At 47.3% G+C, this 57,671-nt stretch carries 55 protein-coding genes, 1 tRNA gene, 3 pseudogenes, 1 riboswitch and 1 other annotated feature (2 of these 61 running past the window's edge); of the genes and pseudogenes, 51 read left to right on the top strand and 8 right to left on the bottom strand.

The features are described 5' to 3' along the window. A riboswitch (Lysine riboswitch) is annotated at positions 1–157 on the top strand; it begins 20 nt to the left of the window's first position. Positions 158–216: 59 nt separating this feature from the next. From dapA to OCV96_RS00955, 3 genes are all read left to right on the top strand, one after another. Then, positions 217–1,101 (top strand): 4-hydroxy-tetrahydrodipicolinate synthase, encoded by an 885-nt coding sequence (dapA, locus tag OCV96_RS00945; RefSeq protein WP_022313500.1) that lies wholly within the window; start codon positions 217–219, stop codon positions 1,099–1,101. 164 nt (positions 1,102–1,265) lie between these two features. Continuing rightward, entirely contained in the window at positions 1,266–2,030 is a 765-nt protein-coding gene (gene dapB / locus OCV96_RS00950; protein ID WP_262593259.1) for a 4-hydroxy-tetrahydrodipicolinate reductase, read from the top strand. 275 nt (positions 2,031–2,305) lie between these two features. Continuing rightward, positions 2,306–4,258: a fructose-1,6-bisphosphatase gene (locus tag OCV96_RS00955; protein ID WP_118537176.1), complete on the top strand. Its 1,953-nt coding sequence runs from the start codon at positions 2,306–2,308 to the stop codon at positions 4,256–4,258. Position 4,259: 1 nt separating this feature from the next. On the opposite strand, the gene OCV96_RS00960 is transcribed toward OCV96_RS00955, so the two are convergent. Then, positions 4,260–4,706, bottom strand: coding sequence for a hypothetical protein (locus OCV96_RS00960; RefSeq protein ID WP_022313497.1), 447 nt, complete (start codon positions 4,704–4,706; stop codon positions 4,260–4,262). A 135-nt stretch (positions 4,707–4,841) separates the two neighbouring features. Here OCV96_RS00960 and hisA point away from each other — a divergent pair, with 135 nt between their 5' ends. Next, positions 4,842–5,621 carry a phosphoribosylformimino-5-aminoimidazole carboxamide ribotide isomerase gene (gene hisA / locus OCV96_RS00965; RefSeq protein ID WP_022313496.1) on the top strand — a complete coding sequence of 260 codons (780 nt, stop codon included), beginning with the start codon at positions 4,842–4,844 and terminating at the stop codon, positions 5,619–5,621. Between the two features lie 58 nt (positions 5,622–5,679). Here the strand turns inward: hisA and OCV96_RS00970 are convergent, their stop codons facing one another. Next, positions 5,680–5,880: a cold-shock protein gene (locus OCV96_RS00970; protein WP_022154906.1), complete on the bottom strand. Its 201-nt coding sequence runs from the start codon at positions 5,878–5,880 to the stop codon at positions 5,680–5,682. Positions 5,881–6,142: 262 nt separating this feature from the next. On the opposite strand from OCV96_RS00970, the gene OCV96_RS00975 reads away from it, so the two are divergent. Both OCV96_RS00975 and OCV96_RS00980 read left to right on the top strand, forming a co-directional pair. Continuing rightward, positions 6,143–6,868 carry a peptidoglycan DD-metalloendopeptidase family protein gene (locus OCV96_RS00975; RefSeq protein ID WP_022313495.1) on the top strand — a complete coding sequence of 242 codons (726 nt, stop codon included), beginning with the start codon at positions 6,143–6,145 and terminating at the stop codon, positions 6,866–6,868. A gap of 23 nt (positions 6,869–6,891) precedes the next feature. Next, positions 6,892–7,440: a bactofilin family protein gene (locus OCV96_RS00980; protein WP_262593260.1), complete on the top strand. Its 549-nt coding sequence runs from the start codon at positions 6,892–6,894 to the stop codon at positions 7,438–7,440. Between the two features lie 66 nt (positions 7,441–7,506). Here the strand turns inward: OCV96_RS00980 and OCV96_RS00985 are convergent, their stop codons facing one another. Beyond that, positions 7,507–7,815: a YerC/YecD family TrpR-related protein gene (locus tag OCV96_RS00985; RefSeq protein ID WP_022313493.1), complete on the bottom strand. Its 309-nt coding sequence runs from the start codon at positions 7,813–7,815 to the stop codon at positions 7,507–7,509. Positions 7,816–8,205: 390 nt separating this feature from the next. On the opposite strand from OCV96_RS00985, the gene OCV96_RS00990 reads away from it, so the two are divergent. The 4 genes from OCV96_RS00990 (at position 8,206) to OCV96_RS01005 (ending at position 11,210) form a co-directional block, all read left to right on the top strand. Further along, positions 8,206–8,844: a DUF1836 domain-containing protein gene (locus OCV96_RS00990; RefSeq protein ID WP_022313492.1), complete on the top strand. Its 639-nt coding sequence runs from the start codon at positions 8,206–8,208 to the stop codon at positions 8,842–8,844. A gap of 29 nt (positions 8,845–8,873) precedes the next feature. Beyond that, positions 8,874–9,632, top strand: a complete 759-nt coding sequence (locus OCV96_RS00995; protein ID WP_022313491.1) for a phosphatase — start codon at positions 8,874–8,876, stop codon at positions 9,630–9,632. A gap of 78 nt (positions 9,633–9,710) precedes the next feature. Further along, on the top strand, positions 9,711–10,130 hold the full coding sequence (locus OCV96_RS01000; protein WP_022313490.1) for an HIT family protein: 420 nt from the start codon (positions 9,711–9,713) through the stop codon (positions 10,128–10,130). Between the two features lie 66 nt (positions 10,131–10,196). Beyond that, positions 10,197–11,210, top strand: coding sequence for an ABC transporter substrate-binding protein (locus OCV96_RS01005; RefSeq protein ID WP_262593261.1), 1,014 nt, complete (start codon positions 10,197–10,199; stop codon positions 11,208–11,210). A 30-nt stretch (positions 11,211–11,240) separates the two neighbouring features. Here OCV96_RS01005 and OCV96_RS01010 read toward each other — a convergent pair whose 3' ends face one another. Then, a complete protein-coding gene (locus tag OCV96_RS01010) occupies positions 11,241–11,738 on the bottom strand; it encodes a helix-turn-helix domain-containing protein (protein ID WP_117464876.1) in 498 nt (165 codons plus the stop codon). Between the two features lie 192 nt (positions 11,739–11,930). On the opposite strand from OCV96_RS01010, the gene OCV96_RS01015 reads away from it, so the two are divergent. From OCV96_RS01015 to OCV96_RS01055, 9 genes and pseudogenes are all read left to right on the top strand, one after another. Further along, positions 11,931–13,289, top strand: coding sequence for an SPFH domain-containing protein (locus OCV96_RS01015; RefSeq protein WP_262593262.1), 1,359 nt, complete (start codon positions 11,931–11,933; stop codon positions 13,287–13,289). A gap of 205 nt (positions 13,290–13,494) precedes the next feature. Continuing rightward, the gene (locus OCV96_RS01020) at positions 13,495–14,256 is read left to right on the top strand and encodes a zinc ribbon domain-containing protein (protein WP_022313486.1); all 762 of its coding nucleotides are present in this window, start codon (positions 13,495–13,497) and stop codon (positions 14,254–14,256) included. 21 nt (positions 14,257–14,277) lie between these two features. After that, on the top strand, positions 14,278–17,139 hold the full coding sequence (locus tag OCV96_RS01025) for a bifunctional diguanylate cyclase/phosphodiesterase (RefSeq protein WP_262593263.1): 2,862 nt from the start codon (positions 14,278–14,280) through the stop codon (positions 17,137–17,139). A gap of 3 nt (positions 17,140–17,142) precedes the next feature. Next, a complete protein-coding gene (locus OCV96_RS01030; protein ID WP_262593264.1) occupies positions 17,143–19,527 on the top strand; it encodes an ATP-dependent helicase in 2,385 nt (794 codons plus the stop codon). Positions 19,528–19,681: 154 nt separating this feature from the next. Beyond that, a complete protein-coding gene (locus OCV96_RS01035) occupies positions 19,682–19,981 on the top strand; it encodes a DUF4366 domain-containing protein (protein WP_227061489.1) in 300 nt (99 codons plus the stop codon). 3 nt (positions 19,982–19,984) lie between these two features. Continuing rightward, entirely contained in the window at positions 19,985–21,460 is a 1,476-nt protein-coding gene (gene rlmD / locus OCV96_RS01040) for a 23S rRNA (uracil(1939)-C(5))-methyltransferase RlmD (protein ID WP_262593265.1), read from the top strand. Positions 21,461–21,501: 41 nt separating this feature from the next. Continuing rightward, a complete protein-coding gene (locus OCV96_RS19550; protein ID WP_317239275.1) occupies positions 21,502–21,609 on the top strand; it encodes a hypothetical protein in 108 nt (35 codons plus the stop codon). Continuing rightward, positions 21,597–21,701, top strand: a pseudogene (gene araD, locus OCV96_RS19555) (L-ribulose-5-phosphate 4-epimerase); the annotation flags it as partial. The gene OCV96_RS19550 and the pseudogene araD, both read left to right, overlap by 13 nt. A gap of 26 nt (positions 21,702–21,727) precedes the next feature. Next, on the top strand, positions 21,728–22,993 hold the full coding sequence (locus tag OCV96_RS01055) for a glycoside hydrolase family 27 protein (protein ID WP_262593266.1): 1,266 nt from the start codon (positions 21,728–21,730) through the stop codon (positions 22,991–22,993). Here the strand turns inward: OCV96_RS01055 and OCV96_RS01060 are convergent. Next, positions 22,949–23,281, bottom strand: coding sequence for a DUF1003 domain-containing protein (locus OCV96_RS01060; protein ID WP_118668296.1), 333 nt, complete (start codon positions 23,279–23,281; stop codon positions 22,949–22,951). The two genes, OCV96_RS01055 and OCV96_RS01060, sit on opposite strands and share 45 nt — an antisense overlap. Before the next feature lie 236 nt (positions 23,282–23,517). On the opposite strand from OCV96_RS01060, the gene OCV96_RS01065 reads away from it, so the two are divergent. The 9 genes and pseudogenes from OCV96_RS01065 to OCV96_RS01105 all read left to right on the top strand — a co-directional run bounded on the left by OCV96_RS01065 (position 23,518) and on the right by OCV96_RS01105 (position 29,158). Beyond that, positions 23,518–25,014, top strand: a complete 1,497-nt coding sequence (locus tag OCV96_RS01065; RefSeq protein WP_262593267.1) for a glycoside hydrolase family 43 protein — start codon at positions 23,518–23,520, stop codon at positions 25,012–25,014. A 130-nt stretch (positions 25,015–25,144) separates the two neighbouring features. After that, positions 25,145–25,387: a hypothetical protein gene (locus tag OCV96_RS01070; RefSeq protein ID WP_117922525.1), complete on the top strand. Its 243-nt coding sequence runs from the start codon at positions 25,145–25,147 to the stop codon at positions 25,385–25,387. Beyond that, positions 25,384–25,830: a hypothetical protein gene (locus OCV96_RS01075; RefSeq protein WP_262593268.1), complete on the top strand. Its 447-nt coding sequence runs from the start codon at positions 25,384–25,386 to the stop codon at positions 25,828–25,830. Before OCV96_RS01070 ends, OCV96_RS01075 begins: the two co-directional genes overlap by 4 nt. A 287-nt stretch (positions 25,831–26,117) precedes the next feature. After that, positions 26,118–26,572: pseudogene (locus tag OCV96_RS01080) on the top strand (hypothetical protein); the annotation flags it as partial. Positions 26,573–26,584: 12 nt separating this feature from the next. Further along, entirely contained in the window at positions 26,585–26,794 is a 210-nt protein-coding gene (locus tag OCV96_RS01085; RefSeq protein WP_022313135.1) for a hypothetical protein, read from the top strand. A 178-nt stretch (positions 26,795–26,972) separates the two neighbouring features. Continuing rightward, complete coding sequence (locus tag OCV96_RS01090; protein WP_262593269.1) at positions 26,973–27,629, top strand: hypothetical protein; 657 nt, start codon at positions 26,973–26,975, stop codon at positions 27,627–27,629. Between the two features lie 58 nt (positions 27,630–27,687). After that, complete coding sequence (locus OCV96_RS19700) at positions 27,688–27,996, top strand: PrgI family protein (RefSeq protein ID WP_425609796.1); 309 nt, start codon at positions 27,688–27,690, stop codon at positions 27,994–27,996. Between the two features lie 46 nt (positions 27,997–28,042). Then, positions 28,043–28,474, top strand: a complete 432-nt coding sequence (locus OCV96_RS01100) for a hydrolase (protein ID WP_262593270.1) — start codon at positions 28,043–28,045, stop codon at positions 28,472–28,474. A 132-nt stretch (positions 28,475–28,606) separates the two neighbouring features. After that, entirely contained in the window at positions 28,607–29,158 is a 552-nt protein-coding gene (locus OCV96_RS01105; protein ID WP_262593271.1) for a GNAT family N-acetyltransferase, read from the top strand. 117 nt (positions 29,159–29,275) lie between these two features. Here the strand turns inward: OCV96_RS01105 and OCV96_RS01110 are convergent, their stop codons facing one another. Next, positions 29,276–29,482, bottom strand: a complete 207-nt coding sequence (locus tag OCV96_RS01110) for a hypothetical protein (RefSeq protein WP_022313139.1) — start codon at positions 29,480–29,482, stop codon at positions 29,276–29,278. 246 nt (positions 29,483–29,728) lie between these two features. Between OCV96_RS01110 and OCV96_RS01115 the strand changes: the two genes are divergently transcribed. The 5 genes from OCV96_RS01115 (at position 29,729) to OCV96_RS01135 (ending at position 37,459) form a co-directional block, all read left to right on the top strand. Beyond that, complete coding sequence (locus OCV96_RS01115) at positions 29,729–31,648, top strand: DUF6020 family protein (RefSeq protein WP_262593272.1); 1,920 nt, start codon at positions 29,729–29,731, stop codon at positions 31,646–31,648. A gap of 24 nt (positions 31,649–31,672) precedes the next feature. Then, positions 31,673–32,821 (top strand): hypothetical protein, encoded by a 1,149-nt coding sequence (locus OCV96_RS01120; RefSeq protein ID WP_118537184.1) that lies wholly within the window; start codon positions 31,673–31,675, stop codon positions 32,819–32,821. Continuing rightward, entirely contained in the window at positions 32,821–33,792 is a 972-nt protein-coding gene (locus OCV96_RS01125; RefSeq protein WP_262593273.1) for a PIN domain-containing protein, read from the top strand. The genes OCV96_RS01120 and OCV96_RS01125 overlap by 1 nt, the downstream gene beginning before the upstream one ends. Before the next feature lie 80 nt (positions 33,793–33,872). Beyond that, positions 33,873–34,141 (top strand) — a binding site (T-box leader). Positions 34,142–34,247: 106 nt separating this feature from the next. Next, entirely contained in the window at positions 34,248–35,939 is a 1,692-nt protein-coding gene (locus OCV96_RS01130; protein ID WP_117464893.1) for a carbon starvation CstA family protein, read from the top strand. Between the two features lie 173 nt (positions 35,940–36,112). Next, positions 36,113–37,459, top strand: coding sequence for an MATE family efflux transporter (locus tag OCV96_RS01135; RefSeq protein ID WP_262593274.1), 1,347 nt, complete (start codon positions 36,113–36,115; stop codon positions 37,457–37,459). A 58-nt stretch (positions 37,460–37,517) separates the two neighbouring features. Here OCV96_RS01135 and OCV96_RS01140 read toward each other — a convergent pair whose 3' ends face one another. Beyond that, positions 37,518–38,090 (bottom strand): ECF transporter S component, encoded by a 573-nt coding sequence (locus OCV96_RS01140; RefSeq protein WP_117464895.1) that lies wholly within the window; start codon positions 38,088–38,090, stop codon positions 37,518–37,520. 264 nt (positions 38,091–38,354) lie between these two features. Between OCV96_RS01140 and OCV96_RS01145 the strand changes: the two genes are divergently transcribed. From OCV96_RS01145 to gdhA, 12 genes and pseudogenes are all read left to right on the top strand, one after another. Beyond that, positions 38,355–38,762, top strand: coding sequence for a DUF3842 family protein (locus OCV96_RS01145; protein WP_022311921.1), 408 nt, complete (start codon positions 38,355–38,357; stop codon positions 38,760–38,762). Next, complete coding sequence (locus tag OCV96_RS01150; protein ID WP_022311920.1) at positions 38,737–39,348, top strand: uridine kinase family protein; 612 nt, start codon at positions 38,737–38,739, stop codon at positions 39,346–39,348. The genes OCV96_RS01145 and OCV96_RS01150 overlap by 26 nt, the downstream gene beginning before the upstream one ends. After that, entirely contained in the window at positions 39,320–39,841 is a 522-nt protein-coding gene (locus OCV96_RS01155; protein ID WP_117464898.1) for a YqeG family HAD IIIA-type phosphatase, read from the top strand. The genes OCV96_RS01150 and OCV96_RS01155 overlap by 29 nt, the downstream gene beginning before the upstream one ends. Continuing rightward, positions 39,831–40,724: a shikimate dehydrogenase gene (gene aroE / locus OCV96_RS01160; RefSeq protein WP_227732946.1), complete on the top strand. Its 894-nt coding sequence runs from the start codon at positions 39,831–39,833 to the stop codon at positions 40,722–40,724. The genes OCV96_RS01155 and aroE overlap by 11 nt, the downstream gene beginning before the upstream one ends. A 42-nt stretch (positions 40,725–40,766) precedes the next feature. Next, a pseudogene (locus OCV96_RS19560) lies at positions 40,767–41,222 on the top strand (shikimate kinase); the annotation flags it as partial. A gap of 60 nt (positions 41,223–41,282) precedes the next feature. Continuing rightward, positions 41,283–41,717 (top strand): type II 3-dehydroquinate dehydratase, encoded by a 435-nt coding sequence (gene aroQ / locus OCV96_RS19565; RefSeq protein ID WP_117464990.1) that lies wholly within the window; start codon positions 41,283–41,285, stop codon positions 41,715–41,717. Positions 41,718–41,824: 107 nt separating this feature from the next. Further along, positions 41,825–42,382: an elongation factor P gene (gene efp, locus OCV96_RS01175; RefSeq protein ID WP_022154943.1), complete on the top strand. Its 558-nt coding sequence runs from the start codon at positions 41,825–41,827 to the stop codon at positions 42,380–42,382. Between the two features lie 175 nt (positions 42,383–42,557). Next, positions 42,558–43,454, top strand: a complete 897-nt coding sequence (locus tag OCV96_RS01180; protein WP_262593275.1) for a DUF5688 family protein — start codon at positions 42,558–42,560, stop codon at positions 43,452–43,454. 117 nt (positions 43,455–43,571) lie between these two features. Next, positions 43,572–43,643, top strand: a tRNA-Arg gene (locus tag OCV96_RS01185). A gap of 97 nt (positions 43,644–43,740) precedes the next feature. Continuing rightward, positions 43,741–44,955: an SH3 domain-containing protein gene (locus OCV96_RS01190; protein ID WP_227063281.1), complete on the top strand. Its 1,215-nt coding sequence runs from the start codon at positions 43,741–43,743 to the stop codon at positions 44,953–44,955. 449 nt (positions 44,956–45,404) lie between these two features. Then, a complete protein-coding gene (locus tag OCV96_RS01195; protein WP_022313316.1) occupies positions 45,405–45,863 on the top strand; it encodes a hypothetical protein in 459 nt (152 codons plus the stop codon). Between the two features lie 217 nt (positions 45,864–46,080). After that, positions 46,081–47,427 carry an NADP-specific glutamate dehydrogenase gene (gdhA, locus tag OCV96_RS01200; RefSeq protein ID WP_117464903.1) on the top strand — a complete coding sequence of 449 codons (1,347 nt, stop codon included), beginning with the start codon at positions 46,081–46,083 and terminating at the stop codon, positions 47,425–47,427. Between the two features lie 162 nt (positions 47,428–47,589). On the opposite strand, the gene OCV96_RS01205 is transcribed toward gdhA, so the two are convergent. Then, positions 47,590–50,262, bottom strand: a complete 2,673-nt coding sequence (locus tag OCV96_RS01205) for a transglycosylase domain-containing protein (protein ID WP_262593276.1) — start codon at positions 50,260–50,262, stop codon at positions 47,590–47,592. Positions 50,263–50,423: 161 nt separating this feature from the next. Between OCV96_RS01205 and OCV96_RS01210 the strand changes: the two genes are divergently transcribed. From OCV96_RS01210 to yidC, 6 genes are all read left to right on the top strand, one after another. Further along, entirely contained in the window at positions 50,424–51,071 is a 648-nt protein-coding gene (locus OCV96_RS01210; RefSeq protein ID WP_262593277.1) for a YigZ family protein, read from the top strand. Positions 51,072–51,332: 261 nt separating this feature from the next. Then, positions 51,333–52,682, top strand: coding sequence for a magnesium transporter (gene mgtE / locus OCV96_RS01215; RefSeq protein ID WP_022313311.1), 1,350 nt, complete (start codon positions 51,333–51,335; stop codon positions 52,680–52,682). 214 nt (positions 52,683–52,896) lie between these two features. Further along, positions 52,897–53,565, top strand: coding sequence for a hypothetical protein (locus tag OCV96_RS01220; RefSeq protein ID WP_262593278.1), 669 nt, complete (start codon positions 52,897–52,899; stop codon positions 53,563–53,565). A 236-nt stretch (positions 53,566–53,801) separates the two neighbouring features. Then, on the top strand, positions 53,802–54,767 hold the full coding sequence (locus OCV96_RS01225) for a hypothetical protein (RefSeq protein ID WP_227063291.1): 966 nt from the start codon (positions 53,802–53,804) through the stop codon (positions 54,765–54,767). A gap of 390 nt (positions 54,768–55,157) precedes the next feature. Next, positions 55,158–56,576, top strand: a complete 1,419-nt coding sequence (locus OCV96_RS01230) for an ABC transporter substrate binding protein (RefSeq protein WP_417171425.1) — start codon at positions 55,158–55,160, stop codon at positions 56,574–56,576. A gap of 242 nt (positions 56,577–56,818) precedes the next feature. Beyond that, positions 56,819–57,671: the start of a membrane protein insertase YidC gene (yidC, locus tag OCV96_RS01235; RefSeq protein ID WP_227063295.1), read on the top strand. Its footprint extends 1,244 nt past the window's final position; 853 of the gene's 2,097 nt are visible here — the first part of the coding sequence; it begins with the start codon at positions 56,819–56,821; the stop codon falls past the right edge of the window.

Raw genomic sequence — 57,671 nt, forward strand, 5'->3', positions numbered from 1 at the left:
TTTTCAAGAGTATTTTTTCGGAGGTAACAGGTACCGATGAGGGAAGAAGAAAGGGGAACACGCCGAAAGATAAGGTATCCTGTATATGTTATCTTGGGCATACGTTTAAGAAGCGTATGACTGTCATCTCGTGAGCAGATGGGGCGCTATCAAATAAGCTTGGATAATCAGCGCCGGCGCCATTGTGCGCTGGCGTTTTGCAAATGGAGGAAGCATATGGCTATTTTTAAAGGAGCAGGCGTGGCAATCGTCACACCCATGAACGAGGACGGATCTGTCAATTATGAGAAATTCGGTGAACTGATCGAATTCCAGATCGCAAACGGCACAGATGCTATTATCGTATGCGGTACCACAGGTGAGTCATCTACCCTGACCCATGAGGAGCATCTGGATACTATCAAATACTGTGTGGACAAAGTTGCAAAGAGAATCCCCGTAGTGGCAGGTACCGGTTCCAATTGTACCGAGACTGCAGTATATCTGTCTCAGGAAGCGGAGAAATACGGCGTGGACGGCATTCTGCTGGTAAGTCCCTACTATAATAAAGCAACCCAGAAGGGACTGTATCGTCATTTCAAGACCGTTGCGGATTCTGTGAAGGTTCCCGCTATTCTGTATAACGTACCCAGCCGTACCGGCTGCAATATTCTGCCGGAGACCGTAGTGAAGCTGTGTAAGGACGTGGAGAACATCGTAGGTGTCAAGGAAGCCAGCGGCAACATCAGCCAGATCGCTCACCTGGCAGCCATCGGACAGGGCGTTGTGGATATTTATTCCGGTAATGACGACCAGATCGTACCCATTCTGGCCCTGGGCGGAGTCGGAGTTATCTCCGTACTTTCCAATGTAGCACCTACACAGACCCACGAGATCTGCCAGAAGTTCTTTGACGGAGATGTGGCAGGCAGCCGTCAGATGCAGTTAGATGCCATGGATCTGTGTAACGCACTGTTCTGTGAAGTGAACCCGATCCCTGTGAAGACCGCACTGAACATGATGGGAATGGGAGCCGGTGCGTTCCGTATGCCTCTGTGTGAAATGGAAGAGGCCAATGCCAAGAGGCTTGAAAAAGCCCTGAAGGATTATGGTGTCCTGTAGGCTGGAAAATAGAGAGCAAGAGTGGAAGAATCCCGCCTGTGAAATTTTTATCATGGGCGGGATCTTTTTTCAAAAAGTAACGATTCATAGTGCGCTTTTGCAAATGAATATGAGGGCTGCTGGATCGTTATTACAAAAATCATGATAGATGGGAGAAAAGAAAAATGGTAAAAATAATCATGCATGGATGTAACGGTAAAATGGGACAGGTGATCAGCGGACTGATCGCAGCGGACCCCGATATGGAACTGGTGGCGGGAATCGATGCCAGAGACGATGGACACAATCCCTACCCTGTATTCACAGATATTACCAAATGTGATGTGGCTGCAGATGCAATCATTGATTTCTCCGCAGCCGTGGCAGTAGACAAACTGTTGGATTACTGCGTGGAGAAAAATCTTCCCTGCGTGCTGTGCACCACTGGTCTGTCCGAGGCACAGCTGGCGAAAGTAGACGAAGCAGCGAAAAAGGTGGCCATCTTAAAATCCGCCAATATGTCCTTAGGTATCAACCTGATGTTAAAGCTTTTGAAAGAAGCTGCCGGAGTGCTGGCCAACGCAGGCTTCGATATGGAGATTGTGGAGAAGCACCACAATCTGAAGGTAGACGCTCCCAGCGGCACCGCACTGGCACTGGCAGATTCCATCAACGAGGAATTTAACGGTGAGTATGAATATGTCTATGACCGCAGCAACCGCAGAGAGCAGAGACCGAAGAAAGAAATTGGCATCAGCTCTGTCAGAGGCGGCACCATCGTCGGTGACCATGATGTGATCTTCGCCGGGGCAGACGAAGTGGTAACCTTCTCCCACACCGCCTACTCCAAAGCTGTCTTCGGTAAAGGCGCCGTACAGGCAGCCAAGTTCCTGGCAGGCAAGCCCGCCGGCATGTACAACATGTCTGATGTTATCAATGCAGCGATGTAATTACCTGGTAAAGTCATGAACTGACGAAGTGGATGGATGCCTTGACGATGATGTTTGTCGCAGAGTGTTGACATTTTCTTGAAAAGTGTTGAAGAACAGGGTGGAGCAAACACGATGTTTGCGACAGCCGATCCGCACTACGGATGGTGCGTGTAGGCGTGTCCGTGTTAAGTAGAACAAATGAATCACTTTTCCTAAAAAATTCACACTCGGAGACCTTACATCGAGGCATGGTATCCGTACGCTTCGTGAAGTAACATAGAAAGGTGAATTTCATGAACGAAATGGAACAGAAGGTTCTAAAGACCCTCTCACACCAATACAAAAATATAGCGGCGGCCTCCACAGAGATCATCAACCTCCAGTCCATCCTGAACCTCCCAAAAGGTACGGAACATTTCCTGACGGATATCCACGGAGAATACGAACAGTTCAACCATGTCCTGAAAAACGGTTCCGGTTCCGTACGCCGCAAGATCGACGAGGAATTCGGCAACACCATCAGCAACAAGGACAAAAAAAGCCTGGCAACCCTGATCTATTATCCAGAGAGCAAACTGGAGATTGTGGAAAGAGAAGAGGATAATCTGGAGGACTGGTACAAAATATCCCTTCATCGTCTGGTACAGGTCATCAAACGTGTCTCTTCCAAATACACCCGCTCCAAAGTCAGAAAGGCATTGCCGAAGGATTTCGCCTATGTCATCGAAGAACTGATCACGGAGAAGGAAGAAATCCAGGACAAAGAGGCATACTATAATGAGATCATCCATACTATCATCCGCATCGGCAGAGCGCCGCAGTTTATTATTGCGTTAAGCCACCTGATCCAGCGGCTGGTCATCGATCATCTGCATATCGTCGGTGATATTTACGACAGAGGTCCCGGCCCTCATATTATTATGGATACTTTGTGCGAATACCATTCCGTGGATGTCCAGTGGGGCAACCATGACATGGTGTGGATGGGCGCGGCGGCCGGAAGTCTGGCCTGTATCGCCAATGTGGTCAGAATGTCTGCCAGATACGGTAATCTCGCCACTCTGGAGGATGGCTACGGCATCAACCTGCTGCCTCTGGCTACATTTGCACTGGAAACTTATGAGAATACCAACTGCGATGTCTTTACCATCAAGTTCAATACCGATTACAATACCAAGGATCTCGGGCTGGACACCAAGATGCATAAAGCAATTGCTATCTTGCAGTTCAAGCTGGAAGGACAGCTGATCATGAGACACCCGGAGTTCCATATGGAAGACCGGATGCTGTTGCATCGGATCGATTTCGAGAAAAAGACGATCTGCGTGGACGGCAAAGAATATCCCATGAAAGACGTGGATTTCCCTACGGTGGATCCTGTACATCCTTACGAACTCACGGAGGAAGAGAGCAAGGTCATGCTGCGCCTGCAGCAGGTGTTCATGCGCTGTGAGAAACTGCAGCGCCATGTAAAATTTCTGTTTTCCAAGGGCGGCATGTACAAGATTTACAACGGCAATCTGTTGTATCACGGCTGTGTCCCCTTGAATCCGGACGGCAGTTTCATGCAGGTGGAGATCTGCGGAAAAGAGTATTGCGGAAAAGCACTGTACGACATTCTGGAATATTACGCCAGAAGAGGTTATTATGCCAAGGAAGCCAAAGAGCGCGCTCTGGGACAGGATATGATCTGGTACATCTGGGCAGGCCCCGGTTCCCCGGTGTTCGGCAAGGCAAAAATGGCTACCTTTGAGCGGTATTTCCTGAAGGATAAGGAGACTCATATAGAAGAGAAAAACAGTTACTATAAGCTGTTGGAAAATGAGGAAGTCATCGGCAGAATCTTAGAGGAATTCGGTCTGGACAAGGCCGATGCCCATATCGTCAATGGTCACGTGCCCGTGGAACAGATCCATGGGGAATCACCCATCAAATGCGGCGGTAAGCTGCTGATCATCGACGGTGGCTTTTCCAAAGCATATCAGAAAAAGACGGGAATTGCGGGATATACGCTGGTATGTAATTCCAGAGGAATGCGTCTGGTAGCCCATGAACCTTTTGAATCTACGGAAGCGGCGATCATCAAGGAATCGGATATTTTCTCGGATTCCGTGGTGGTGGAGAATTTCCCCCGCAGAAAACTGGTGGCCGATACCGATACCGGCAAGGAGATCCAGGAGAATATCTTCTATCTGGAAGAACTCCTGGAGGCTTACCGGGAAGGTACGATCATGGAAGAGGTATAACTTATCTCTGGCCGGCTCCGGTGGTGGCAGTGGTAGAATCGTTGTTACCTGCAGTATCATTACCGTTGCCTACCAGGTCGTTGGTGATATCGGAGACACCGTTTGCGGCATCGTCCACGATATTGCCTACGGTATCACCGGCTTCTCCGATGGCATTGCCTGCATTGTCCAGCATGGAATCATTTTCTCCTACGGTGTTACCGTTGCCGTTCATGTCACCCATAGTGCTGTCGGTAGCGGCAGTTCCGGTCTCTGTGGTCTGCGCCTCTGTGCTCCCCTGAGCAGCAGGAGAGGTGGACGGAGAAGGAGAGGCAGCCATGCTGCCGGAGTTATTGTTGTTCTTGTTGGTGCCACAGGCGGTCGCCATACACAGGTAGACTGTGATGATGCCCAGAACCAGTAATTTTTTCCCGATGTGGGATGTTACGTTATTTGTCTTATTTTTCATAATGTCCTCCATTTCAAGATGCCCGTCAGGGATATTCAGTCCGAACCAAAGATGGTCGGCTTGAGGGTAGTATGTGCGGATTTTAGAAAATAATTCAAAAAAATAAAAATCATTTGGAAGAAAACGAGGAAAAAGATGGAATTTCGCCCCTGTATTGATATTCATAACGGAAAAGTAAAACAGATTGTCGGTGGAAGCTTAAAAGATCTTGGTGATCGGGCGCAGGAGAACTTTGTCTCAGAACAGGACGCTGCCTTTTATGCAAAACTGTATCAGAAAAACAGTTTAAAAGGCGGACATATTATTTTATTGAATGCCTCGGACAGCCCTTATTATGAGGCAACGAAGGAACAGGCATTGTCGGCCCTGCGTGTATATCCGGGAGGATTGCAGGTCGGAGGAGGCATCACGGCGGAGAATGCGGCAGAGTATCTGGCAGCAGGGGCCTCCCATGTGATCGTGACGTCCTATGTGTTCAGGGAGGGACGGATCGACTATGACAGACTGGACAAACTGGTCCAGTCCATCGGAAAAGAGCACCTTGTGCTGGATGTAAGCTGCAAGCGTGCGGGAGAGCAGTATCTGGTAGTGACTGACCGTTGGCAGAAGCTGACAGAAGAAGCAGTGGATGAGGCACTACTTAAAAAATTATCTGCCTATTGTGATGAATTCCTGATCCATGCCGTGGATGTGGAAGGCAAGGCCCGGGGAATTGAACAGGAACTGGTAAAGTTTATTGGAAATTATACCGGAAATCCAATCACCTATGCGGGTGGTGTTCACTCCATGGAAGATCTGTATTTGTTAAAAAAACTGGGGCAGAACCGGATGAATGTGACCATCGGGAGTGCACTGGATCTCTTCGGCGGCAGCATGAAATGGGAAGATGTACTGACAGTGTGCAGAGAAAAATAGAAAGATCCGCAGGAACCATCATGTGATAGCGCCTGCGGATCTTATTTTTCGTTTATGATTAAAGTTTGGTTACGTTAACAGCCTGAGGTCCCTTTTCTCCATCTACGATATCAAAAGAAACGGCTGCGCCCTCTTCCAGGGTCTTGTAACCGTCCATGTTCAGACCGCTGTAGTGTACGAATACATCCTTGCCGGATTCATCGGAGATGAAACCATAACCCTTCTGATTGTTGAACCACTTAACTGTACCTTTGTTCATAATAGATACCTCCACAAATTCTTTGCTGTCATTTACTTTTTGCAATGTATACAACATTGTCTCAGCAAGTGCATCATAGCACAGCAGGTAGTAAAAGTAAATAGACGATTCTGTAAAATTGCACAAAAATTTATAGGCAATTCCCTTTTAAATACGAATAAATGAAGAAAATCTTGGGAAAATATTACAAAAATGTTAAGAAATGATTGCTGTAAGAGCTTTCCTGTGGTAAAATGGGTTGATATTTAGCGGAGGTGACTCTATGAAAAGACGTAAACATAAGCGAAGATTGAACCATGTGCTGATTCTTACGTCAGACGCAGCAGATGCCAATGTAAAGCAGTTCCGTGTACGTGCATGGATCGTGGAAGTCGTGGTACTTCTGTTGTGTGTATTGATCGGCGGAGTGATCGGCTATTTTATCTACGAGGGACAGCTCTGGGAGAACGCCAGCAGACGGAGCCATGAACAGGTTATGGCACTGGAGGAAGAGAACAAGACACTGAGCGAGCAGAACAGTAAGCTGGAAGCGCAGGTGACGGAACAGGCGGAAGAGATACAGATCTTAAGCGACACCGTAAGCCAGAAGGTACAGAGTGAGAGCGAATTATCAGCAACTCTGGAAAAGCAGAGCCTTCCTACGGAATTCCCTCTGACGGGTTCTGCATCCATGGAGGAAGTAAGTGAGGGCGATCCCATGTGCATATTCCATGCATCGGTGGGAACTACGGTTGTGGCGGCAGCCAGCGGTACGGTCATTGCCATAAATGATGACGAGATCTACGGACACAGCGTGTGGGTGGATCATGGCAACGGTTATGTCACCATCTATCGGAATAAAGGAGATACCACAGTGAATGTGGGGGATTCCGTAGTACAGGGAACTACCTTGTTTGTCATTGGCGAAGATAACGCGGATCTGGGATACCAGATGCAGAAAGACGGAAGCTATATTAATCCTATGGATATGCTGGCAATCAGTGGTTGATTGCGGAAAGGTTTGGAAGATACATGTTAGGAAAAAAGAATGCAGATACAAAAATGAGCACACTGATCGGTGCCGGAGCGGAGTTGACCGGAGATTTTACATTGGACGGTTCCGCAAGAATTGACGGTAAGATTGGTGGTAACGTGACGGTGACAGGCAACCTGATCCTGGGAGCCGGAAGCATAGTCACAGGAGATGTACAGGCTGCATCTGTTCTGATCGGCGGGGAAGTGACCGGAAATATCACTGCACCGGAGAAAGCGGAACTGACAGCTTCGGCCAAAGTGCTGGGGGACATTGCCACAAAGGTGATCGTTATTGATGAACATGCCGTATTCCAGGGAAAAATCGATATGAACCAGACAGTTCCTGACAGAAAAGGTAAAGCCAGAACGGCCAAAGCGGTCCGGGCAGGACGCAAGAGTGCCAAGGCAGCCATCGCAGAAGCTCTGAAGGAAGTGGAAGAGGAAGAAAAGAGAGAAAATCAGGAGACTTCACAGACAGCAGAGACGGTGGAGAAGACAGAAGCTCCAGCTGCGGAAACAACAGCAGCCAATACAAGCGAAGCATAAGAAGAATAAAAGATAAAATAAAAACAGGAGCGCCGTTTTTGAGTGCTCCTGTTTTTATTCATTAAGTTAAGAATTCTGTTCCGTTTCCTTTTTCTCCATACGTCCAAAGACCAGCTCGTAACCGTCGTTGCCGTAATTCAGAGAACGGTTTACGCGGCTGATGGTGGCGGTGGAAGCTCCGGTCTTCTCGGCAATCTCCAGATATGTCTTGCCGTCCTTCAGCATGGCAGCCACTTCGAACCGTTGGGACAGAGACAACAGTTCGTTGACAGTACACAGATCTTCGAAGAAACTGTAGCATTCCTCACGGGACTGCAGACACAACACCGCATCAAAAAGGGAATCTACAGCGTCCGTTTTGATTTTTTTATTCATTATCGACACACCTTTCCATAGTTGTAATCAATACAACGCAACTATTAGTATTTTAGCATACTAAAGTTGTAAAGTAAAGGAGTGAAACAAAATAGTTATAAAATCTTCATAAATTCAGAGAACAGAGAGAAGGTGCAACTGTTGACATGTAGTTTTGAATACTATATAATGAATGCAAAAGAAAACAAGCGCTCGCAGAGCGAGCATTTGTTTTCTTGCATTCATTAACGAGAGAACCGTCTGCGAAGCAGACAGTGGAGTGCGAAGCACGGGTTCTCGAGTTAATGTAACCCGGGAACTGCATCGCGAAGCAGACAGTGGAGTGCGAAGCACGGGTTCTCGAGTTAATATTTTTGGAAACTACCTCACGGAAAGGACAGCAGGAACATTATGGCAGCAACAACAGAAGAATTACTTCAGATGATCTTACAGAGTCTGGAGAAAGTAGAATATATCAAGTCGGAAGACATTCCGAATATTGATCTGTATATGGATCAGGTACTGACCTTTATGGATCGTAAGCTGCGTTCCGCAGTGCGGCCCCAGACCGAAGACCGCATCCTGACCAAGACCATGATCAATAATTATGCGAAGAATGATCTGCTGCCGCCGCCGGTGAAGAAGAAATATTCCAAAGAGCATGTGCTGCTTCTTATTTTTATCTACTATTATAAAGGGATCATTCCCATGAATGAGATCCAGACGCTGCTTAAGCCCCTTACTGACCGCTATTTTCAGAACGGACAGGTCTTTGACCTGGAGAGCGTCTACAAGGAAGTGGTGGTGCTGGAGAAGGAACAGCTGGAGGATCTGAAAAAGGATGTTGTGGAGAAATTCCGCAGAGCAGAGGATTCCTTTACCGAAGTGACCGGAGAAGAGCAGGAGTTTTTACAGAAATTTGCCCTGATCTGCCTGTTGAGCTTTGATGTCTATATGAAGAAGATGATTGTGGAACAGCTGGTAGCGGATCTGGCAGATACGATGAAAGCACAGGAACCGGAGAAGGAAGCTCATAAGAAAAAGAATTAGACCGTTTTGGAAAGTAAAAGGACAATAGAATGAAAGCAATCATGGATCTTCATACGCATACTCTGGCAGCAGGGCATGCGTATAGTACCTTATTGGAGAATATAGATGCTGCATTGGCAATGGGCTTACAGTACCTGGGAATGAGTGAGCACGGACCGACTTCCCCGGGAGGCCCGCATAATTTCTTTTTCAGTAATTATAAAGTGATTCCCAGAATATATGACAGAGAAGAGAACACCGGCCGGGTAATACCGAAGCCAGATGGAAGTCTGCGCCTGCTATGCGGCGTAGAAGCAAATATCTGCAGTACAAACGGTGAACTGGATCTGGAAGAGCGCTATCTGCAGAAAATGGATTATGCCCTTGCCAGCATTCATCCCTTTGCCTTTACTGCGGGAAGCCGCAAGGAGAATACACTGGCATCTGTCAGAGCTTTTCAGAATCCTTATGTGAAAATACTTGGGCATCCCGATGACGGTAGATTTCCGTTGGATTATGACGAACTGGTGCGAGAGGCCAGACAGGCACAGGCGGTGTTGGAAGTGAACAATTCATCCCTGAATCCCCAGTCGGCCAGACAAGGAGGCAGAGAAAATATTACAGAGCTGTTAAAGACTTGCATGAAGTATGATCAGCCTGTTATAATGGGAACGGACAGCCATATGTGCTTTGCCATCGGAGCATTTGATGATGCAGAGCAGCTGATGCGGGAACTGGAATTTCCGAAGGAACTGGTGTTGAACTATGATCCGGAGAACATCCGTAAACTGATCAACATAACATTATAGCTGATCCTGGCCGGCAAGACCGGACAAGAATTTAAGCCGCAGACGGCAGGCCCCGTAAGAGGGCAGATAGGAGAACAAATGAAAGACGCAAATTGTGGATATTGTATGAGAGGAGAACTGTTAGACAAGTTCGGTATTTTTATCTGTGACCTGAAGGTAAGCAGCCTGATCCTGTTCAAGGAGCAGAGCCATCCCGGCAGATGTATCGTGGCATATAAGGACCATGTCAGCGAGATCGTGGACATCAGCGAGGAAGAGAGAAGATTATTCTTCGAGGATGTGGCTCATGCAGCCAAAGCTATTCATGCAGCATTCCATCCCGATAAATTAAACTACGGCGCTTACGGTGACACCGGCTGCCATCTGCATATGCACCTGTGCCCGAAGTACAAGGACGGCTTCGAGTGGGGCGGAACCTTCGAGATGAACCCCGGCAAGACTCTGCTGACCGATGCGGAGTATCAGGAGATGATCGATAAGATCAAGGCAAATCTGTAATTATATGGAACGTTTTCCCTGAGGTTACATAGAATAAATATGTAATCTCAGGGAGGATGAATGATTATGAAAAGAAGGAAAGTAACGGTAGCAGTATTGTCTGTAGTGCTTGCAGCGGCTGCACTTACGGGCTGCGGCAGCGCACAGCAGACGAACGGACCAAAGAAGACCAGAGTGGTGCTCAATGAGGTAGCCCACTCTGTTTTTTATGCACCGATGTATGTGGCAATCGAAGAAGGATATTTTGAAGATGCCGGGATCGATCTGGAGCTGGTGACGGGATTTGGCGCGGATAAGACCATGACGGCAGTACTGACCAGTGAGGCGGACATCGGCTTTATGGGCAGCGAGAGCACCATTTACACCTATGCTGGCGGAACGGAAGATTATGTGGTGAATTTTGCCCAGCTGACCCAGCGGGCTGGCAATTTCCTGGTGGCGAGAGAACCCATCGATGATTTTTCGTGGGATATGTTAAAAGGTACTACCGTCTTGGGCGGTAGAGCGGGCGGTATGCCGGAGATGGTATTTGAATATATTCTGGAGAAAAATAATATGGATCCGACAACGGATCTGTCCATCGACCAGAGCATTGACTTCGGTTCCACGGCAGCAGCTTTTTCCGGCGGACAGGGAGACTTTACTATTGAGTTCGAGCCGCATGCTACACTGTTGGAGCAGAAGGGTGACGGTTATGTGGTGGCCTCTCTGGGGGAGGAGTCCGGTTATGTTCCTTATACCTCTTTTTCAGCAAAGAAGAGTTACCTGGAAAAGAATCCGGAGATTATCCAGGCATTTACCGATGCTCTGCAAAAGGGTATGGATTATGTACAGGAGCATAGTGCGGAGGAAATTGCCAAGTGTATTGCACCCCAGTTTGCCGAGACCGAAAGTGACACATTGACAGCTATTGTTGCCAGATATCAGGAACAGGATACCTGGAAAGAGGATCTGATCTTCCATAAAGATGCCTTTGACCTGTTGCAGAATATTCTGGAGGACTCGGATGTACTGAAAGAGAGAGTACCTTACGAGGCACTGGTAACTACGGAATTCGCAGAGAAAGCAACGGCAAGATAAGCAGAATAAAATAGGATAAAAGGGGGAGGATCAGACGTCCTCCTCCTTGATGTGTATATTTTTGATGGCCCAGAGCTTCAGAGCTTTGGCATTGGTGCTGATCTTCTCCAGGGAATCCAGAATATCCTGGAAGGCCGGGCGCTCATCTTCGGAGATGATGCCGTCCTCGGAGATGGCAATCAGGGAAGCCCGCAGGGTGTCGATATCTTTTAAGGAACCCAGTACCTTCAATGCCAGCCGGTCAAAGTCCACAATGTCGACTTCCGATACACTGCTGCGGCCCAGAGGACATTCCCTGGCACAGAAGGAATTGTTCAGCTCCGGTGTATTGTAGGCCTTGGCCATGGCCTTGACTTCCTCGGGATAGGGAACAATGGTGTCCAGTTCGATCCTGGCCAGTCTGGTACGGTCGATGCCCACCAGTTCGGCGGCTTTTTCCCGGCTGCTGAAGTCCGCATTCGTCTCAGCGGCTTCGCAACGTGCGAGATAGTACATATTATCAGCGGCTTTTGTAGCTTTTTTACCCATTTTTCTTTCAACCCTTTTATATTATAGTTTAATCAAACATCTCTAGTATCACAGTTTAGTAGAAAAACGGCACATTGTAAAGGAAAAAAGACGATATTTTACGAAAAGCAGTTGAGGGAATGTGTAAAATTTGCTAAAATATAAGAGATGTGAAAAAGAACAGATTTTTCATATAAAAACGGAGGTGCGGTAATGGGTTTAATCAGAGCAGCGAAAGATGCAGTCAGCAGCATGATGGCTGACCAGTGGAGAGAGTATTTCTATTGTGATTCCCTTTCCAATGATGTGCTGGTAGTAAAAGGACAGCAGCGTGTAACCAATGGACGTAACAGTAACACCAAGGGTGTGGAGAACATTATCTCCAACGGCTCTATCGTGGCAGTCAACGAAGGACAGTGTATGATCATCGTGGATCAGGGCGGAATTGTAGAGTTCTGTGCCGATGCAGGTGAATTCGTATATGATTCTTCCACCGAGCCCAGCCTGTTCTACGGAAATCTTGGTGAGAGCGTTAAGAATACATTTTCCAATATCGGGAAGCGTTTTACCTTCGGAGGTAATGCGGCAAAGGATCAGAGAATCTACTTTTTTAATATTAAGGAGATCATGAACAATCTCTTTGGTACTGCAAGCCCCATTCCTTTCCGTGTGATCGATCAGAATATCGGACTGGATCTGGATACTTCTTTACGTTGTAACGGTGAATATTCCTTCCATCTGGTAGATCCTCTGTTATTCTACAAGAATGTATGTGGTAACGTAACAGAGTCCTACACCAGAAGTGAACTGGTAGCGAAGATGAAGGCAGAACTGTTGACTGCATTGCAGCCCTCACTGGCCAAGATCTCCGCAAAAGGCGTCCGTCCCAGTGAGATTCCCGCACACACTGAGGAACTGACGGAGGCTTTAAAAGATGAACTTTCCGATCTGTGGACCAAGCTTCGCGGTATCGAGATCGTTACTATCAATATCAACTCTGCAAAGATTCCCGATGAGGATGCGAAGACTATTGCTGATCTGCAGAGAACCGCAGTACTGCGCAATACCGGAATGGCTGCGGCTACCATGACTGCTGCACAGGCCGAAGCTATGAAGATGGCAGCATCTAATACTTCTACAGGACCTATGATGGCATTTGCCGGTATGAACATGGCGAATATGGTAGGTGGTATTAATGCCGGCCAACTGTACCAGATGGATGCACAGCAGAATGGTATGGGTATGCAGCAGGCACAGGCAGCACCTGTGCAGGGGCAGGCTCCTAAGATGCAGGCACCGGTACTAGGCTGGACCTGTAGCTGCGGTGCTGCGGATAATCGGGGCAAATTCTGTTCCGAGTGTGGCGCACCTAAACCCTCCGATGCAGGTTGGACCTGCAGCTGTGGTGCAGTAAACCAGGGCAAGTTCTGTTCCGAATGCGGAGCAAAGAAGCCGGACGGCGCACCAATCTATAAATGCGACAAGTGTGGCTGGGAGCCGGAAGATCCTGCACATCCTCCCAAGTTCTGCCCGGAGTGCGGTGATCCTTTTGACGAGAACGACAGAGTATAATACATACTCAGCAGAATATTTCTACAAAACAGCAGTACAGCGGATGCCTTTTGGCATCTGCTGTACTTTGCTGTAACAGTGCGGCTTTGCGAATGGCGCACTGAACTGTTAAAAGTTCAGCTATGTGGTGCAACTTTGGCACCTGCGTTCCTGAACTTATGCTATACAAACATTACAACAGAATGAAAAACAGAGAGAAACATAAATGAGCGGAAATCTGATTGCAATTATCGTCATATTGGTATTACTTCTGGTGCTTGCAGGAATCATTTATTATGCTTATTGCAACATCAGGAAAAAACTGCGGGATACCTCCCGGATGTTATTCGGAACGGACTCCATGATCGAGGGAATGAAACAGAGAGAAAAGGAAGTGGAAATGACACCGAAGTCGGTCTCTTCCGCAACCAACCTGTACATGCCGTCCATTATGCGGGATTTCCCGGAATTTCATTATGATGAGATGAAGAGCAGAGCGGAGAATGTGCTGACCTCCTATCTGCAGAGTATTACGAAACAGAATCCGGCCCTGTTGTCGGAGGGAACCAGAGAATTGAAAGAACAGCTCAGACTGCGGCTGGAAATGCTACAGAACCAGTCCCAGAAGGAGAGCTTTGAAAATATCCATATTCACAGAACGGAGATCCACCAGTACCGGAAGCAGAGGGGAAGGCAGAGTATTGTCCTGCAGACGGCAGTGGAGTATTTTCATGCATTAAAAGAGAACGGAAAAGTAATAAGAGGCAGTGAAGAGCATAAAGAACAGGCCAAGTATAACGTGGAACTGGTCTATATCCAGGATCAGGATATGATCGAGAATCAGGAGGATGCCGGTCTGGGACTGAACTGTCCGAACTGTGGAGCACCGCTTCCGGGACTGGGAGCCAAGAAATGTATTTACTGTGACACGCCAATCGTGGAATACAATCTCCGTGTCTGGAATTTCAGCCGGGTGGAAGAGGTATAGAGAAAGCAAAAGAGGGTCTGCATGGAAGAAAAATGTATGGGATTGAAAAACGAGGTTGCATTGCAGGAAAAACAGACAGGGGATGTGGACAGACAGCTGGATGAGACCACCAGAGAACTGCATCGGGAGCGGGAAAAGCTGATGGCTGTGATCCGTATGTCCGGAGATCTGATTTTCGAATATGATATTGTAAATGACAAGATGTATTATGCCGGTCCGGGAGAGGGAATTCTGTATTCCCGGCAGATCACGGAGGGGTATACAGATCAGCTGCTCAAAGAAGCCGGGAACCGGACAGAAACGGTAGAACAACAGCTGGCAGAAGCACTGCGCAGTGGCAAGCCGGATATTTATATCGAACTCTGCAAGACCGATGCAGAGGGGAAACCCAGGTGGGTGAAGGTCATCGGACAGACTTTTTATGATGAAAAGGGAGAACCGGAGCGGGTTCTGGGGAAGGTCTGTGACATTGATGACCAGAAGAAAAAAGAGTGGGAACTGCGGGAAAAATCTCAGAAAGATTCCCTGACCGGATTGCTGAACAATTCTACCATCAAACAACAGATCGGTGCCAGGCTACAGAGCCTGAAACGCGGGCAGACTGGGTATCTGGTCGTACAGGATGTGGACAGCTTTAAGAAGATCAACGACACCAACGGCCATCTGTTTGGGGATGCGGTATTGTGTTCCTTTGCGGATGAACTCAGTAATATTTTCCCCGAGGCGTTAAAAGGCCGGATCGGTGGGGATGAATTTGTCTTCTATGTGGAGGACATGGACAGAGAACAGTTGGAGGAGAAATTAAAACAGCTGAACCGCTGCATGTCTGACCGTTATGATGATGACAAGACAGGGCTGCACATTTCCTGTAGCCTGGGCGCGGCGGTGACAGACGGCACGGTGACGGATTACAATCTGTTGTTCCAGTGGGCAGATGCAGCCCTGTATCAGGTAAAGAGCAAAGGAAAGGGTGCTTATTACCTGCTGGATGTCAAGGAAGGTGTGGCATTGCCCGGCAAGAGTTATCTGGACAGTGAAGAGAACAAGGAGGACGAGATTGCCCATAAAGAGGCACAGTTTGAGAGTGCGGAAGATTTGGTATTATTTTGCATGGATCTGTTGGAAAATGTGCCGAATCTGACCAGTGCACTAAAGGTGATCTGTGAGCGGACCTGTAGCTTTTTTGGAATTGATGACATGATCTGTGTGGAAGTCAACGAGGCTGGACCAACAATCCGTTATCAATGGAATCGTGAAGAGAAGAAAGATTTTGCCAGAAGAATCCTGAATCCCGGCGTGTTCGAATGGGACAGGATCCGGAAAAAGGCCGATGAATCCGGTGCTGTGATCTACCGTCAGTCAGAGACTCCGGATGTCTACAAGGAAGAGGCGGAGTCCGTGATGATTGTAATGTCCACGGCCGCTAAGGGATTAAAGGCCAGCGTTATTTTCTCAAATCGCCACACAGACAGAAGCTGGCAGGAGGAGAAAAATGCACTGTGCAGAATTTCTCACCAGATTTTTAACCGACTGCGCACGCTGAAGAATGCGGAGAAAGATCAGCGTGAGCTGAACCGGAAACTGAATTATGATGCTCTGACCGGACTGCCGATATATAACAAGTTTGTGGATAAGCTGGAGGCCTATATGGCTGCCCATGGGAAATCAGGATTGTTTTTTGTGTCATCTGATTTTTCAAATTTCCAGTATGTGAACGAAATGTACGGTTATGAAGTGGGAGATAGGATCCTGCATGATTTTGCGATAGCCTTGCAGGAAAAGTGCCAGAACGGCGTACTGTTCTGTCGTGTAACTTCGGATCATTTCGTGGGAGTGCTGAAGGAAGATACGGTGGAGAAGGCCAGAGACAAATATCTGGAATTCACCAATACTTTTGTGCAGAAGACTAACAGCCGCTACGACCAGTGCAATCTGGTCATTGCCACGGGAATGTATGAAATCCTGGAGAATGACTGGTCGGTGTCTTCCATGATGGATAATGCCAATGAGGCCAGAAAACAGTGCAAGACCCAGAAGGTAGACAGTGCGGTGGAAATCTATACAGAGAAGATCCGTAAGAATCTGGAGAATACCAGAGAGATCGTATCTGGTATGGTAGCTGCATATAATAATAAGGAATTTCGGGCATATCTGCAGCCGAAAGTTTCTTTGCACACCGGAAAAGTAGTGGGTGCTGAAGCACTGGTCAGATGGATCCGGGCTGACGGTTCTATGGTAATGCCGAGGAGATTTATTGATGTCTTTGAGAGAAACGGATTTGTGACCAAGGTGGATTTTGCCATTCTGGATCAGGTACTGGAATATTTGCAGGATGCTTTGGCGCAGAGAGAAGAAGTGGTGCCGATCTCGGTGAACTTTTCCAGAAGGCATAATGAATATACAGACTTCGTACCGAATATTTTAAAACGCCTGAAAGACTACAAAGTACCCAGTGAACTTTTGGAAGTGGAAGTGACGGAATCTGTTTTCATGTCGGATCTAAATAAACTGACCAACAATCTGGAGACTCTCCGGGATAAAGGGGTAGAGATTTCAGTAGATGATTTCGGCAGCGGTTATTCATCCCTGAATCTGTTGTCCAAGGTAGCGGTGGATACGGTGAAGCTGGACAAGCAGTTCCTGGATGACACCATGAACAGCGAACGGGAAGAAACGGCATTGACAATTATCAAATATCTGACTAAAATGTTGAAGCATCTCGGCTTCAAGGTATTGGCAGAGGGGGTGGAGACGAAGGAACAGTTAGACATGCTGCGTCTGGCGGACTGTGACATCGTACAGGGCTATTTTTATGCAAAGCCTATGCCAATCGATGATTTCCGAAAGTTTTTGCAGGAATTTAATGAAAGGGATAATGCGTAATTCATGAGTATTTATGATACCTTAAATAAAGAACAAAAAGAAGCGGTGCTTCATACGGAAGGACCGCTCCTTCTGTTGGCGGGCGCAGGAAGCGGCAAGACCCGTGTCCTGACCCACAGAGTGGCTTATCTGATCGATGAGATGGGAGTAAATCCATGGAACATTCTGGCCATCACTTTTACCAACAAAGCAGCCCAGGAGATGCGGGAGCGTGTGGATCAGATCGCAGGTTTCGGTGCGGATCAGGTATGGGTAGCGACATTCCATGCCACTTGCATGAGGATCCTCAGAAGACATATTGACCGGTTGGGCTATGATTCGAATTTTACCATTTATGATACGGATGACCAGAAATCTGTGATAAAGCAGGTCTGCAAGCGCCTGAACATCGACACGAAGATGTACAAAGAGCGGACGCTGTTATCGGAAATTTCCTCCGCCAAGGACGAGCTGGTGGATGTGCGGGAATTTGAAGTAAAATCCGTGGGAGATTACAAGAAATCCGTGATCGCCAAGGTCTACAGAGAGTATCAGGAGACCTTGAAAAAGAGTAATGCACTGGATTTTGATGATATTATTGTAAAGACTGTGGAACTGTTCAAAAGCTGCCCGGAAGTACTTTATAATTATCAGGAACGTTTCAAATATATCATGGTGGATGAGTACCAGGATACCAATACAGCGCAGTTCGAACTGATCCGTCTGTTGGCGGACGGTTATCGCAATCTGTGTGTGGTAGGTGATGATGACCAGTCCATCTACAAATTCCGCGGTGCCAATATCCGTAATATTCTGGACTACGAGAAGGTATATCCCGATGCAAAGGTGATTAAGCTGGAACAGAACTACCGATCCACCCAGAACATCCTGGATGCGGCCAACGCGGTGATCCGTAATAACAGAGGCCGTAAGGAAAAAGCCCTCTGGACGGAAAAAGGAGCAGGCAGTCGGGTACATTTCAGGCAGTTTGACAATGCCTATGAAGAGGCGGAATACATTGCGGACGATATTGCCGACAAGGTGAAAAATGACGGCATTGCCTATGCGGACTGTGCGGTGCTGTACCGTACCAATGCCCAGTCGCGACTTCTGGAAGAACGTATGGTAGTGGAGGGCATTCCTTATCATGTGGTAGGTGGAGTGAACTTCTATGCCAGACAGGAGATCCGCGATATTCTGGCATATCTGAAAACTATTGATAACGGCAGGGATGAAGTGGCTCTGCGCAGAATTATTAATGTGCCGAAAAGAAGCATCGGTGCGGCATCTTTGGAAAAGGTAGCAGACTATGCACAGATGAAGGATATTACTTTATTTGATGCATTGTGTGAAGCAGATCAGATCAAGGGACTGGGAAGAGCGGAGACCAAGATCCGTGGATTTGTGAATCTGATCGAGGTACTTCGCAGCGGATTGTCTTCGTATACATTGCCGGATCTGATCAAATCTCTGCTGGAACGGATCGATTATGCAGAATATCTGCGGGATCAGGATGAGGAATCCGCTGAGGATCGTCTGGGGAACGTAGATGAATTGATCACCAAGGCGGCTACATATGAGGAGACTCACGACGAGCCTTCTCTGTCGGAATTTCTGGAAGAAATCATGCTGGTGGCAGACATTGACAATGTGGAGAACGGTGACAACCGGGTGCTGCTCATGACGCTGCACAGTGCCAAAGGCCTGGAATTCCCGGTGGTGTATCTCGCCGGCATGGAAGATGGATTATTCCCCAGCTTTATGACCATTGCTTCCGATGACCCGTTGGAGATCGAGGAAGAGAGAAGACTGGCTTATGTGGGAATCACCAGAGCCAAGGAGGATCTGACGCTGACCTGTGCAAAGAGCAGAATGCTGCGTGGGGAGACCCAGTACAATCCGGTGAGCCGTTTTGTGAGGGAGATTCCGAAGGAATTATTGGATAATACCCTGCCGCCCAGCAGAAGATACCGGGACGATGATCTGGAAGATTTTCAGGCGAGAAGAGCCAATGAAGCAGCTCTTCGTGCCATGGGACTGGAGGCAATTGCATCTCCCCGGTCTGGATCCGGCTCGGACAGTGGTTTTGGCGGCTTCGGTAATACCGGCTTTGATCCAAGACCCAAGGCGACCTTAAAACCCCGTGTTACGGCAAAGGCGGATAAACCTTATATTTCCAAGGGCATCAGCGGACTGAACCAGCTGGCCGGACTGCAGAAGGGCACGGAGTTCAAGGCACCGGAGAAACTGGACTACGAGGTAGGTGACAGAGTGCGTCATATCAAATACGGCGAGGGCACGGTACTAAATATCGTGAGAGAACCCAGAGACTATAAGGTGACCGTGGAATTCGACCAGGCAGGGCAGAAGATTATGTATGCGTCTTTTGCAAAACTAAAGCAGTTGTAAGAAATTATAAGAATATAAGAATAAGAAATGTATTTCCTCAAATATGGTTTTTCTATAGTATTTTTGATGAAAATATGGTATCATATAAAGGAATGAAAACAAAATGCTTTGCATCCATAAATACGAATAGATGCAGGAAAGGCAGGTAAATAATATGAACAGAATTGAAAATCTGGTAGATCTTGACAAATTAAATGAGCTGAAAGTCAGCGAACTGAAGAAGCTTAACAAGCTGTTGGGCAAGGAAGTAGAAGAGAAGAAGGAACGCAATATCCTGTTATGGGTACTGGCCATCATCGGCGCCGTAGTAGCTGTTGCAGCAGTGGCTTATGCTGTATACCGTTTCTTCTTTGCACAGGATTATCTGGAAGACTTCGAGGATGACTTCGAAGATGAAGCAGATGACGTGGAAGAGGATGATGACGACTTCTTCGAGGATGAAGGAGAGAACTAACCCATGAAAAAAGGACAGGTATATGAAGGATCTGTTGTAAGGGTCGATTTTCCCAACAAAGGGATCGTCTGTGTGGGAGATGAGACTGCTGTAGTCAAGAACAGCCTGCCCGGACAGAAAGTCAAGTTCTCGGTGAATAAAGTGCGCAAAGGGAAGGCGGAAGGAAGGCTTTTGGAGGTGACGGAAAAGTCACCTCTGGAAACCGGCCGGACGTGTTCCCTTTTTGGGTTGTGCGGCGGATGTACCTATCTGTCTCTTCCTTACGAAGAACAGCTGAAAGTCAAGGAGGAACAGGTAAAACGTCTGCTGGACAGTGTGTTAAACAAGCAGGAGGAAGCCTGGGCTTTTGAGGGCATCAAGGGCAGCCCGAAGGCCTATGAATACCGTAATAAGATGGAATTTTCCTTCGGAGACGAGTACAAGGATGGACCGTTGGCTTTGGGCATGCATAAGAGAGGCAGCTTCTACGATATAGTGACCGTAGCGGACTGTGAGATCGTGGATGCGGATTACCGCCTGATCTTACAGACAGTGAGAGATTACTTTGCCCGGGTGAAGGTAAGCTTTTTCCACAGAATGAGCCATGAGGGGTACTTACGTCACCTGCTGGTACGTAAGGCATCCCGCACCGGAGAGATTCTGGTGGCACTGGTGACGACCTCACAGGATCCCTGGCAGGGAGAGACGGCGGTGGAAGGAAGCTTGGATGTGGATGCACTGATCACAGGATTTAAGGATCTGTTGCTTTCCCTGGAACAGGATAGGAAGCTAGCCGGAAAATTCGCAGGAATCTTACATATTACCAATGATTCCATTGCAGATGTGGTGCAGAGTGATCGTACGGAGCTGTTATACGGACAGGAGTATTTTTATGAGGAACTGCTGGGGTTGAAATTCAAGATCTCCACATTCTCCTTTTTCCAGACCAACTCTTACAGTGCGGAGGTACTGTACCAGACGGCAAGAGATTATGTGGGCGACCTGGGCGGCAGTGACAAGACTGTGTTCGACCTCTACAGCGGCACCGGTACCATCGCACAGCTCATGGCACCGGCGGCCGGAAAGGTTATCGGCGTGGAAATCGTGGAGGAAGCCGTAGAGGCAGCAAAGAAAAATGCCGCTGCCAACGGGCTGGATAACTGCGAATTCATCGCCGGAGATGTACTGAAGGTTCTGGACGAAGTGGAAGAGAAGCCGGATATGATCATCCTGGATCCCCCCAGAGACGGCATCCATCCCAAAGCACTGCCGAAGATCATTGCCTACGGTGTGGATCATATTGTCTACATCTCCTGCAAACCCACCAGCCTTGTGCGGGATCTGGAAGTGTTTCTGGAGAACGGTTACCGCGTGGACAAGGCCGTGGCCGTGGACCAGTTCCCCTGGACCGCAAATGTCGAGACGGTTGTCTTACTTTCCAAGGGCGCTAAAGGTCCGGTGGACCTTTGCTCAACGCGGACCGAAGTGGAACGGAGCTGATCAAGGTTATGACCGGTATCCGCCGCTGCGGAAAGTCGGTCATGCTGGAGCTGATTAAACAGGAGCTTACAGAGTCCGGTGTCAGTCCGATGCAGTTTATTTCCATTAACTTTGAAGATATGAGTTATTCCCATATCGAACCGAGCTGATTCATCCGCAGGTAGCACCTGCTCCGCAGGAATTACAGGATAAGCATTATTTCCGTAAGCATGGTGCAGATGCATATTACGGACAGAATTAACAGGATATCGAGAGGGTATAAAACAGATGAAGATGAAAACAGCACCTATGGGGTGGAACAGCTGGGATTGTTATGGAGCGGCTGTTACAGAAGATATCGTACGACGGAACGCTGAATTTATGGCTGAGCATCTGAAGGAGTACGGTTGGGAATATATTGTGGTGGATATCCAATGGTATGAGCCTTATGCTGCAACCAATGAGTATCATCCTTTTGCGGATGTAGTAATGGATGAGTATGGAAGACTGCTTCCCGCAGTAAATCGTTTTCCTTCCGCAGCAAACGGTGCGGGCTTTGGACCATTGGCAGAATATGTCCATTCTCTTGGATTGAAGTTCGGCATTCATATTATGAGAGGGATTCCACGGCAGGCTGTACATCAGAACACGAAAATCATGAACAGTGACAGACATGCCCGGGAAATTGCCAAAACAAACAGTATCTGTGCCTGGAATACGGATATGTATGGTGTAGATCCTGAGAAAGACGGGGCACGGGAATACTATAACAGTATTTTTGAATTATATGCTTCCTGGGGTGTGGATTTTATTAAATGTGATGATATTGCACGGGAACTGCCACATGAGGAATCCGAACTGATTATGCTGAGCAAAGCATTGCATGGTTGCGGAAGACCCATGGTTTTAAGTCTGTCGCCGGGACCTGCTCTTTTAGAAAAGGCAGAGCTTTATAAGCAGATTTCCAATATGTGGAGAATCACCGATGATTTCTGGGATAAGTGGGAACTGTTATATGATATGTTTTCAAGAGCAGAAAAATGGTGCACCCATGCAGGTGCAGGGCACTGGCCGGATGCCGATATGCTTCCGGTCGGACCGATACGTCAGGTATATGATGTGAATAACTGGACGAATTTCACACAGGATGAGCAGATCACCATGCTGACACTCTGGAGTATCATGCGTTCTCCTTTGATGCTGGGAGGAGAGCTGACAGGGTTTGACGAATTCACTATGAATCTGGTAACCAATTCTGAAATACTTGCCATGCATGCAAATGCACGGCATTCGCATCAGGTGTGGAGACGTGAAATCGATGGTATAGAGCATGCATTGTGGATTGCAGCAGATACAAAGGGTGGATATTATGTCGCGGTATTTAATCTGGATGATAAAGACAGTGACATATCCATACCGCTTGCTGATCTGGAGATTTATGATGGAGTAAATGGAACGGAGCTTTGGAGCGGAGAGCACGTGGAAGAGCCAAAGAGCCTTAGTGTGTCATTAAAGAGTCATGGTGCTAGGGCATATCATTTTACGTACAACTAAAAAGCATACTACTGTTAATGTATAGAGATCTTCAATCATGATCTCAGTTTTGAGATTAACCTTATAGTCATTTTCAGCACGTTGGCGATCTTTTTCTTCTTGCCGGTTCTGACTCATCATGATAAGAGGTGCCTGAATCGCAGCTACACAGGACAGCACGAGATTAAGCAGGATAAAAGGGAATGGATCAAAGGCTTTGACGGCAAGCAGATTCAGAACCTCCTCATTGGTCATATCATGGCGAATTTCTTTAAGCACTTCTTTTAATAGTTTGCGGTTTCCCTTCATGCTGGTCTCCTTCTGTTTATTCCCGGTAAATCTGTGCAAACCGGAAATTTCTGATGAATAACATGGTGCAGGATCGTTTTCGATTATTATATTTTACTGTGAGATTGTGATATTAGCAATAGTGAAATGGGGCAGAGAAGAGTTGAAAAGGCAGACGGATAAGAAACAAAGATAAAATAGTAAAAATAGAATAGAACAAAGAAAGAATATGGAGATAAAACAGAAAGGAATAAACAATGAATGTAAATCCTATAACAAGATTGGATTATCCAGATCCGGACGTGATCCGCGTAGAAGACACCTATTATATGGTATCCACAACCATGCACTTTATGCCGGGCTGTGAGATTCTGCAGTCTTTTGATCTGGTGAACTGGGAGCATGTGACTTATGTCTATGAGACGTTGGATCATACGGATGCGCAGCAACTGAAAAGCGGTCAGAATATTTACGGACAGGGCATGTGGGCAGCTTCCCTGCGCTATCATGAAGGCCGATTTTGTATCTGCTTTGTGGCAAATGATACCCGTAAGACTTATTTGTATACTTCGGAAAAAATAGATGGTCCATGGAAAAAGCAGCTGATAGAAGGCTTTTATCATGACGGCTCTTTATTATTTGATGAGGATGGCAGAAACTATATTGTATATGGAAATGATGAAATCTGGATTACAGAATTGAATGAAGATTTGACTGCACCAAAGAAGGACGGATTACATCGTCTTTTAGTCAGTGATCATAAGAACCCGGAGCTAGGCTATGAGGGTTCTCATATTCAAAAAATAAACGGCTATTATTATATTTTTCTGATTCATTCCCTGAGAGACCGCTGGATGCGGACGGAAGCATGCTTTTACAGTGATTCTCTGGAAGGAGAATTCACGGGTGGAGATGTACTTTGTGATGATCGTGGATATTGTGGACAGGGCGTGGCACAGGGAGGAATAGTGGATACGCCGGATGGAAAGTGGTATGCAATGCTGTTTCAGGATTCCGGAGCAGTTGGACGGATTCCTATTCTGGTTCCGGTTACCTGGAAGGATCATTTTCCGTTTTTTGGACAGAACGGACATGTGCCGGAAGAAATAGAGGTTCACAGTACCAGACCAGGATATATTTATCAGCCATTAGTTGGAAGTGATGATTTCTGTAATGGGCTGCTTCCGCACTGGCAGTTTAATCATGATCCAGATCCACGGTACTATCATCTGGATGCATTGCAGGGAACCTATACAATTACAACACGGGAAGTTTGTACAGAGCTTACACAGGCAGTAAATACGCTTACGCAAAGGATGGGTTATCCGTCCTGCGCAGCTGAGGTTACTGTTGATGCTTCTGCATTGAAAGAGGGCGATGTCGCAGGTTTGTGTGCGTTGCAGAGCTGTTATGCTGCAGTTGGCATTACAAAACATCATGGAAAATATGAAGTCCTTATGCTGGATAAAAAAGAAGATGGTATATTGGATATGACGGAAGGAACTGTTGTTGAATCACACCAGATGGATTTTCGTCTTGAAGCAGATTTCTGTAACATGAAGGATGAAGTACGCTGCTATTACCGGGTAAATAAGGGAGACTGGCTACCCATCGGAACCGTGCATAAGCTGTACTTCAAACTGGATCATTTTACTGGTTGTCGGTTTGGTCTGTTCTGCTATGCGGCAGAGGAAACAGGAGGAAGTGCCTGCTTCCGGGATTTTAAGTATTATGATGTTGATGAAATCTCATAAAGATAGAACTGCATAAAATAAGTGTCGGAATTTACTCAAATTTTTCCTACTTTGGACATTGGTTTTTATAACGGTATTGTATAGTGAAGCAGAGGAAAAACAAAACATGTTTCAGAGAGGAGAAACGATTATGAGAATTAAGAGTATGATGAAGGGTATGCTTGCTGTTGTAATGGCAATGTCTATGGCAGCATGCTCCGGAGCACCTGCAGCAGACCAGACTTCTTCTGAGTCACCGTCACCGGCACAGACAGAAAGTACAGCAGCAACAGAGCAGGAAACAATCGTAACAGAAGTATCTGCAGAAACGCAGACGCAAGAAGAAACAGCAAAAGCACCGAAATATGTTTTCTGTTTATTGGTGATGGTATGAGCCATCCCCAGTTTCAGGCAGCATCTGACTATCTTGGAGCAATAGCAGATGAAGATTATGTCAAGGCACTTCCGAGCAATAGCTATGAAGACCGTGGAGGAGCAGTACTGGACGGACCGGAAGCAGGATACAAGGTTACCTATACACAGGCTGATGCAGAAGCGGTTACGGCTGAAGATGGAAGGGTTATTCTGATGGATGAGCATCTGGCAGATTCCGACGCTATGGATTATGATATGGATCGTGCAGATGGAGAATGGGCATTATCTGACTATGTACAAAAGGGTATTGAAGTATTGGATAATGGCACCAGATTCTTTATGATGTGTGAAGGTGGAAAGATTGACTGGGTATGTTTTCAGCCCAGTCCCGGCAGATTTCCGTCATCAGCAGACGGAAGCGGATTTACACACCTGCTTCTTATGTACATGAACTTGGATTAAAATTCGGTATTCATATTATGGGAGGGAAGAGTTTCATTTAATCAGATGATGAAGGATATTAAGTCAGGAAAAGATACGGATTTTGTTGACGAGCTTATTTTTAAGGTCATAAATGCACCGACCAAGAGAATGAAAATTGAATATGTCTAAGGCAAATTACAAAGCCGCTTATTCTTATTGATTTTAAGAGTAGGCGTTTTTTTGCGTTCTCTTGTACTTGTTTACATAGCCACCTTGACAAAGTGGCTAAAACTATGCGAAAGGAGGACGCATCTATGTCAAATCGCAAAAAGACGGTGTTGTCGACAGAGATTGTGACAGCCGTGGAGGACTGCGGCTTTTTTGAAAGCATTCCCCTATGGGCGGTGACGCTCATCGGCGGGCTGTTCATCACAGTGCTGTCGTTCATTATGATAATGTCGGTGTACGGCAGGTTTTTCAAGCTGTACCTTTATACCGCAATCGCTCCCGTCCCTCTTTCTTCTTTGCGGGAGAGCCGAGCCAGAATGTCGGCAGGAGCTTTATCAAGAGTTATTGTGCCGTGTGCCTTGAGGGTGTAATCATCGTGCTTGCCTGCATTATCTTTTCGGTGTTTGCGGCTTCCCCGCCCGTGGTCAATCCCGATGCGGCTGCGGTCACGATGGTGTGGAGCTATATCGGGGAACTGGTATTCAATATGCTCGTCCTTGTCGGTGCGGTCAAGATGGCAGACCGTGTCGTGCGTGAAATGATGGGCTTGTAAGGGAGAAAGCGGATGAAACGTGTATATATATTTAAGGACGGGGTACAGCAGGGAAGCACAGCCACAAAGGAAAGTGCGGTTAACCTTATCCGCCGGTATCAGAAACTGGAAACACACCAGATGCTTCGGGCGGAGTTCAGCATCATTGTGGGAGAGGAAGAATTTATCCCCTATCCGTCGCAGAAGAAGCCGTCTGAGAGAAAATCTGGAATGGAGCGATAGGAGGTGTTTATGATTGAAAGTAAAGATAAATAAAGAACGAAATTAAACGGGCTCATCGCAAAAAAATCATCGCAGAAAAATTGAAAAATCACTTGATATTTCATAGTCAGATGATTATAATACAATGATTTAGATTTTGAAGTCTAAATGGTCGGTTTGGGAATGAAAGGAGATTTTTATGTTTGATTATGTAGAAGATAAGGCATTTCTAAGCCGTATGCGAAATTTATGTGGTGAGATAATGCAGGATTGTTGCCACTACTTGAAAGAAGATTATGATATTGGAGCTATCTTCTATCTTGTAGGGAGCGGTGCAAAGAATCTTATCGTGCAAAATGCTTCGTTGTCGATAGATTTGGATTACAACCTTGAGATTGTAAGATGTGAAGATTTTGAGGATCGCATAAATCTAAAAGAATGTGCGAGGAAATCCTTTAATAAGGCGTTAAACGAGCGTGATTTAGGAGATTGTGAGGATTCAACATCTTCTCTGACTACGGGGGAAATTCATTTTGTTAGAGGAAATCCTACCGAGTTTTCAATGGATGTCTGCATTGTATGCAGAGATACAGAGGAAGATTTTTACAGACTTATTCACAAAAAAACAGGGTTCACTTATCGGGATGAATACTATTGGAACAAAGCCCCTCATTCCGCAGGAATACAGAAAAAGGCTAAGTATATTAAGAAAAGGGGAAAATGGCAGCTTGTCAGAACGCAGTATTTGAATATCAAAAACAGATACCTGCGGCAGAACGACCACGACCATCCCTCTTTCATATGCTATATTGAAGCTGTAAACAATATATATAACGCAAGAATGAGTTGGAAGTAAACGGAGTAAAACTTGAAGAATCGTCATTTACACGGAATCCATGTTTTTCGGGCTGTCTATGCGGCAGTTCCTTTTTTCCCCCCTTGCCTGCGGCGTGGCGGTGGGCTTGTTTTTCCTGCTCCGTGGCAGGTTCCGGACGGAAACCATAAGTTGGATGTGTGTTCTGGGTGCTTTGCCCTTTGCGGTGATGGGATCCCGAATATTGCAGAGATTTACCTGCCCCGAAGAAACAGACAGAGCATACAAGGTAAGATTTGAAATAAAAGAAACACCCTGCGGCATACTTCTATGCCCAGAAGGCAGGGCAAAATTAAGAAAACACCCTGCGGGTATCCCTTTATGCCCAAGATGCAGGGCGAGTAATTGACTTTGACCATCGCCCCTTTAAAAATGTGGATGTCATGGATGAGGCAATGATATCCTTATGGAATCAAAGAGTAAATCGTGATGACAATGTGTATATTTTGGGGGATTTCTGCTATAGAAACGAAAAAAGTGCGGAATGGTATCTGAGTCAACTAAAGGGACATAAGCATCTGGTTCTTGGCAACCATGATACCAGGCTGCTGGATAATGAGATTGCAATGGGATATTGTGACTCCATCGATAGGATGCTGTACGTGTCGGATAGTGGGAAAGAGATATGTCTGTGCCATTATCCGATGTCGGAATGGAATGGCTCTTACAGAGGTCACTTGCACTTTTACGGTCATATTCACGATAAGAGGGATGAAACATGGGAATATATGAATCAGAGGGAGAACGCTTATAATGTGGGCTGCATGTTATATGGATACAGACCGGTACGCCTGAATGAGATTGTGAAGGCGAACAGGACTATATGATTGTCTGCGGAGACTTTGGTCTTTGCGTAAGCGGCGGATGTTCGAAGAATATAGTGCCCAAAAAGGAAGTTTTATGTTATAATTCAAATAACATCAAGGACTTCGCAACACACAGAGCAGATGTAAGGTGGCATGATGAGTAAAAATATATGCAGATTAGATGGAAATCAAATTTTTTTATCCGTACTGAGGGATGATGAGGAGGCAGTCGGCTTATATGCGAAGTGGATGTCGGATGAAACCACCTGTGTCTTTATAGAGCATGCGCATTCTGTGGTGGACATCACCCGGATGCCCGGTTGGGTAAGAGACCATTCTGTCATGCGGATGGGAATTGTCCTGAAAGAGACAGACACATTGATTGGATATTGTCATATTGACCATCGAACTGAGGATATGTCAGCCTGGTTATCCATTAACATCGGAGAAAAGGCGGTGCGTGGAAAAGGCATTGGAACCGAAGTCGTGCAGATACTCTTGCGGTACTGCTTTATGGTGCTGGGAGTGTATAGTGTTCATCTGGATGTACTGGAAACGAACACCCCTGCCATTAAGTGTTACGAGAAGGCAGGATTCAGAATAAGTGGCAGATACCGGGGGCATTGTTACTATATGCGGAACCACTATGACTGGCTGCACATGGATATCTTATATGAGGAATACCGGCAACCACTTGAACCTTAAGGGTCTTCATGCGAAAAGTGTCCGCAAGTTAGCGGGCACAACAAAAAAGTCCGTCGGAGCGTTAAAGCATCGACGGACTTTTGCGTTGCTATTTTACAAAAGTAAAAATCAAAAAAATTACAGAGTCTGATGCACCTCGCGGATCACGGCTTCGCTAAGTTCCGGAGCTTTGTCGGGATCGATGTCATCGGGAAATTCCACATCAATGGTGGAAGCAACCGGCCGGTAGTTCAGACGCAGTGCGTTTTTCTGAATATAATCGGTAGCCTGATTGTAAGTTTCCTCTGTAACGCCATTTAAAGTGATCGTATATAATTTTGCCATAATCTATCATCCTTTCTGTTGGTTTATGAGTTTGTGGAAACATTTCCTTGTTTCTGTATATAGTATATCTCTTTTTATAAAAAAAAGAAATGCACGAAAAGCATAAATATAATAATAGGAATCATTACTATATTTGTTGAATATATACAATATATCAATTAGAAAAGAACTTACAATGATTGACAGAAAGTGTAAATTTCAATATAGTGGAAGAAATGGAAATAAATGTATGGAGGCATCTTACGATTGAATATTGCAAAGGATAAATGGATGAAATACAAAGGAACTTCGGGCAGAGCGGTTCTGACTCTGTGCGGTGTCTACGGGGTGGCATATCTGTTCAGCTTACAGCCGGTGAACCGAATCTATTACAGTGTTCTGAATGTGCTGCTGGCTGTGGGAATCTATTCTATGTTGCAGCAGACGGAGCAAAATCTCCGGAAAATAGAGGAGAAAAGGGACAGGAAGCGCAGAATCTGTTATGTGGCAGTGATCAGCTTCCTGTTTGCCTTGTCCATGGTCATGGGATATCAGTTGCAGAATCTGGGAATGACGGATTGCGGAGTCCGGGGCAAAGGGATGATCCTGATCCGTGCGCTGTGCTTAAGTGTTGCCGCATTTCCTTTTGCAAATCTGTTGCTTGACGGGATAGACCGACTCTCTGCGAGAGGAGAAGCAACGATGTCGGGGAGATATTGGAAGTCCGGCATTGTATTCGCAGTAACGGCAGTCGTTATTTTCCTGTGCCTGATTCCGGTATGGCTGGCTTATTACCCGATCATCATGTCTTACGATTTTCACAGACAGGTCAACGAAGCGTATAAGGGCCTGGAATGGTTTTATCCCTTGCAGCCCATTGCACATACATGGCTGATCCGGCTGTTTTTACAGATTGGAACGGCCATCGGATCCTACGAGGCGGGAATAGCCTGTATGGCGGTATTCCAGATGGTGCTGTATGCTCTGGTCATGGGTTATGCAACGTCCATGATCTGGCGGATGACTGCTAAAAAATGGCCGGTGGTGGTAACAACACTATTTCTGGCGCTTTTCCCATACAACACGGTTTTAGTGGTGTGTACCACAAAGGATACCTTGTTTACCATATTGTTTACGTTGTTCTTTTTACTTTTTCTGGAGAGAAATTATTTCAGCAACGGAAAAAAGAAAATCCTCATGAACATTCTTCTGGTGGCTGAGGGCTGTCTGATGATGCAGTTTCGTAATAACGCAGTATATGCGGTGGCGGTATTTATGCTGCTGTTATTGATCCTGCGGCCGAAAAAGGAAAAACTGGGTATTCTGATTCTGGGGATTTGTCTGGTACTGGGAGAGACCGGAATGCGAAATGTGATCCAGACAGCCATAGGGACCCGGCTGGAGGCTCCGAAGATCGAGGCTTACAGCGTTCCCATCCAGCAGTTTGCCAGAGTGGCATATTATCATGGAGAGGAACTGGAGGTGCAGGATCCGGAGCTGGCGGCATTGCTGGAAAAATATGTGCCGAGAGATCATTGGGATGCTTATTATGCGCCGCTGGCAGATACCATCAAGGGCGCGGTAAATGCTTCGGCATATACGGAGAATTCCAGGCAGTTTTTGAGAGACTGGCTACGAGTGGGCAAACGGTATCCGAACGAGTTCCTGGATGCTTTTCTGGAACTGACCAGAGGATACTGGTTCTGGGATGATTTCTCCTGGGCGGAAAATCTGGGCTATGGCACAGACACAAGGTATGGTGTGCTCTTTACCTATACTTCCTCGGAAATCGAAGGCTATGGCAGTATTGAACATCGGTCGAAATTCCCGGCACTGGAAAAAGTGCTGGAAAAGATCGTCAGTGGTAACTGCTTTAATGAATGGCCGGTGCTTTCCGTTATTTTTCATGGATCTCTATACAGCTGGAGCCTGTTCTTTTTGATGGTGTTGTGCCTGTATCGAAGAAAATACTGGTGTTTCCAGATGAGCTTACTGCCGTTTTTATACTTTGGGACTATGTTGCTGGGGCCGGTAGTGCAGGTACGTTATTTATTCCCCATTATGGTAATGCTGCCGGTACTTGCGGCATTTTTCTCGAGTGACAGGATGAAGAGCCAAAGCAATGAAAACAGGGAACAAAAGGTTGTTTTTCTGGGCCGGAAAATCTATAATAAGGCTATTGGATGATAATATAAACGGAAAGAGGACCCAATGGAGAATCAGGAGAAGAACGAAACAACTGTGCTTCCGGAGAATCCGGAGATTATGGTAAAGAATCCCCGGATCGGAAAGGTACGGAAACTGGAAGAGGAAGTCAGGCGCCAGAATGAGCTGGAGCAGCTCAGAACCAAACGGATCCGCAAGGAGCAGGAATATATCGAGCAGATGAGCAAGGCGGTGGAAGACCACCTGCGCAATACCAGAGAGGAACAGCGGTATAACGAAGAATTTGAACGGCTGATCCGCAAGGATGTCTATCGGATGCACGGCATCAGTGAGGACAAGCTGCAGGGAATGACGGAGTACCGCAATGCCTGGTATCAGGGAACGGCGTTCGGCATGTTTTTTCTGTCGCTGATTCTGACCGGAATCTGCGGATATCTTCATGGCTTCGGTTCGGAATTGTGTATTTTTATGGCATTTTATACCGCTATTGAGGGAACACTTCTGACCAATGGGAAAAGACAGCATGCATTGTTGGATATGGTGACAAGAATTCTGTATCTGCTGTTGTTTCCGGCCATGCTGATCGTATTTGTCTGTTTTGAACTGGGATTTACGGAGTATGGGATCGTCGTACCGGTACTGACGATTGCCGGTGTGGTGATTCTGGTGCTGGGAGCGGTATCGTACTTTGTGTATGACCCATACCGCCTGGACCGTAAGAACCACAAAAAGGCGGACCGCTATATCCGGGATATAGAAAAAGCCGCTGTCAAGGAAGTGGAACTGGAAGAAAAGGCACTGGCAAAACAGGCCAGAAAACAGGAAAAACTGGAACTTAAGGAAGAGGCCAGACAGGAACGGGCAGCAAAGCGAAGGGAACGGAAGAACCGGAGGGATGAGAAGCTCACCGGTTGGAAAGAAAGCATTCGCGAAAAGCTTCCGGCGAAGAAGAAAGCCACAGAGGAGAGCAGAACGGAGACAGGCATCCCAAAAGAGCCGGAAGCCGTGACGGAGGAAAAGCCGCAGGCAGGTGCAGAGGAGTCCGGGACGCCGGAGACAACCGGACCGGTAGAAAACACAGAGCCTGTAGAGACTGTGGAACAGAAGGATGCACCTGCGGAACCGGAGCAGGGGACACCGGAAGAGACTGGTAAAGCGGAAGAAATTGATACAACAAATGGGGAGGAGAAATAATGGCCTATTATCTGATTGATTTTGAAAATGTAAAGAGTCGAGGCATGGAGGGAGTGGAACTGCTGGCCGAGGAGGATACCGTCTGCATTTTCTACAGTGACAATGCGGACAGCATGACTTTTGACCTGCATCGGAAGTTGAATGAGACGAAAGCACAGATCATTTACCACAAGGTAGCAGTGGGTACCAAGAATGCACTGGATTTCCAGCTGGCAACGTATCTCGGTTACCTGATCTGTGAGCAGCAGAGGGAAGGGATACACCCGGATTACTTTATCGTGACCAAGGACAATGGATTCACCAGTCTGATGGTATACTGGAAAGCACAGGGAGTTCCCGTGCGGATCACCCGCAATCTTCTGTGGGGAAAGAACCCGACAGCGGAACAGAATCCTGCGGCCGAAGAAAATGCGGAGGAAATAACGGGAAGCGTGGAACGGGAGAGTGTGCAGAATCTGCCGTTGGAAGAAGCAGAGCCGATGGCAGTGGAAATCACAGAACAGGAGACAGAGAACGCAACAGCGGTAATGACGGAGGAACCGAAGGCGGAAGTGGATGCAGAGGAGATTGCAGAGCCAGCATTTGTGAGCGTGCAGATCCTGGAAGAACCGTTGCCTGAGATACTGGAACCTGTGCCTGTGGAACCCGTGAAAAAAACGGTAAGGAAAAAGAGCGGAAATACCCGGAAGAAGAATACTGCAAATATGACAGAAAAGAAAACGACGGAGAAAACTGTTGATAAGAAGGCTTCAGAGAAGAAGGCAGCAGAAGAACCGGATGAACTGGTCCAGGCAGTGGAAAAGGTGCTTTCCGACCAGACCATCGTCCCTCAGGTGGTAAAATTCATCCGCCAGTACAAGACCAAACAGGGAATCAACAATGCCCTGAACAAAGAGTTCAAGGACAGCAAACGTACCAGCGAGATTTATTCCGCTATCAAACCTCTGATCGCAGATAAAAAGGGGAAATGATAAAATAGATCAACAAAAAATTAAAAGAAAACTATTGACATTATAAAATCAGAGTGGTATCTTTGCTATCGAACAGAAAGTGAAATTCGATGAACAGAACAAGATCTGCATACGGAAGCATTTCAGAGAGCCGCCGGTTGGTGTGAGACGGCATGTGAGTATGACAGACTATCCTCTGTGAGAAGTACACTGAAGCAGTTAAGTAGGTGTCACCGGTATTCTACCGTTATTTAGAAGCCTGTTGGAAATGAGATATTTGTATTTCATGGAGATGGGAACAAGAGGTCATGTGATAAAACATGGCAAGCAAAGTGGTAACGCGGAGAGCTTAGAGCTTTTCGTCTTTGAGTGCTTATAAAGCACTGGAGACGGAAAGCTTTTTTGTTTTAAGGGCAATCAGAATTTTTCTTTCTGTCACGACAAAACAACAAGACACAAGAAAGAAGGAAACAAAAATGAACAGTTTGGTAATCATTCTGATCGCAATGGTAGTGCTGGTAGCAGGCTATGTCTTCTACGGAAGATGGCTTGCAAAAAAGTGGGGAATCGATGAGAAGGCGAAGACGCCTGCGTTTACCCATGAAGACGGAGAGGACTTCGTGCCTTCCTCCAAATTCACTGTATTTTCTCATCAGTTTTCCTCTATCGCCGGAGCAGGTCCTGTGACGGGTCCCATCCTCGCATCGGTATTCGGATGGGTTCCCGTGCTCCTGTGGCTTCTGATCGGCGGTCTGTTCTTCGGTGCCGTACAGGATTTCGGTGCGCTGTATGCCTCCGTGAAGAACGAAGGAAAATCCATGGGAATGATCATTGAAAAATACATTGGTAAGACCGGCAGAAAGTTGTTCATGCTGTTCTGCTGGCTGTTCACTCTGTTAGTCATTGCAGCATTTACCGATATGGTGGCAGGTACCTTCGTAGGTACCGGACTGGAAGATGCCAGTGTGGCATATGCCAACGGCAGTGCGGCATCCATTTCCATGTTGTTCATCGTTGTAGCAGTGATCTTCGGTCTGATCCAGAAAAAGGTCGGCAAGATGAACGAGTGGGTCAAGGCAGTCGTAGCCATCGGTCTGTTGGTAGTAATGTTCGCTGTAGGTATGCATCTTCCCATCTATGCTTCCAAGACTGCATGGATCTACATCATCATGGCATACCTGTTCCTTGCATCCGTAATGCCCATGTGGCTTCTGATGCAGCCCAGAGATTACATGACCACCTTTATGCTGCTGGGTATGATCATCGGTGCCGTACTTGGTGTGGTTGTGGCTCATCCCGATATGGAGCTGAATGCATTTAACGGTTTTCAGGTAGGTAACAGCAGCCTGTTCCCGACTCTGTTCGTCACCATCGCCTGCGGTGCGGTATCCGGCTTCCACAGCCTGGTATCCTCCGGTACTTCATCCAAGACCATCAGCAATGAAAAAGATATGCCCATGGTAGGTTATGGTGCCATGATCGTAGAGAGTCTGCTGGGTGTGGTTGCACTGGTAGTTGTCGGTGCAGTTGCAGTCAATGGCACGAAGCCCGATGGTACACCGTTCTCCATTTTCTCCTCCGGTGTCGCAGGATTCCTAGAGAAGATGGGGGTTCCCGTAACCGTAGCAACTGTATTCATGACCATGTGTGTATCTGCATTGGCACTGACTTCTCTGGATTCCGTAGCAAGAATCGGGCGTATGTCCTTCCAGGAGCTGTTCCTGGGAGACACCACAGATACCGCAAAGATGACTCCCGTGCAGAGAGTTCTGACCAATAAGTATTTTGCAACTGTGATCACTTTGTTTTTCGGTTATCTGCTGACTCTTGGCGGATACAACAATGTATGGCCGCTGTTCGGTTCTGCGAACCAACTGCTGGCAGCACTGGTATTGATCGCCCTGTCCGTATTCTTAAAGACTACCGGTCGTACCGGCTGGACACTGTACTTCCCTATGGGAATGATGCTGGTCGTAACCTTTACTGCATTGATCCAGAAGACAGTTGCCCTGGTGAAAAATGTGGCATCCGGACAGGCTGCCTTCCTGGTAGACGGCTTACAGCTGATCGTAGCCATACTGCTTATGGTACTGGGAGTTATGGTTGCTTACAGCTGCATCCGCAAGCTGTTCGGTGCCGGGAAAAATTCAGAAAAAGAGGCAGCATAAGTTGTCAAAAAAATTGATTTTCCGGTAGAAAAGAAAGATAAGATATGCTAGAATAAGGAACGGTCAAGGAGCAAAAAACTCTTTGACCGTTCTTTTCGTCAGAGTGGACGCTGATGGGAAGAGTAATAACAGAGATACAAATATGGGAAGAAGATAAAAGGATAGGATTGAAAATGAAACAGAATATGCAGGATCTGACGGAAGGACCCTTAGGAAAGAAAATACTGATCTTCAGCGTGCCGTTAATGCTGTCCAATCTGTTACAAGTGCTTTTCAACATGGCGGATATTGCGGTGATCGGTCAGTTCGCCGGTTCCCTGTCGCTGGGAGCGGTAGGGTCCACAGCCACACTGGTCACCATGTTTACCGGATTCCTCATTGGTCTGTCCGGCGGTATCAATGTACTGACGGCACTGTATTACGGGGCAAAGGATAGGGAAAGCCTGTCGAAGACGATTCATTCCGCCGCACTGGTCAGCCTGATCATGGGAGTGCTGTTACTGGTACTGGGAGTCGGCTTATCCGAGTGGATGCTGACAATGCTGAAGACCAGAGAGGAACTTTTGGACAAAGCAGTATTGTACCTGCGGATCTATTATCTGGGAATGCCGGCGCTGGCCATTTACAACTTTGGTAATGCGGTGTACAGCGCAGTGGGGAATACGAAGAAGCCTCTGTATTATCTTGGTTTTTCCGGAGTGCTGAATATTATTCTGAACCTGTTTTTTGTGATCGTCTGTCATATGGATGTGGCAGGAGTGGCATTGGCCAGTATCATTTCCCAGTATGTATCTGCAGCATTAATCCTGCAGGCACTGCTTCGCTGCAAAGACATTTATGCCCTGCATCCGGGAAAGCTGCGGTTGGATCCGGAACTTACGAAGGATATCCTGAAGCTGGGAATGCCCTCCGGATTGCAGAACGTAATTTTCCAGTTTGCCAACAGCTTCGTGCAGATGGGTGTGAATTCCTTTGATGCCACCATGGTGGCAGGCAATTCCGCAGCCACCAATGCAGATGCCATGGTATACGATGTCATGGCAGCATTCTATACCGCCTGCGGCAGCTTTATGGGACAGAATTACGGTGCGGGCAAGAAGAAAAGGGTGCGGAACAGTTACCTCATCAGCCTGGCATATTCCTTCGGCATCGGTCTGATCCTGGGAGTGTCACTGGTATTTTTCGGAAGAGCGTTTTTGTCCCTGTTTACCAGGGATGAGGCAGTTATGAATGCCGGTATGTACCGTCTGACGATCATGGGATTTTCGTATTGTATTTCGGCATTTATGGACTGTACCATTGCGGCGGCCAGAGCCATGGGCAAGAGCATTATACCTATGTTCATTGTCATCATGGGTTCCTGCGTGTTCCGTGTAATCTGGGTTTACACCATATTTGCCTATTTCCATACGATACCGTCCCTGTATCTGCTATATGTCTTTTCATGGAGTATCACCGCAGTGGCGGAAATCCTCTATTTCATACGGATCTACAGACAAAAAATGGCTCTCCTGTCGTAAGACAGAGGAGCCATTTTGCTGTGATGCGATGAGCCGGCCGGCTCGAGGGTGTATGGATTTATGCAGCTTCGGTCTCTGCGGCAGCAGAAACAGCAGCGTAACGAACCGGCAGGAGATGAGCGCGTTCCAGTGCAACATAGATGATGGGGATCAGAATCAGCTGGATAATGATACCGGGGAGGCAGGATACGAAATATCCGGCAGCCCAGGCAGACCAGCTGTAGGAACCGCCTGCAAAGATCAGTGCGCGCAGGATACCGGTGATCACACGGCCGCCCAGCATGGCAATGACCAGAGCTGCATACAGATCAACAACCAGTTTACCGCTGCGAAGAAACTGCATGACCAGACCGCTGATCAGACCATAGAGCCCCAGCTCGATCATCATGACAGGCATATATCCGAAAACGGGCATACCGGTAAGCAGACTGGATACCAGAGGTCCGAGAATGCCGCAGACCAGACCGAAAGGTGCTCCACAGACCAGACCGCACAGAAGCACGGGCAGATGCATGGGGGAGAACAGGACACCGCCCTTGGGAATGGCGTGCAGAGTCATGGGCAGAACCACACATAAGGCAACACACAGAGCAGTGAGGATGCTCTTGTTTAAAACAGTTAATTTTTTCATGGAAAACCTCCTGATAAGATATAACTGTTCAGAGTCTCCATTCGCAAAAAGCCTCTCCGAGACGGAGAAACCTGAACAGTAACAAAAAAGCCAGAACGGCACACTTTTCCCTTCTGGGATAAATATGCCTTCTGGCGTTAAGCTCCTTCCTGAAGCATAATACATAATAAAGGGTGGGCATTTTTTTGTCAAGATAAATTGCAAAAAAGCATTTGCCATGCTATCATGGAACATGTATGTATTATTTTTGGCAGGAGTAAAGTTATGCGTATTATGGTAATGGACGGCCAGGGCGGAGGCGTAGGCAGAAGCCTGCTGGAGGCTCTGAAGGAACGGTTTCCGGAGGCGGAACTGATCGCAGTGGGAACCAACGCCACAGCTACGGCGAATATGATGAAGAGCGGCGTGACAAGCGGTGCCACCGGGGAGAATGCCGTGGTATATAACAGTAAGAGAGCAGACGTGATCGTAGGACCGGTGGGAATCGTCATGGCGGATGCCATGTTAGGTGAGATCACCCCCACCATGGCAGCAGCGGTAGCTTCGAATGATGCAAAACTGATCCTGATCCCCATGAGTAAATGCCATGCCACTATCGTGGGAGTCGAGAGCAGACGCCTGGGAGAATACATTGCGGAGGCTGTGGATGAGATCGCTGAGAACTGTTTCTGAGCTGACAGAGGAATTGCGTGTGCTTCCCACCGGAATGCGCATTATTGCCATTGACGGCAGATGCGCCGCCGGGAAGACAACACTGGCTGCCAGACTTGCAAAAGAACTGGGCGGAGATGTGATCCATATGGATGATTTTTTTCTGCCGCCTGCACTTCGGACGCAGGAGCGCAGAAGCGAGCCCGGCGGAAATGTGCACTATGAACGATTTTTGACGGAAGTCATACCGAAGCTTGCATCGGGACAAGCATTTTCCTATCAGAGATTTGACTGTTCCCGCATGGCACCGGGAGACTGGCTCCCGGTACAAAATAACGGTTTTGTATTCGTAGAAGGCGCTTACAGCTGCCATCCGGTACTGGGAGAATACATGGACCGGAAAGTATTTCTGGACATAGACCATGAGACGCAGACGGAGCGGATCCGCACGAGGAACGGAGAGGACATACTACAGGACTTCCTGCAGCTGTGGATTCCGTTGGAAGAAGCATATTTTCAGGCATTTTCCCTAGAGGAGAATACCGATTACATTATAAAACAGACGAAAGGCGAGACAGATGCTGCATCAGTTTTACCCGGATTATGAGGCGGATTCCGCCTATGGCATAGATTACAGAACATTATATGAACAGGGGTATCGCGGAATCATTTTTGATATTGACAATACACTCGTACCGCACGGGGCACCGGCAACACCGCAGGCAACAGAGTTCTTCGGCAGATTGCGGGAACTGGGATTTCAGACACTGCTGTTATCGAACAACAAGGAGCCCCGCGTAAAAAGTTTTGCGGATGCAGTAGGTGCTTCCTATATCTATAAGGCCGGGAAACCCGGAAGAGAAGGTTATCTGCGGGCTATGGAACAGATGCATACCGGGGCGGATACCACACTTTTTGTGGGGGATCAGCTGTTCACCGATGTGTGGGGAGCTAAGAAATGCGGGATCATGACTTATCTGACGAAACCCATTCATCCGAAAGAAGAGATTCAGATCGTACTCAAGAGATATCTGGAAAAGATCGTACTGTTTTTCTACCATAGAGAAAAGCGTCGGAAAGGAAATCAAAATGCTGAATGATATCAATGGCTATACCAGAACCTGCGGACTGATCGGAAACCCGGTGGAGCACACCCTGTCTCCGGTGATCCACAATACCCTGTCCATGGTGCTTGGAAAAAATCTGGCCTATGTCCCGTTCCATGTGGAGACCGGAAGACTGGAGGATGCCGTGAAGGGTGCTTTTGCACTGAATCTGCTGGGAATAAATGTAACGGTTCCCTATAAAAGCGATGTGATCCCGTACCTGGATGACATAGATCCGCTGGCATCAAATATCGGTGCTGTAAATACGCTGGTCCGCACGGAAAAGGGCTATAAAGGCTACAATACCGATATGCCGGGATTGTACCGGGCCATGTGCGAGGACGGCGTCAAAGTCAAGGGACAGAAAGTGCTGATCCTGGGAGCCGGAGGAGTAGCCAGAGCGGTAGCCATGATGCTGTTGGATAAGGGGGCGAAAGAGGCCATTATCCTGAACCGTACGGTGGAAAAGGCACAGAGCATAGCGGACGAGGTGAATCACCTCACCGGAAAAAAACGGAAATTTGCAAAAGCCCTGTCTATAGATGCGTATGATACGCTGCCGGAAGGAGAACGCTATCTGGCAATACAGGCCACCAGTGTGGGTATGTATCCGGACTGTGATGCGGCGGTGATCGAGGATCCCACATTTTATAAGAGAGTACACACCGGATATGATCTGATCTTCAATCCACCGAAGACCCGGTTTATGGAACTGGTGGAGGCACAGGGCGGTGAAGCCTATAATGGTGCAAAGATGCTTCTCTATCAGGGAATCATTGCTTTTGAATTGTGGACAGGCTGCCAGGTGGAACCCTGGCTTGCAGACAAAGTCTATGAACGGATGCAGAAAGCAAAAAAGACAGAGGACGGAAAATAAAAAATGAAACACAAACGAAGGAATATCGTCCTGATCGGCTTTATGGGATCGGGGAAGACAACACTGGGACTGAAACTGTCCTATCTGCTACGGATGCCGGTAGAAGACACGGACAAGCTGATCGAGAGACAGGAGGGCAGGAGCATCACACAGATCTTTGCGAATGACGGTGAATCCTATTTCCGGGAACTGGAGACGGAACTGCTGCGAAAATGCGGGGAACAGAAATACGAACGTATCCTGTCTGTGGGAGGAGGCACTCCGGTCAATCCGGTGAACCGGCCCCTGCTGCATCAGTGTGGAACAGTAGTATATCTGCGCGTGTCGCCGGAAGTGGTCTACGAGCGGCTGAAAAATGACACTACAAGGCCCCTGCTGCAGTGTGAGGATCCTCTGACAAGGATCCGGGAACTGCTGGAGATCCGGGACAAAATCTATGCGGAATGTGCGGACATTATACTGGATGTGGATAACAGGCATTCCGATGAACTGGCGGAAGAGTTACAGCTGCAGTTGCGGAAGCAGAAAGACATACAGAGAAAAAAGGAGAGAAAAAAGATGAAAATTCTGGTGATCAACGGACCGAATCTGAATTTTCTGGGAATCCGTGAGAAAAAGATCTACGGAACACAGGACTATCAGTATTTACTGGATCTGATCGACAAAAAAGCAAAAGAAACCGGAGAGGAGATCCAGGTGTTCCAGAGCAACCATGAAGGAGCCATCATCGACAGGATCCAGGAGGCTTATTCTGACGGAACGGAGGGGATCGTGATCAACCCCGGTGCCTACACCCATTACAGCTATGCCATCCGGGATGCTCTGGCAAGCGTGGATATTCCCAAGGTGGAGATTCATATTTCCGATATTACGAGCAGAGAAGAGTTCCGCAAGATTTCTGTGACAGCACCGGTATGTAACAGGCAGATTTACGGACAGGGACTGGACGGTTATCTGCAGGCTATCGACTTCCTGCGGGAGAACAGGCAGTAGTTTCCCGAGAAATTTGAAAAAATTTTTCAAAAGTAGTTGAAATGTGCATGTTTTTATATTAAAATGTTAAAGAATTATGACGTGAAAATATTTAGGAGGAATACATTATGATTTCTGCAGGTGATTTCAGAAATGGTATTACCATTGAGTATGATAACAATGTTTACCAGATTATCGAATTCCAGCATGTTAAGCCGGGAAAGGGCGCAGCTTTCGTAAGAACCAAGCTGAAGAACATCAAGAGTGGCGGTGTAGTAGAGAAGACTTTCCGTCCTACTGAGAAGTGCCCTCAGGCGCGTATTGATAGAAAGGATATGCAGTATCTGTATGAAGATGGCGATCTGTACTACTTCATGGATACCGAGACTTATGATCAGGTTGCACTGAACTCTGAGACTGTAGGCGATGCACTGAAGTTCGTAAAAGAGAACGAGATGTGCAAGATCTGCTCCCACAATGGCAGCGTATTCTCCGTGGAGCCTCCTCTGTTTGTAGAACTGGAGATCACTGAGACCGAGCCCGGATTCAAGGGTGATACCGCTACCGGTGCCAGCAAGCCTGCTACCGTTGAGACCGGAGCTACTGTTGCAGTACCTCTGTTCGTTAACCAGGGCGACAAGATCAAGATCGATACCAGAACCGGTGAATATCTGTCTCGTGCATAATTGTTGAGACTACCACTGTTCTGAGCAATATCCGATAAAAGAACCTGTAAGGCAATAAGTTATCCTGTTTCGGGATGGCTTATTGCTTTTGTTATTTTCTACATTTTTACACTGGAAATACCACATGGGAAAAAGCAGGAGGGGAGCCTGCTTCGGAGAGGCATGGAGGTATTCTATGGAGATTTCTACATTTAAAGTAAAGGTACAGAAGGCTGTCAGCGAAGTATTGGGACAGGAGTATACAGTGGAACTGCGGGAAGTGCAGAAGAATAACGGAGTGCTGCTTCAGGGACTGATGATCCGTAAGGGACAGGACAATGTGACACCTACGATTTATCTTAATTCCTTCTGGGAAGCTTATGAGGGTGGTGTGACCTTTGCAGATATTATTAAGAAGATCATCAGTATCTATAAGGAGGACGGAATCGGCCGGAAGATCGATGTTTCCTTTTTTCAGGATTTTGAGAAGGTAAAGGAGAAACTGTGCTTCCGGCTGGTGAACCGGGAGAAGAACCGGGAGCAGCTGGAAAAAGTGCCGTATATTCCGATACTTGATCTGGCAATCTGCTTCTACTATGCGTTTGACGAAGCAGGAGTGGACAACGGTATGATCCCCATCTACAGATCCCATCTGGACAACTGGAAGGTGACAGACAGGGATCTGCTGGAGATTGCAGTGAAAAATACCCCCAGACTGTTTCCCGGTGAGACCATTCCCATGGAGGATGTGCTGGGAGACGCACTGCAGGAACTTCCGGAGGAAGTCCGGAGGGAATTTTTGAGGAAGGTATCCATGATGATCCTGACGAATTCCCGCAAGACTTACGGTGCCTGCAGCATTCTGTATCCCGGGATGCTGGAGCAGCTGGCAGAGCGTATCGGCGGCGATTATTACATGATCCCCAGTTCTGTTCATGAATTCCTGCTGGTTCCCAGGGAACGGGAACAGGACAGGGAAGAACTGAAGAAAATGATCGCAGAAGTGAACCGGACGGAGCTGCCGCCGGAGGAAGTTCTGTCGGACCATTTATATCTGTATTGCAGCCGGGAGAGGGAAGTAAAGATAGTGTAGAATACCGGAGTGAATATTATGTTTGAAAAAAACTGAATAATTCCAACAATTTAAACTGGACATATGTAGTGTTTTATGATATTATAGTCGAGGTGATGTAACAAATTTGTAATATTTGCATCCGTAGTCTAATGGATAGAACGGAGGCCTCCGACGCCTTTAATGCAGGTTCGATTCCTGTCGGATGCATTTACATCACCTTGATTATAGGGAGAGAGATGAGAGAAGCCGCTTGCGGCTTTTTGCGATTAAAGAACTTTTTTTCAGAATTTGGAAAGGACGCAATATGTGGAAAGAAAAATTACATTTTCTTGGAAACTATATCATAAAGCATAGTAAAGTAGTTTTGCCGGCTGTCGTTGTTGTGGCAGTGGCAGTCACCGTATCTGTAAGCCTGAGTATGAACAACCGTCACCGTGAGGAGCAGCAGAACGCAGAGAGCGCAGCGGCAGCGTCCAGTGAGATTGCTACGGAACCGACAACAGAGGATGTATCTTTGGTAGCAAATGAGGAAGGTGCGGTATATACTCTGGTAGCTACTTATTATAATGCCATGGCGACCGGTGATGAGACAACGTTACGTTCCGTTTGTGATGAGATCTCCGACAAAGACATGTATCGTTATCTGGAACTGGCACAGTATATTGATTATTATCCGACTTTGGAGATCTATACCAAGACCGGCCCGGAAGAGGGTTCGGTGATCGCTTATGTATATTACAAGATTGCATTTGTGGGTCATGAGGAAGAGGTGCCCGGTTATCAGGCACTTTATATCTGCACCAATGATCAGGGAGAAATGTATATCAAGCGCGGCGAGAACAGTGAGGAAGTCAACGATTATATCAAGACGGTAAGCACGCAGGATGATGTTGTGGAATTTAACAACAAGATCACAGTGGAATACAATGAACTGATGGTAGATCATCCGGAAGTATTGCAGTATATCAGTGAGCTGGATTCTCAGGTAAGCATTGCCGTAGGAGAGAAGCTGGCCAATCAGGTAGCCGGAGATCAGAATACAGATACCTCTGCGGAAGGCGGCGATCAGGCGGCAGACGGTCAGGATACTTCTGCCGAAGGCACAGAGCAGCCCGCAGAAGAACAGGGACCGCAGTATGTGACGACAACTACTACCGTAAATGTCAGAAGCTCCGACAGTGAGCAGGCGGATAAGCTGGGTAAAGTGGCAGGAGGTACGAAGCTTCAGGTACTGGAGCAGCGCGCCAACGGTTGGACCAAGGTAGATTATGAAGGTAAGGAAGGCTATATCAAGACAGAGTTCCTGCAGCTGGCAGAGAGCGCAGCCGGTGCCGAGACCATCGGAACCGTGACCGCTACCACCAATATCAATGTACGTGCATCCGCCAGTGAGACTGCAGATCGTCTGGGAGTTCTTTCCGGTGGCGATTCCGCGGAACTGGTCGGCACAGAAGGCGACTGGAGCAAGATCAGGTACAATGGCCAGATCGGATACGTCAAGAGTGAATATGTACAATAACAGATTTTCCAAGTTCGTAGGGGCGCGGATGCTTGCATACGGCGACCTATGAACTTGAGAAAATCGCACCTACATGAGGAAGAAGCGATTTGCGGAAGCAAATCAGCGGAATCCGAATGTAGGTAGAATTGCGAGAGCAGCGAAGGCTGCGGAGCAATTCGTATTGCGCGGCGAATAATAGGGCGAATGCCCGACAGCGAAGAAATGCGAAGCATTTTTGAGCGGTGCACTGCGGAATGAGGAAGAAGCAAATCAGCGGAATCCGAATGTAGGTAGAATTGCGAGAGCAGCGAAGGCTGCGGAGCAATTCGTATTGCGCGTCGAATGATAGGGCGAATGCCCGACAGCGAAGAAACGCGAAGCGTTTTTGAGCGGTGCACTGCGGGCTTGGAATAAAATAAGATAATTCAGGGAAAGCTTCTTACCAAAAACGGTAAGGAGCTTTTTCTATGAATAAAACAGGAAATCACAATCTGAAGAAACAGGAGATCAACATCTACCGGGAGATCCAGCGTAACACGGAAATGGCCATGAAGGCACTGGATGCCGTTACGGACAAAATCTACGACGACAGGCTGGCAGCCGTGGTGGCGGAACAGGAATTACAGTACTCCAGGCTGCATGACAGAGCAGTGCAGAATCTGGTGGAGGGCAAGGCCCAGACCTACCGGGAGAATGCCATGGAGAACATGATGCTGCGCTTTGGAATCGGTTATAACACCCTGCTCAACACCAGCACAAGTCATATCGCAGAAATGATCATCAAGGGCAGTAATAACGGTGTGCTGGAGATGGAGAAGGTGTTGGCACACAATGAAGAGTTTGCTGGAAGCCCCTGCCGCAGTCTGGCGAAGGAACTGATCGAGATGGAGAATGCCAACATCCGGACTCTGAAAGAATATCTATAGCATACAAAACGACCGCTTTCGGCAATTTAACGTACATCATAACGCACAAATTGTATACTTGCATACCTTTTTGTGCAATTTTTATAGAAAATGGCCAAAAACTTTTACGATTTAGTGAAATAAAGTTTATTGTACAATTAAAAAAGTCGTTTTATAATAAAGCATATGGCAACCAGGTTGTCATGAATCTGTATACCAATTGAAGGAGGACATTCAAATGTCATATGTTGATGAAGTATTTGATTTGGTAGTCGCAAAGAATCCTGCACAGCCCGAGTTCCACCAGGCAGTCAAAGAGGTTCTGGAATCTCTTCGCGTGGTGATCGAGGCAAACGAGGAAAAATATCGTAAGGATGCTCTGCTGGAGAGACTGGTAACTCCCGAGAGACAGATCCTGTTTCGTGTACCCTGGGTGGATGATAAGGGTCAGGTACAGGTAAACAACGGTTTCCGTGTACAGTTCAACTCCGCAATCGGACCTTACAAGGGAGGCTTACGTTTACATCCTTCCGTTAACTTAGGTATCATCAAGTTCCTTGGTTTCGAGCAGACCTTCAAGAACTCTCTGACCGGCTTGCCTATCGGCGGTGGTAAGGGTGGTTCCGATTTTGATCCCAAGGGTAAATCCGACAGAGAGATCATGGCTTTCTGCCAGAGCTTCATCACAGAACTTTACAAATATATCGGAGCAGATACCGATGTTCCTGCAGGTGATATCGGTACCGGCGCAAGAGAAATCGGTTATATGTACGGACAGTACAAGAGACTGACCGGCCTGTATGAAGGTGTTCTGACCGGTAAGGGCTTAAGCTATGGCGGATCCCTGGCAAGAACCGAAGCAACCGGTTATGGCTTGCTGTATCTGACCGAGGAGATGTTAAAGTGCAATGGCAAGGATATCGCAGGCAAGACCGTGGCTGTATCCGGTGCCGGTAACGTAGCAATCTACGCTATCCAGAAAGCAGAGCAGTTAGGTGCCAAGGTAGTTACCTGTTCCGATTCCACCGGCTGGATTTATGATCCCGAAGGAATCGATGTAGCACTGTTGCAGGAAGTAAAGGAAGTAAAGCGTGCAAGACTGACCGAGTATGCTGCTGCAAGACCCAGCGCACAGTATCATGAGAAGAAGAATGGTGAGCATGGTGTATGGACCGTGAAGTGTGATGTAGCTCTTCCTTGCGCAACCCAGAACGAACTGGATCTGGAGGATGCAAAACAGCTGGTTGCTAACGGCGTATTCGCTGTAGCAGAGGGCGCTAACATGCCTACCACCATGGAAGCTACCGAGTACTTCCAGAAGAACGGAGTTCTGTTCTGCCCCGGCAAAGCATCCAATGCAGGTGGTGTTGCTACCTCCGCTCTGGAGATGAGCCAGAACAGTGAGAGACTTTCCTGGACCTTCGAAGAGGTTGATGCAAAGCTGAAGACCATCATGGTTAATATCTTCCACAATCTGGATGATGCAGCCAAGAAGTACGGCATGGAAGGTAACTATGTAGCAGGTGCTAACATCGCAGGCTTCCTGAAGGTTGCAGATGCTATGACTGCACAGGGTATTGTATAGGAACATCTGAAAACATAAGGTATATCATGAGCACCGGATCGAATGTGAAAACGTTTGATCCGGTGATTTTTTTATGCAAAAAATAACCAGCCCCTGTAGCTGCGTGGAGCAGTGGTACAGGGGCTGGTATTGTTATTTCTATGGTATTCTATGGTTCACATATTATTCTTCTGTCTGCGGCTGCGCTGCAGCATTACGGGCATTGATCTCGGCCTGTTGCTGGTTGATCACAGATTCGTAGTCCGGATTGGCAAAGAAGGTTGCATCATGCTGACACTGACTTCTGGTGTTCGGTGTGCTGACAGTCTGCGTGCCATCCGGATTGTTGATGATGACAGTGGAGCCCTGCTGTAATGCAGGATCTTCTACCAGAGGCATGGTGGCAACACCGGTGTACTTGAACGGGCAGTCAGGGCTTGCGGGTAATCCGTCGTAAGCACAGATCTCGCCCTGATAGTGTACATCGCAGCTTTCCGTTGGTTCCGTACCCTCAGCAAAATACTCTGTATATACACAGCCATCGCAGAGACCGGGAATCGGGAGCTTGCCGGACTGGGAACATACCGCTACCTGTACAATACCGGAGGGAACCGGGAACTGGGTGTTAGGCAGATCCTCATGAACACGCTTCATAACTTTACGCCATAAGGTCTTGGAGACACCGTCCTCAGCGTTGTTTAGGTCAACATTGTTGTCGTACCCGGTCCAGGTAGCAGCGGTGTAGTAAGGGGTATATCCTACAAACCAGGCATCGGTAGGTCCGGTAGTAGTACCGGTCTTACCGGCGATAGCCATACCGCCGAAATTTACACGGCCACCGGTACCGGAGGTAACTACATCCTGCATAGCACTGGTCAGCAGGAAAGCGGTGGTCTCCTTGATGACCTGTCTGGTAGCCGGATTGGTGTTGTCCAGAATTACATTGCCATCGGAATCGGTGACTCTGGTGTACAGCTTCGGGGTGACATAAGTACCGCCGTTGGCAATAGCTGCGTAGGCACCAGTCAGTTCGTAAGGAGTAACACCGTAGGTCAGACCGCCCAGAGCCAGGGACTGGTTCACGTCGGACTTGATCTCGTTGCCGACCTGCACACCGTCGGTCAGAGTGGTAAATCCAAAGTTCAGCAGATAATCATAACCAAGTCTCGGAGTGATCACCGTGATGTTCTTAACTGCGATGATATTCAGGGAGTCACGGATCGCGCTTCGGATATTCTGGATGCCCCGGTAACCGGTCTTGTACCAGTTACGAACGGGAGTACCGTCTGCATAGTTAAACGGTGCATCGTTGTATACAGTAGCCAGAGTCTTGCCGGCACTGTCCAGAGCGGGAGCGTAGGAGGCCACTACCTTGAAGGTAGATCCCGGCAGACGCTTGGCACTGGTGGCGCGGTTCAGGGTTCTACGGCCCTCCTTGGCACCGCGGCCGCCGATCATGGCTACCACATAGCCGGTGTCCTGCTCCTCGATGACCATAGCGGACTGTGGCTGAGGAGTCATGGAGATAGTTTCTTCGTAATTGTCCGCATTGTCTTCCACACCCAGCTGCGCCAGCATTGCAGAACGGTAAGTGTCTACGGCCGCATAGGCATCGTCCTGGGAAGAGAAGATCAGATTGAACTTCGCACTCTGGTTCTGCTTGAACCAGGTCATCATATTTTCCTTGCTGAAATTATTTTTTGTGCCGTCAGGAGAGATAATGGTAAGTGCATAGTTCAGATACCATTTCACGTTCTCCGGATAATTGGAGGGATCTGCATATTCTTCGTTCAGAATTGCCTGAATCTTGGGATCCAGAGTGGATTCCACACGCAATCCGCCGGAGGTCAGCAGAGTCTCGGCCATGTTCTCGTTGTAACCGGACAGGATCAGATCCTGTTTTACCTGCTCATATACCGCATCAGAGAAGTAGGAACCGGTAGTGGCGTTGGCTTCCTGATAGTCAATGTCGTACAGACCAATACGCTCGTACACGGCATCGGTATCCGCCATGGCTTCATCGTATTGTGTCTGACTGATAAAGCCAAGCTCCAGCATTTTATTCAGACATTTCTCACGACGCTTTACATTCTCTTCCGGATGACGGATCGGATTGTATTTGGATGGATTTTGGGTGATGCTGGCAATGACCGCACATTCGGAAATGGTCAGTTCACTGCAGTGTTTACCGAAGTAACGTAAGGATGCGGATTCCACACCCAGGGTGTTCTGCCCCAGGTTGATGGCGTTCATGTAACGCAGCAGGATCTCGTCCTTGGAGTAGTACTTTGTAATCTCCAGTGCCAGGTACTGCTCCTGGATCTTACGCTTGATTTTTTTGATCTTGTTATTACCCTCGGAGGTCCAGTCCGTAAAGACGGTATTTTTTAGAAGCTGCTGGGTAATGGTACTGGCACCCTGGGCTTCTTCACCACCGGTCTTAAAAAACTGATAACCGGCACGGATAATACTCTTGAAATCAATACCGTTATGCTGATAGAAACGTTCATCCTCGATGGCTACGAAAGCCTTGCCCAGGTAGTCGGGAATCTCGTCCATGCCGACGGAGAGACGGTTGGAGTTGGTGCTGACGTACTGGTCAATCTCGTTGCCCTCTCTGTCATAGACGATGGTAGCTTCGCCGACAGCCACGACATCCGACAGACGGATCGTGGGGGTGGAGGAGAGGATACCGCGGAAAACACCGATACCGGCGGCTACACCGCAGATGCCGATGCCTACGACAGCGGCTAGCATGACCTTGACACAGGTCAGAGCAATTTTCCTTCCCCATTTTTGTGATTTAGAGTTGAGTGTCTTTTGCTTCGCACGGACACCTTTTTTACTATAATTCATAAAACAAGTCCTTTCTGTCTGAGATACAGACGAAAACATTATACCAAATAATGCTATGTAAATAAAGGCTTTTTAGAATTGTTTCACATTTTGGAGAAGTTATGCTACACTGAAAAAGAAAGCAAAAGAAAATAAGAATTTAAAAATAAGTGAGGCCATACATGGGTGACATGACAGCAACAGATAACTATAGAGTCCTTTTGTCCGGCGGGGAAGGCGAAATCGTGGAGAAAAAGTCCCGCTTTATCTCTACGATCCGCAAGTGTGAAACCGAGGAAGAAGCAGTGGCTTTTATAGAAGAAATGAAGAAAAAATACTGGGATGCCAGACACAACTGTTCTGCATTTATAATAGGAAGCAGAGGCGAACTGACCCGGTGCAGCGATGACGGGGAACCCTCCGGAACGGCGGGGCGTCCGATGCTGGAAGTATTGACCGGATCCGGTATCCGCAATATTGCGGTGGTAGTGACCAGATATTTTGGTGGCACATTGCTCGGCACCGGCGGCCTGGTGCGGGCCTATACCCAGGCGGTGAAGGAGGGGCTGGATCATTGTGAGACCGGCATTATGCGGAAGGGCTGCGAGCTGGAAGTGACAACGGATTATAATGATGTTGGAAAGCTGCAGTACTATTTCGGACAGCAGGGCATCGTTCCTGAGGACAGCATCTATGCGGAAAACGTAAAATTTATTTTACTTGTCCCGGTGGAAAAAGAGGATAGTCTCAGGAAAAACCTGACAGAAACCACCTGCGGAAAGGTAAAAATTGAGAAATTGAAAGAAACTTATTTCATTGACAAAGAATAGTCATAAAGTTAAAATATTATTAACAATTCAGAACCATTAAATATTGACGGATATTCGTCGAATGTTTACATTCGTAAGAATATATGTCAAGAGCAAAAGGAAAGCCTCGTAGAGGCGATTTTGCGAATGGGGTTCTGGATGGATCCTACAGAAAGGTGGTGGTTTTTATGAAGTGTACACAGAAGAGTTCTGACAACCCACTTCCGGGGCGAAGTTACTGCATAAGTTACACCCATAGAAAACATCATAAGGAGGATCATCATGGAACAGATCAAAGAACTGGAAGAAGTCTTAGAGCTTCTTAACACCAAGCAGTATACCAAACTGCGCCAGTATCTGGCTGAACTCAACGATGCCGATATTGCAGGACTTCTGGAAGAACTGGAAGAAGAGGATATGCTCAAAGTCTTCCGCATTCTTCCCAAGGACCTGGCGGCAGACGTTTTTTCCTATTTAGATATGGACAATCAGCAGAAGATCATCACCTCCCTGTCAGATAAGGAAGCAACGAACATCATCAACAACCTGATGGCAGACGATGCGGCTGACCTGCTGGAAGAGATGCCTGCCAACATTGTCAAAAAACTTCTGACCAACGCAAGCCCTGAGGTACGCAGAGACATTAATCATCTGCTGCGGTACCCGGAAGATTCCGCCGGAAGCATCATGACGGTCGAGTATGTAGACCTGAAGGAGAATCTGACGGTGAATCAGGCCATCGAGCGGATCCGTAAGGTAGGCCTCGACAGTGAGACCATCAATATCTGCTATGTGCTGGATGCGCAGAGAAGACTGGTGGGAACCGTGGCCCTGCGTTATCTGCTGCTCATGGACGGTGACGAGATCATCGGTGACATCATGCATGAAAATGTCATCTCCATCAATACCCTGATGGACCAGGAGGAAGTTGCCAGACAGTTCAAAAAATACGACTTTACAGCCATGCCGGTAGTGGACAATGAGAACCGGCTGGTAGGTATTATCACCGTGGACGATATCGTGGATATCATCGAAGAAGAGACCACGGAGGATATGGAAAAAATGGCGGCTATCGTGCCCAGTGATAAGCCTTATATGAAGACCGGGGTATTTGAGACCTTCAAAAAGCGTATTCCCTGGCTGCTTCTTCTGATGGTGTCAGCTACATTTACCGGAGCTATCATTTCTTCTTTTGAAGATGCGCTGAGCGTGTGTGCGGTACTGGTGGCATATATTCCCATGCTGATGGATACCGGCGGAAATGCCGGAAGCCAGGCGAGCGTTACGGTCATCCGTGGACTGTCCCTGAATGAGATCGAATACCGGGATGTGCCGAAGGTCGTATTCAAGGAGATCCGCGTGGCACTGATCTGCGGTATTACACTTTCCGCAGCGAACTTTGTAAAATTACTGTTATTGGATAAAGTAGGGGTGCTGGTGGCAGCATCCGTGTGCCTGACTCTGGTGGCGGCAGTAGTGATCGCTATGATTATCGGATGTCTTCTGCCGATCCTGGCGAAACGGCTGGGATTCGACCCTGCGGTCATGGCGAGTCCGTTCATAACGACCATCGTCGATGCAATGTCATTACTGGTATATTTCCGTGTGGCATCTGCAATTTTAGGGTTATGATAAGAGAATAAATGACAGGTAAAGCGTCTGCCTGAAAGCAGGCGCTTTTGACATTTTTTTGACAGGATGTTTTTTTTTAAGTACTTTTCAGCAAGCTCTTTGCAAGGATGTAAATTTTTGTTAGAATCAGGATAAATGTGAAATGTAACCGCTTTCGTTAATCTTTTTCTTAAGAGAATATTCGGGAACAGCAAAAGCAACGGAGGAATGAAATATGAGATATTTTTTTGAATCTAAAGTAGAGAAAAAGGATGTAGGATACACCATTCAGATTCCTTTTAATGTATGGGAAGTATGCCATCAGAGAGAAGTCATCAAGGGAGATATCGTTCTGGATAACAATATCATTCAGTGCGAGCTTCATCCCAAGGAGAAGGGCAATTACGAGATTGTGATCACCGATGAAGCTGCTGTAAAAGTAGAGCTGGGTGTGCCTCACAAGATCCTGTTACATATTAACGGTTCCCTGATCCGTATGGATCAGAACAGCCCTTACAGCTTTGAGAATCCAATCCGCAAGATCGACAGCATGAACGTGATCATCCAGCCCGAAGACGGTCTGTGCGGTCAGGCTTGTGTCGCAATGTTAGCCGGTGTTACTATCGCAGAGGTGATCAGCGTGATGGACTGCAGAGAGTGGCAGGCTACCATGGGCCGTGTGATCTCTGCGCTGAACTATTACGGCATTGATCATTCCGATATCATCGTTTATACCAAGGGCAAACCCGCTGTGCTGCCGAAGTGCTGCATCATGATGGAGAAGATGGGACGCTTCTGCCACTATCTGGTACATTACGATGGCAAGTTCTACGATTCCAATCTGGGCGTAATGGAAGAGTATGATATGAGCAAGCTGTTAGGTTACCTTGAAATCAAATGCTGATGGAATGCAAATCCGTATTTGCGTGATTTCGATTACCTTGTTCTATTTATAAGGAAGTTCAAAAACTGTAGGTTACACAGATGTGCCTACAGTTTTTTCATAGCAAATAGGTTAATCGGCTAAAAACCCCCTAATAGGGTTGCATGTTAACACGATAAAGTGTAAAATGGAAAAGTGTGATTTTCGTAACGCTTTAGAGCGATTACTAATTTTTTATTACAAAGGATGGGAGAAAAATGAATCAGAAAAAGAAGATTGAAAATTATCAGCAGATTGCCATGGGAACCGGATTGCGTTATGATGAAGTGGGTGGCCTGTTTCATGGGGAACGGGATGGGTTTGACTTTATCGTCTATGCACCCGATGCAAGATATCCATATATGATGGTGCTGCATACGGCGGCAAAAAGCGCTGACGGGTCGACATTTGACAAGCAGGCAGTGAAAGGGTTTCAGAAAAGCAGCAAGAAGATCGCGAGTTTTGGTCAGAAGAATCTGGATATCAGAGTATCACTGAAGGCACAGTCCAATGCGGAAAAATGTAAGGATACATTGAACGAAGCACTTGCAGCTACAACGACATTCCTGCGTACAAACAGTTACAGCCCCTGCTGTGATCTGTGCGGTCAGAATGTAGAGACCGGAGCGTTCAGAATGGGCGGTGAATACTATCATTTATGTCCGGACTGCGAGACGAAGATGCGCAGTGACATCGCAATGAAGACACAGCAGAAGGCGCAGAAGAAAGAAAACATCGTAGGCGGTATTGTAGGTGCCCTGTTAGGATCCCTGTTGGGAATGCTCAGTGTTCTGATCTTAAGCCAGTTGGGATATGTAGCAGCATTATCCGGTGTGATCATGGCGGTGTGCGTTCTGAAGGGATATGAGATGCTGGGCGGAAAACTGACCAAAAAGGCTGTGGTCATCAGCGCTGTGATCATGATCCTTATGACGTATTTCGCAGATCGTGTGGACTGGGCGATCATTCTGTTCAATCAGGGCGGCGGTGCGGAAGCAGGTTATAGTCTGTTCGAGTGTTATCGACTGATCCCTGCGGCACTTTCCGCAGAAATTATTGATATGGGAAGCTACATAGGCAATCTGGTTCTACAGTATCTGTTTGTGGCGCTCGGAGCAATTCCTACCGTTATCGGAAAAATGAAAGAGAAAAAAGAAGAAGGTATTATCGTAAGATTAAATTAAGCCCTTTGCTTTCAGCAGACAATGTGGTACAATAGTACCAGTGATGTAATTCCTTATATCGTGGTATTGAGTTCAGACTTTTGACCCCGGTAGCATAATGTTGGAATTAGGGGGAAACAGAATATGAGAAAGTGGAAAGCATGGCTGTTTGCATTGGCTGTTCTCATAGGCATTGGGACTATTGGGACGGCGTCAATGAAGGCAGAAGCACAGAATCTGAATCAGGGAAAGCGGGTACTGTTTATCAGTTCGTATTCTTATGGATGGGACACAGTCCAGACACAGATTGAAGGAATCAAGGCGGGGGTGGACGAGAATACCACTATCGACTATGAATTTATGGACACGAAGCGTTTTCGGACAGATGAGTGGCTGAATATGTTTCATGATATGCTGAAATACCATCTGGAGAATACGGATCCCTATGATGTGGTGATCGTTGGAGATGATGCGGCGCTGCAGTTTGCCATGGAATACCGGGAAGAACTGTTCCCGGAGATACCGGTTGTCTTCGAAGGTGTGAACGATGAAGAATATGCCATGAAAGCGGCAGAGAATCCTCTTGTGACGGGAATTATTGAAAAACTGTCCGTAGAGAAGAACATAGACATGGCACTGAAGGTGAATCCGACAGCCGATAAAGTAGTGGCGATACTGGATGATTCAGTGACCGCAGATGCAGAACGGAAGAATTTTTACAGTGCTGAGGCAGAATATCCGGAGCTGGAATTTTCTGAGATCAATTCTTCCGAACTGACAACTGCGCAGCTGCAGCAGGCTATCAGCAAGGTGGATGATAAGACGATACTGATCTATATCGTTATGTCAAAGGACGGCAGTGGCAAACAATATACCAGTGACCAGGCGGTCCGTATGGTCGTGAATTATTCCAAAGTACCGGTTTACCGCATGGTGGAGGCCGGGATCGGTGACGGACTGCTGGGCGGTAATGTGGTATCCATGTATAAGTCCGGAGAGATCGCAGCACAGATGGCCATGGATATCGCGAATGGTACCGACAGTGCAGAGATCAATGTGGTAAAGGACAGTCCCAACATTTATTGTGTAGATGAAGACGTCATGCGGAAGTTCGGGCTGGAGGCATCACAGTTTCCCAAAGATACCGAATTTGTAAATCATCGGGAGAGCTTTTTTGCCAGGAACCGTGAGGCTTTGATACCGGCACTTATACTTATCGCTGCACTCAATGTTATTATCTGCTGGGTGTGCTTCGATAATTACCGCAGACGAAAACTGCTGCAGGAACTGGAGCAGGCACGTGCAATTATGGAGGCGGCATCACAGCATGACTTCCTGACGGGACTTCCGAACCGCAGCAAATTCATGAAGGATCTGGAGCAGATGATCGATGCGAAGGTTCCCTGTACCGTCATGATGCTGGATATTGATAATTTCAAGAAGATCAACGACACTTACGGACATACGGCAGGAGACGAAGCACTGCAGCAGGTGGCAAACCGCCTGAAAGAGATGCAGTCCCAGATACTGACATCATACCGTTTCGCCGGAGATGAATTTATTCTGATCCTGCGCAGCAGCCAGAATATGCTGGTGGAGAAGACAGCGTACCAGTGCAGACAGGTATTCACAAAGGATGTGGTGCTCTGCGGTACGAAGCGGAAGATTGGCGGCAGCATTGGTATTGCAAGTTATCCTAAGGATACGGATAATCTGGAACAGCTGATCGTGTGTGCGGATGATGCCATGTATCAGGTGAAGAAGAACGGCAAGAATGATTTTGCATTCTATAAAAAGCCAGAGGAAGAAAAAACGGACAATACGCAATAAAACGGAAATAGAACAAAGAATACAGAAAAATAGGGAAACAGGCAGAAATTTGCTGTTATAATAACAGAGGTTTCTGCCTGCTTTTTGAACGGAAAATTGCTTTCCATGTTGAAAAAACATACGATTATGTTATAATTAGTACTATTGACTAAAAGGAGAACAGTGTGAAAATAAATTTCACACGCAAATTTGTGCCTGCGGCCCAAACTTTGCAGATTTTGAGAAAGGCATGGTTAATTAAAATGCGAATACTATCAGAAGCGCTGGGATATGTAATGTACTTTTGCTATTATCTGGTGCATAATTATGGATTGGCAATCATTCTGTTCACATTGATCAGCAAGATCGTATTGTTGCCGGTATCCGTCTGGGTACAGAAGAATTCCATTAAAATGGTAAAGATGCAGCCTGAGATCAACCGGATCAAGGCAAAACATTTCGGGGATGCAGACCGGATCGCGGACGAACAGTCCAAGATATTCAAGAGAGAGAAGTACAATCCGCTGGCATCCCTGATCCCGCTGGCAGTTCAGATCATTCTGCTGATGGGACTGGTAGAGGTTATCTATCACCCGCTGGATTATCTGCTTCATCTGCCACAGGATGTGATCACGGCATTCAATGGCCTGGCTGTCAGCCTGGCCGGAGCAAATCCGGAGAGCTCCTCTATTCAGCTGGCAGTAGTGGAGATGATCAAGAGTGGTAATTATGCAGAACAGTTCGCAGCATTGCAGTCAGGACTGGCAGGTGTGGACATTGCGTCTGTATTACAGCAGGTGCAGGGAATTTCCCTGAACTTCTGCGGCATGAATTTAAGCTGGGTACCTTCCGAAGTGGGGGGCATTGATATCATCGTCCCCATTGCAGCCGGTATTTCCGCATGGCTGTTGTGTGTGGCACAGAATGCAGCCAATGTCATTCAGGCAGAGCAGTCCAAGCTGAACAAATACGGTATGATGGCATTTTCGGTAGGCCTGTCCCTGTATCTGGGCTGGTTTGTTCCGGCAGGTGTGGCTTTGTACTGGATCGCCAGCAACCTGTTCGCAATTTTACAGCAGTATCTGCTGAACTGGGCCATCAATCCCAAGGATTATG

It is taken from the genome of Waltera acetigignens (assembly GCF_025567015.1).
In the GTDB taxonomy this organism is placed as follows: domain Bacteria; phylum Bacillota; class Clostridia; order Lachnospirales; family Lachnospiraceae; genus Acetatifactor; species Acetatifactor acetigignens.

What these genes read in the sequence shown, in the direction of transcription:
- dapA (WP_022313500.1), top strand. Translation starts at nt 217, where the DNA reads ATGGCTATTTTTAAAGGAGCAGGCGTGGCAATCGTCACACCCATGAAC.
- dapB (WP_262593259.1), top strand. Translation starts at nt 1,266, where the DNA reads ATGGTAAAAATAATCATGCATGGATGTAACGGTAAAATGGGACAGGTG.
- OCV96_RS00955 (WP_118537176.1), top strand. Translation starts at nt 2,306, where the DNA reads ATGAACGAAATGGAACAGAAGGTTCTAAAGACCCTCTCACACCAATAC.
- OCV96_RS00960 (WP_022313497.1), bottom strand. Translation starts at nt 4,706, where the DNA reads ATGAAAAATAAGACAAATAACGTAACATCCCACATCGGGAAAAAATTA.
- hisA (WP_022313496.1), top strand. Translation starts at nt 4,842, where the DNA reads ATGGAATTTCGCCCCTGTATTGATATTCATAACGGAAAAGTAAAACAG.
- OCV96_RS00970 (WP_022154906.1), bottom strand. Translation starts at nt 5,880, where the DNA reads ATGAACAAAGGTACAGTTAAGTGGTTCAACAATCAGAAGGGTTATGGT.
- OCV96_RS00975 (WP_022313495.1), top strand. Translation starts at nt 6,143, where the DNA reads ATGAAAAGACGTAAACATAAGCGAAGATTGAACCATGTGCTGATTCTT.
- OCV96_RS00980 (WP_262593260.1), top strand. Translation starts at nt 6,892, where the DNA reads ATGTTAGGAAAAAAGAATGCAGATACAAAAATGAGCACACTGATCGGT.
- OCV96_RS00985 (WP_022313493.1), bottom strand. Translation starts at nt 7,815, where the DNA reads ATGAATAAAAAAATCAAAACGGACGCTGTAGATTCCCTTTTTGATGCG.
- OCV96_RS00990 (WP_022313492.1), top strand. Translation starts at nt 8,206, where the DNA reads ATGGCAGCAACAACAGAAGAATTACTTCAGATGATCTTACAGAGTCTG.
- OCV96_RS00995 (WP_022313491.1), top strand. Translation starts at nt 8,874, where the DNA reads ATGAAAGCAATCATGGATCTTCATACGCATACTCTGGCAGCAGGGCAT.
- OCV96_RS01000 (WP_022313490.1), top strand. Translation starts at nt 9,711, where the DNA reads ATGAAAGACGCAAATTGTGGATATTGTATGAGAGGAGAACTGTTAGAC.
- OCV96_RS01005 (WP_262593261.1), top strand. Translation starts at nt 10,197, where the DNA reads ATGAAAAGAAGGAAAGTAACGGTAGCAGTATTGTCTGTAGTGCTTGCA.
- OCV96_RS01010 (WP_117464876.1), bottom strand. Translation starts at nt 11,738, where the DNA reads ATGGGTAAAAAAGCTACAAAAGCCGCTGATAATATGTACTATCTCGCA.
- OCV96_RS01015 (WP_262593262.1), top strand. Translation starts at nt 11,931, where the DNA reads ATGGGTTTAATCAGAGCAGCGAAAGATGCAGTCAGCAGCATGATGGCT.
- OCV96_RS01020 (WP_022313486.1), top strand. Translation starts at nt 13,495, where the DNA reads ATGAGCGGAAATCTGATTGCAATTATCGTCATATTGGTATTACTTCTG.
- OCV96_RS01025 (WP_262593263.1), top strand. Translation starts at nt 14,278, where the DNA reads ATGGAAGAAAAATGTATGGGATTGAAAAACGAGGTTGCATTGCAGGAA.
- OCV96_RS01030 (WP_262593264.1), top strand. Translation starts at nt 17,143, where the DNA reads ATGAGTATTTATGATACCTTAAATAAAGAACAAAAAGAAGCGGTGCTT.
- OCV96_RS01035 (WP_227061489.1), top strand. Translation starts at nt 19,682, where the DNA reads ATGAACAGAATTGAAAATCTGGTAGATCTTGACAAATTAAATGAGCTG.
- rlmD (WP_262593265.1), top strand. Translation starts at nt 19,985, where the DNA reads ATGAAAAAAGGACAGGTATATGAAGGATCTGTTGTAAGGGTCGATTTT.
- OCV96_RS19550 (WP_317239275.1), top strand. Translation starts at nt 21,502, where the DNA reads ATGCTGGAGCTGATTAAACAGGAGCTTACAGAGTCCGGTGTCAGTCCG.
- OCV96_RS01055 (WP_262593266.1), top strand. Translation starts at nt 21,728, where the DNA reads ATGAAGATGAAAACAGCACCTATGGGGTGGAACAGCTGGGATTGTTAT.
- OCV96_RS01060 (WP_118668296.1), bottom strand. Translation starts at nt 23,281, where the DNA reads ATGAAGGGAAACCGCAAACTATTAAAAGAAGTGCTTAAAGAAATTCGC.
- OCV96_RS01065 (WP_262593267.1), top strand. Translation starts at nt 23,518, where the DNA reads ATGAATGTAAATCCTATAACAAGATTGGATTATCCAGATCCGGACGTG.
- OCV96_RS01070 (WP_117922525.1), top strand. Translation starts at nt 25,145, where the DNA reads ATGAGAATTAAGAGTATGATGAAGGGTATGCTTGCTGTTGTAATGGCA.
- OCV96_RS01075 (WP_262593268.1), top strand. Translation starts at nt 25,384, where the DNA reads ATGAGCCATCCCCAGTTTCAGGCAGCATCTGACTATCTTGGAGCAATA.
- OCV96_RS01085 (WP_022313135.1), top strand. Translation starts at nt 26,585, where the DNA reads ATGAAACGTGTATATATATTTAAGGACGGGGTACAGCAGGGAAGCACA.
- OCV96_RS01090 (WP_262593269.1), top strand. Translation starts at nt 26,973, where the DNA reads ATGTTTGATTATGTAGAAGATAAGGCATTTCTAAGCCGTATGCGAAAT.
- OCV96_RS19700 (WP_425609796.1), top strand. Translation starts at nt 27,688, where the DNA reads ATGCGGCAGTTCCTTTTTTCCCCCCTTGCCTGCGGCGTGGCGGTGGGC.
- OCV96_RS01100 (WP_262593270.1), top strand. Translation starts at nt 28,043, where the DNA reads ATGATATCCTTATGGAATCAAAGAGTAAATCGTGATGACAATGTGTAT.
- OCV96_RS01105 (WP_262593271.1), top strand. Translation starts at nt 28,607, where the DNA reads ATGATGAGTAAAAATATATGCAGATTAGATGGAAATCAAATTTTTTTA.
- OCV96_RS01110 (WP_022313139.1), bottom strand. Translation starts at nt 29,482, where the DNA reads ATGGCAAAATTATATACGATCACTTTAAATGGCGTTACAGAGGAAACT.
- OCV96_RS01120 (WP_118537184.1), top strand. Translation starts at nt 31,673, where the DNA reads ATGGAGAATCAGGAGAAGAACGAAACAACTGTGCTTCCGGAGAATCCG.
- OCV96_RS01125 (WP_262593273.1), top strand. Translation starts at nt 32,821, where the DNA reads ATGGCCTATTATCTGATTGATTTTGAAAATGTAAAGAGTCGAGGCATG.
- OCV96_RS01130 (WP_117464893.1), top strand. Translation starts at nt 34,248, where the DNA reads ATGAACAGTTTGGTAATCATTCTGATCGCAATGGTAGTGCTGGTAGCA.
- OCV96_RS01135 (WP_262593274.1), top strand. Translation starts at nt 36,113, where the DNA reads ATGAAACAGAATATGCAGGATCTGACGGAAGGACCCTTAGGAAAGAAA.
- OCV96_RS01140 (WP_117464895.1), bottom strand. Translation starts at nt 38,090, where the DNA reads ATGAAAAAATTAACTGTTTTAAACAAGAGCATCCTCACTGCTCTGTGT.
- OCV96_RS01145 (WP_022311921.1), top strand. Translation starts at nt 38,355, where the DNA reads ATGCGTATTATGGTAATGGACGGCCAGGGCGGAGGCGTAGGCAGAAGC.
- OCV96_RS01150 (WP_022311920.1), top strand. Translation starts at nt 38,737, where the DNA reads ATGAGATCGCTGAGAACTGTTTCTGAGCTGACAGAGGAATTGCGTGTG.
- OCV96_RS01155 (WP_117464898.1), top strand. Translation starts at nt 39,320, where the DNA reads ATGCTGCATCAGTTTTACCCGGATTATGAGGCGGATTCCGCCTATGGC.
- aroE (WP_227732946.1), top strand. Translation starts at nt 39,831, where the DNA reads ATGCTGAATGATATCAATGGCTATACCAGAACCTGCGGACTGATCGGA.
- aroQ (WP_117464990.1), top strand. Translation starts at nt 41,283, where the DNA reads ATGAAAATTCTGGTGATCAACGGACCGAATCTGAATTTTCTGGGAATC.
- efp (WP_022154943.1), top strand. Translation starts at nt 41,825, where the DNA reads ATGATTTCTGCAGGTGATTTCAGAAATGGTATTACCATTGAGTATGAT.
- OCV96_RS01180 (WP_262593275.1), top strand. Translation starts at nt 42,558, where the DNA reads ATGGAGATTTCTACATTTAAAGTAAAGGTACAGAAGGCTGTCAGCGAA.
- OCV96_RS01190 (WP_227063281.1), top strand. Translation starts at nt 43,741, where the DNA reads ATGTGGAAAGAAAAATTACATTTTCTTGGAAACTATATCATAAAGCAT.
- OCV96_RS01195 (WP_022313316.1), top strand. Translation starts at nt 45,405, where the DNA reads ATGAATAAAACAGGAAATCACAATCTGAAGAAACAGGAGATCAACATC.
- gdhA (WP_117464903.1), top strand. Translation starts at nt 46,081, where the DNA reads ATGTCATATGTTGATGAAGTATTTGATTTGGTAGTCGCAAAGAATCCT.
- OCV96_RS01205 (WP_262593276.1), bottom strand. Translation starts at nt 50,262, where the DNA reads ATGAATTATAGTAAAAAAGGTGTCCGTGCGAAGCAAAAGACACTCAAC.
- OCV96_RS01210 (WP_262593277.1), top strand. Translation starts at nt 50,424, where the DNA reads ATGGGTGACATGACAGCAACAGATAACTATAGAGTCCTTTTGTCCGGC.
- mgtE (WP_022313311.1), top strand. Translation starts at nt 51,333, where the DNA reads ATGGAACAGATCAAAGAACTGGAAGAAGTCTTAGAGCTTCTTAACACC.
- OCV96_RS01220 (WP_262593278.1), top strand. Translation starts at nt 52,897, where the DNA reads ATGAGATATTTTTTTGAATCTAAAGTAGAGAAAAAGGATGTAGGATAC.
- OCV96_RS01225 (WP_227063291.1), top strand. Translation starts at nt 53,802, where the DNA reads ATGAATCAGAAAAAGAAGATTGAAAATTATCAGCAGATTGCCATGGGA.
- OCV96_RS01230 (WP_417171425.1), top strand. Translation starts at nt 55,158, where the DNA reads ATGCTGAAATACCATCTGGAGAATACGGATCCCTATGATGTGGTGATC.